This is a genomic window from Bradyrhizobium valentinum (assembly GCF_001440405.1).
Taxonomy (GTDB): Bacteria; Pseudomonadota; Alphaproteobacteria; order Rhizobiales; family Xanthobacteraceae; genus Bradyrhizobium; species Bradyrhizobium valentinum.
Genome location: NZ_LLXX01000096.1, coordinates 1 through 41,973, shown reverse-complemented (window position 1 = coordinate 41,973; position 41,973 = coordinate 1). Strand labels below are relative to the sequence as shown.

35 protein-coding genes and 2 pseudogenes are annotated in these 41,973 nt (G+C 62.8%); 13 read left to right on the top strand and 24 right to left on the bottom strand.

Annotation, left to right across the window (positions count from 1 at the left end; translation table 11 throughout):
• Nucleotides 1-590: pseudogene (locus CP49_RS47305) on the top strand (hypothetical protein); the annotation flags it as partial.
• Between the two features lie 75 nt (nt 591-665).
• Here CP49_RS47305 and CP49_RS14750 read toward each other — a convergent pair.
• From CP49_RS14750 to glsA, 3 genes are all read right to left on the bottom strand, one after another.
• Nucleotides 666-1,229: an HdeD family acid-resistance protein gene (locus CP49_RS14750; RefSeq protein ID WP_057850955.1), complete on the bottom strand. Its 564-nt coding sequence runs from the start codon at nt 1,227-1,229 to the stop codon at nt 666-668.
• Between the two features lie 396 nt (nt 1,230-1,625).
• Complete coding sequence (locus CP49_RS14745) at nt 1,626-3,275, bottom strand: MFS transporter (protein WP_245310692.1); 1,650 nt, start codon at nt 3,273-3,275, stop codon at nt 1,626-1,628.
• Nucleotides 3,276-3,344: 69 nt separating this feature from the next.
• Nucleotides 3,345-4,340 carry a glutaminase A gene (glsA, locus tag CP49_RS14740; RefSeq protein WP_057850954.1) on the bottom strand — a complete coding sequence of 332 codons (996 nt, stop codon included), beginning with the start codon at nt 4,338-4,340 and terminating at the stop codon, nt 3,345-3,347.
• Between the two features lie 525 nt (nt 4,341-4,865).
• On the opposite strand from glsA, the gene CP49_RS14735 reads away from it, so the two are divergent.
• The 3 genes from CP49_RS14735 to CP49_RS14725 all read left to right on the top strand — a co-directional run bounded on the left by CP49_RS14735 (nt 4,866) and on the right by CP49_RS14725 (nt 8,850).
• Entirely contained in the window at nt 4,866-5,387 is a 522-nt protein-coding gene (locus CP49_RS14735) for a DUF1269 domain-containing protein (RefSeq protein WP_057850987.1), read from the top strand.
• Nucleotides 5,388-5,478: 91 nt separating this feature from the next.
• Nucleotides 5,479-7,041 (top strand): AbgT family transporter, encoded by a 1,563-nt coding sequence (locus CP49_RS14730; RefSeq protein ID WP_057850953.1) that lies wholly within the window; start codon nt 5,479-5,481, stop codon nt 7,039-7,041.
• Between the two features lie 78 nt (nt 7,042-7,119).
• On the top strand, nt 7,120-8,850 hold the full coding sequence (locus tag CP49_RS14725; protein ID WP_057850952.1) for a metallophosphoesterase family protein: 1,731 nt from the start codon (nt 7,120-7,122) through the stop codon (nt 8,848-8,850).
• Here CP49_RS14725 and CP49_RS14720 read toward each other — a convergent pair.
• Nucleotides 8,847-9,887 carry an AI-2E family transporter gene (locus tag CP49_RS14720; RefSeq protein ID WP_057850951.1) on the bottom strand — a complete coding sequence of 347 codons (1,041 nt, stop codon included), beginning with the start codon at nt 9,885-9,887 and terminating at the stop codon, nt 8,847-8,849. The two genes, CP49_RS14725 and CP49_RS14720, sit on opposite strands and share 4 nt — an antisense overlap.
• 172 nt (nt 9,888-10,059) lie before the next feature.
• On the opposite strand from CP49_RS14720, the gene CP49_RS14715 reads away from it, so the two are divergent.
• Nucleotides 10,060-11,733, top strand: coding sequence for a caspase family protein (locus CP49_RS14715; RefSeq protein ID WP_057850950.1), 1,674 nt, complete (start codon nt 10,060-10,062; stop codon nt 11,731-11,733).
• Nucleotides 11,734-11,803: 70 nt separating this feature from the next.
• Here CP49_RS14715 and CP49_RS14710 read toward each other — a convergent pair whose 3' ends face one another.
• The 4 genes from CP49_RS14710 to thiD all read right to left on the bottom strand — a co-directional run bounded on the left by CP49_RS14710 (nt 11,804) and on the right by thiD (nt 15,875).
• Nucleotides 11,804-12,793: a threonine ammonia-lyase gene (locus tag CP49_RS14710; protein ID WP_057850949.1), complete on the bottom strand. Its 990-nt coding sequence runs from the start codon at nt 12,791-12,793 to the stop codon at nt 11,804-11,806.
• Nucleotides 12,794-12,973: 180 nt separating this feature from the next.
• Nucleotides 12,974-14,032, bottom strand: coding sequence for a glycosyltransferase family 4 protein (locus CP49_RS14705; protein ID WP_057850948.1), 1,059 nt, complete (start codon nt 14,030-14,032; stop codon nt 12,974-12,976).
• Nucleotides 14,029-14,841 carry a UDP-2,3-diacylglucosamine diphosphatase gene (locus CP49_RS14700; protein ID WP_057850947.1) on the bottom strand — a complete coding sequence of 271 codons (813 nt, stop codon included), beginning with the start codon at nt 14,839-14,841 and terminating at the stop codon, nt 14,029-14,031. The genes CP49_RS14705 and CP49_RS14700 overlap by 4 nt, the downstream gene beginning before the upstream one ends.
• Before the next feature lie 233 nt (nt 14,842-15,074).
• Complete coding sequence (gene thiD / locus CP49_RS14695) at nt 15,075-15,875, bottom strand: bifunctional hydroxymethylpyrimidine kinase/phosphomethylpyrimidine kinase (protein WP_057850946.1); 801 nt, start codon at nt 15,873-15,875, stop codon at nt 15,075-15,077.
• A 132-nt stretch (nt 15,876-16,007) separates the two neighbouring features.
• On the opposite strand from thiD, the gene CP49_RS14690 reads away from it, so the two are divergent.
• From CP49_RS14690 to CP49_RS14680, 3 genes are all read left to right on the top strand, one after another.
• Nucleotides 16,008-16,253: an Lrp/AsnC ligand binding domain-containing protein gene (locus CP49_RS14690; protein WP_029583462.1), complete on the top strand. Its 246-nt coding sequence runs from the start codon at nt 16,008-16,010 to the stop codon at nt 16,251-16,253.
• Between the two features lie 62 nt (nt 16,254-16,315).
• Entirely contained in the window at nt 16,316-16,498 is a 183-nt protein-coding gene (locus CP49_RS14685) for an Ldh family oxidoreductase (protein ID WP_057850945.1), read from the top strand.
• Nucleotides 16,499-16,833: 335 nt separating this feature from the next.
• Entirely contained in the window at nt 16,834-17,637 is an 804-nt protein-coding gene (locus CP49_RS14680) for a J domain-containing protein (RefSeq protein WP_057850944.1), read from the top strand.
• Nucleotides 17,638-17,661: 24 nt separating this feature from the next.
• On the opposite strand, the gene CP49_RS14675 is transcribed toward CP49_RS14680, so the two are convergent.
• Nucleotides 17,662-18,600 (bottom strand): c-type cytochrome, encoded by a 939-nt coding sequence (locus CP49_RS14675; protein WP_057850943.1) that lies wholly within the window; start codon nt 18,598-18,600, stop codon nt 17,662-17,664.
• 167 nt (nt 18,601-18,767) lie between these two features.
• Between CP49_RS14675 and CP49_RS14670 the strand changes: the two genes are divergently transcribed.
• The gene (locus CP49_RS14670) at nt 18,768-19,190 is read left to right on the top strand and encodes a CHRD domain-containing protein (protein WP_057850942.1); all 423 of its coding nucleotides are present in this window, start codon (nt 18,768-18,770) and stop codon (nt 19,188-19,190) included.
• Nucleotides 19,191-19,401: 211 nt separating this feature from the next.
• Here CP49_RS14670 and CP49_RS14665 read toward each other — a convergent pair whose 3' ends face one another.
• From CP49_RS14665 to CP49_RS14630, 8 genes are all read right to left on the bottom strand, one after another.
• Nucleotides 19,402-19,848, bottom strand: coding sequence for a c-type cytochrome (locus CP49_RS14665; RefSeq protein WP_057850941.1), 447 nt, complete (start codon nt 19,846-19,848; stop codon nt 19,402-19,404).
• 105 nt (nt 19,849-19,953) lie between these two features.
• Nucleotides 19,954-22,263: a xanthine dehydrogenase family protein molybdopterin-binding subunit gene (locus CP49_RS14660; protein WP_057850940.1), complete on the bottom strand. Its 2,310-nt coding sequence runs from the start codon at nt 22,261-22,263 to the stop codon at nt 19,954-19,956.
• A gap of 292 nt (nt 22,264-22,555) precedes the next feature.
• Nucleotides 22,556-23,389, bottom strand: a complete 834-nt coding sequence (locus CP49_RS14655) for an outer membrane protein (RefSeq protein WP_245310691.1) — start codon at nt 23,387-23,389, stop codon at nt 22,556-22,558.
• Nucleotides 23,390-23,556: 167 nt separating this feature from the next.
• Nucleotides 23,557-25,101: a murein biosynthesis integral membrane protein MurJ gene (murJ, locus tag CP49_RS14650; protein ID WP_057850938.1), complete on the bottom strand. Its 1,545-nt coding sequence runs from the start codon at nt 25,099-25,101 to the stop codon at nt 23,557-23,559.
• Between the two features lie 36 nt (nt 25,102-25,137).
• Complete coding sequence (locus CP49_RS14645) at nt 25,138-26,289, bottom strand: DegT/DnrJ/EryC1/StrS family aminotransferase (protein ID WP_057850937.1); 1,152 nt, start codon at nt 26,287-26,289, stop codon at nt 25,138-25,140.
• Nucleotides 26,290-26,318: 29 nt separating this feature from the next.
• Nucleotides 26,319-27,335, bottom strand: coding sequence for a Gfo/Idh/MocA family protein (locus CP49_RS14640; protein WP_057850936.1), 1,017 nt, complete (start codon nt 27,333-27,335; stop codon nt 26,319-26,321).
• 152 nt (nt 27,336-27,487) lie between these two features.
• On the bottom strand, nt 27,488-28,900 hold the full coding sequence (locus tag CP49_RS14635; RefSeq protein WP_057850935.1) for a mannose-1-phosphate guanylyltransferase/mannose-6-phosphate isomerase: 1,413 nt from the start codon (nt 28,898-28,900) through the stop codon (nt 27,488-27,490).
• A 7-nt stretch (nt 28,901-28,907) separates the two neighbouring features.
• Nucleotides 28,908-29,897, bottom strand: a complete 990-nt coding sequence (locus tag CP49_RS14630) for an SDR family NAD(P)-dependent oxidoreductase (RefSeq protein WP_057850986.1) — start codon at nt 29,895-29,897, stop codon at nt 28,908-28,910.
• Between the two features lie 176 nt (nt 29,898-30,073).
• Here CP49_RS14630 and CP49_RS14625 point away from each other — a divergent pair, with 176 nt between their 5' ends.
• Both CP49_RS14625 and CP49_RS14620 read left to right on the top strand, forming a co-directional pair.
• Nucleotides 30,074-31,033 (top strand): lysylphosphatidylglycerol synthase transmembrane domain-containing protein, encoded by a 960-nt coding sequence (locus tag CP49_RS14625; protein ID WP_057850934.1) that lies wholly within the window; start codon nt 30,074-30,076, stop codon nt 31,031-31,033.
• Nucleotides 31,034-31,060: 27 nt separating this feature from the next.
• Nucleotides 31,061-32,083 carry an MraY family glycosyltransferase gene (locus tag CP49_RS14620; RefSeq protein WP_057850933.1) on the top strand — a complete coding sequence of 341 codons (1,023 nt, stop codon included), beginning with the start codon at nt 31,061-31,063 and terminating at the stop codon, nt 32,081-32,083.
• Here the strand turns inward: CP49_RS14620 and CP49_RS14615 are convergent.
• The 6 genes from CP49_RS14615 to rfaD all read right to left on the bottom strand — a co-directional run bounded on the left by CP49_RS14615 (nt 32,080) and on the right by rfaD (nt 40,375).
• Nucleotides 32,080-33,285 (bottom strand): glycosyltransferase family 4 protein, encoded by a 1,206-nt coding sequence (locus tag CP49_RS14615; RefSeq protein WP_057850932.1) that lies wholly within the window; start codon nt 33,283-33,285, stop codon nt 32,080-32,082. The two genes, CP49_RS14620 and CP49_RS14615, sit on opposite strands and share 4 nt — an antisense overlap.
• A 24-nt stretch (nt 33,286-33,309) precedes the next feature.
• Nucleotides 33,310-35,226: an SDR family NAD(P)-dependent oxidoreductase gene (locus CP49_RS14610; protein WP_057850931.1), complete on the bottom strand. Its 1,917-nt coding sequence runs from the start codon at nt 35,224-35,226 to the stop codon at nt 33,310-33,312.
• A gap of 84 nt (nt 35,227-35,310) precedes the next feature.
• On the bottom strand, nt 35,311-36,579 hold the full coding sequence (locus CP49_RS14605; protein ID WP_057850985.1) for an O-antigen ligase family protein: 1,269 nt from the start codon (nt 36,577-36,579) through the stop codon (nt 35,311-35,313).
• Between the two features lie 44 nt (nt 36,580-36,623).
• Nucleotides 36,624-37,847 carry an O-antigen ligase family protein gene (locus CP49_RS14600; protein ID WP_082646026.1) on the bottom strand — a complete coding sequence of 408 codons (1,224 nt, stop codon included), beginning with the start codon at nt 37,845-37,847 and terminating at the stop codon, nt 36,624-36,626.
• Between the two features lie 59 nt (nt 37,848-37,906).
• The gene (gene rfaE1 / locus CP49_RS14595; RefSeq protein ID WP_057850929.1) at nt 37,907-39,379 is read right to left on the bottom strand and encodes a D-glycero-beta-D-manno-heptose-7-phosphate kinase; all 1,473 of its coding nucleotides are present in this window, start codon (nt 39,377-39,379) and stop codon (nt 37,907-37,909) included.
• 18 nt (nt 39,380-39,397) lie between these two features.
• Nucleotides 39,398-40,375: an ADP-glyceromanno-heptose 6-epimerase gene (rfaD, locus tag CP49_RS14590; protein ID WP_057850928.1), complete on the bottom strand. Its 978-nt coding sequence runs from the start codon at nt 40,373-40,375 to the stop codon at nt 39,398-39,400.
• A gap of 236 nt (nt 40,376-40,611) precedes the next feature.
• Between rfaD and CP49_RS14585 the strand changes: the two genes are divergently transcribed.
• Nucleotides 40,612-41,142 carry a D-glycero-alpha-D-manno-heptose-1,7-bisphosphate 7-phosphatase gene (locus tag CP49_RS14585; RefSeq protein ID WP_057850984.1) on the top strand — a complete coding sequence of 177 codons (531 nt, stop codon included), beginning with the start codon at nt 40,612-40,614 and terminating at the stop codon, nt 41,140-41,142.
• On the opposite strand, the pseudogene CP49_RS49235 reads toward CP49_RS14585, so the two are convergent.
• Nucleotides 41,137-41,241: pseudogene (locus tag CP49_RS49235) on the bottom strand (ADP-glyceromanno-heptose 6-epimerase); the annotation flags it as partial. The gene CP49_RS14585 and the pseudogene CP49_RS49235 overlap by 6 nt on opposite strands.
• A gap of 119 nt (nt 41,242-41,360) precedes the next feature.
• Between CP49_RS49235 and CP49_RS14580 the strand changes: the two are divergent.
• The coding region (locus CP49_RS14580) for a glycosyltransferase family 9 protein (RefSeq protein WP_276326842.1) at nt 41,361-41,973 on the top strand (613 nt) is incomplete at its 3' end.

Below are 41,973 nucleotides of genomic sequence, written 5' to 3'. Positions count from 1 at the left end.
CCGAGACCTCCCCGGCCGCGCAGGAAATCGAAACAGGCTTGGCCGAAACAGGCTCGGCGCAAGAAGCTGCCGAGGCCGCGCTTGCGGCAGCGGCCGTACTGACGGATACGGAAACGCCGCCGGCTCCCGAGCCCGCCGCCGCCGCTGCTGCCCAGGAAGCCATCGTCCAAGACACCTCGATCCAAGACACCTCGGTCCAAGATACCGCTGTCCAAAACGCTGACGCCCAAGACGAGGCGGTCCTCGACATGATCGCGATGGAGATGGGTGCGCCGGATCCGATCAGCGACGACGAGATCGCCGAAGCGGCGGCCGAGCAAGCCCGTCTAGCGCAGCCGGCGCCGATCGCTCCCGCGGTCGTCGCAGAATCACCCAAACCAGCCGCCACACCATCGCCGCCGCCGGTTCAACAGGCCGTTCAACCGCCGCCTCCGCCTGCCACACCCGCGCCTGTGCCGGCGGTGGAAATGTCGCTCGGCTCGAGCCTCATCGCGAGCGGCATGCTGCGGAAGCCGGTCACGGCGGCCAACGACCCACTGGCGCCGATCCGGCGCATGAGCCAGACCGAGAAGATCGCGTTCTTTTCGTAACAAGCTTCTGCGCTGCCGCCTGAAGCTCTCCGACTTCAAGGAGGTGGCGGCGGTCAGTCGAGCCTGGCGAACCGGCTATGCGGCGCTGGTAGTGGGCTTCCACGCATAAGCGAGCCACCCGATCCCGTGAGAAATCAGATCGATGCCAAGGAGGAAGCCGAGCACCCACAAGCCCGTCATCGGGAATCCTGTCAGAATGACGAGGCCGGCCAGCACGCCGAATGCGCCTGATAACAGCATGATCCAGCCCGCTTCCCGCCAGTGGCTGATGCCGAGCAGGATGCGAACGACACCGGAAATCAGAAACACCAGGCCGAGGACGTAGGTGAGGATCAGCGCGCTCTCCACCGGCTGGCCCACCAGCACGATGCCAAAGGCGACGTACAGGATGCCGAGGAGCACCTGCCATACGAACCCTCCCCATCCCTTGGTCCAGAACGCGTGGACGATCTCGAACGCGCCCGCAATGATGGAGACCCAGCCGATGAAGATCGTGCTGATGAGGGTGACAAGCATGATGTCGCCGAGAACCAGAAAACCCGCCCCGATCATCATGAGGCCAAGCAGGACGCAAACCCAGAACGACGGCGCAGGCAAATCGGTGGCGCCGATCGGCGAACTGTTGTCATAGGTCGTCATGTCATTCTCCTCGCCTCACGTTCACCGGCCTCGAGTTCCGTTATCTCCATCGCCAGCCGCACCGGCGACGGCCGCGGTGCCACCAGCAGACCCAACGGCGACGCCGGCGGCCATGCCAGTGAGGAGGACGCGATGGCCGAGTGGGCGGCCGTCCCGGTGGCCGTCCAGCCGGCCGCGTGCCGGGGCCTTGAGCCTCCAGCTTGAATTCTCCGGCGTTCTTTCCGGGATCTTTCTGCACCGCGAGCGGCGTCGCCTCGGCCATCCCTGCTGGCAGGCTTGTGGCCAGGCCGGCGGCCACGGCACCGCACATCAGAGTCCGCAGCGCACTGCGACGATCGATTGCATCCATCGTTGTTCTCCTTGTCGGGAGGTCCTCTCCTCGCAGCTCCTATTCGATCAGCCTGACCTCACTCGGTTGCCGGGCGCATCGCTCGGAATTTCGCCCGGAAGATAGTTCGGAAGCCGGCCGGCCGGGATGATCGCCAGCAGCGCAAGGCCGGCCATGATCAAGAGCCCGATCTTCAGCGCACGCAGCCGCGCCTCGGTATTCACGCGCACGGCTTCCTGGACCTGCTCTGGGGTGGCGGTCGTCGCCTCCATCACGCTGCGCAAACGGTCGTTGCTGACGAAGGTGATATTGTCGAGATCGACCTGGCTCTGGATTTCTTTCGGCAAGACCGGGTTCGCAGCGATCTGGCTGAGCGCGATCGTGCTCAACAGGCCGACGAGAAGCGCACCCGCCACCGCCGTTCCGACCGCTGCGGCCAGATTCTGCGTAGTGCCGCGCAGCGAGCCGACGTCGCCCGCTAGCTCCTTGGGCGAAGCGGTGACCAGCACATTGAACAGCAACGTGACCAGCGAGCCCTGCCCGATGCCGAACAGCACCAGGCCGAACAGCACGGGTACCTCGCTCCAGTCGTTGCGCACGACAAAGGCGAGCCATACCAGGCCGACGGCGCACAGGATGAAGCCGTAGCGCCCGATTTGCCGCGGCGTCAGCCGGTTATAGACGTTGACGATCAGCATCGCGGTGAAGAACACCGTCAGATTGAACGGCATCATCGCAATAGCGGTCGCAAGCGGCGAGCGGCCCTGCACGATCTGGATATAGAGCGGCACCGAGAAATTGAGCGCGGCCTCCAGCGCAACCACGGCAAACAGCGCGTAGACCGCACACCGCTCCTCCGGCGAGTCGATCACCTCGAGCGCCAATAGCGGTGTCTTTCCGGCGGCCTGACGCCGGTGCGTCCACGTCAGAAAGGCCTGCCCGAGCATGATGCCGAGAACGATCAGGATTGGCGCCGGCGAAAGGCCAAGCAGGTCGAACGGTGCATTGGCGGTAGCGAGCGCGAGCCCCCAACCATTGAGATTGTTGAAACCGAAGCTGATGAGAACAATCGCCGACGCCGCCAGTACCACGCCAACGGCATCGATCTGCACGTCCGGACGGCCGTGGTCAGGCTTCAGTCGGAAGCTCAACACGAAAACAATCGCAGAAACCGCGATCAGGATTCCGAACGCCGGACGCCAGCCGATATACGTGCCCAGCACGCCGCCGATGATGAACGCCAACACGCCCGCGGCCGCCCGCGCGGAGCCGAGCGCGCCGACTGCCGTCGCTTGCTGTCGTCCCGTATAGTTCTCGGCGATCAGCGCCACCAGCGACGGCACGATCACGGCACCCGCCGCGCCGCAAACCGCCTGTGCCGTGATCATCAATGCTGCCGTGGGGCTGAACGTCATCAGGATCTGCGACGCGCAGAACAAAACGACGGCGAAACGGAAAACCTGCAACGCGCCGAACCGCTGGGCGAGCTTGGCACCCAGCATCACGAAGCCGGCAACCAGCATGGAATAGGCCACGATGCCGGTCGCAACCGTCGTCGGCGGCACGCCGAAGCTTTTCACCATCCCGCCAAGCGCGACCGGCAGGGAGGCGACGTTGAAGGACATGATCATCTGGCCGAGCGCGATCGCGATCATCGGCACCCACGACTCGCGCACTTCTTCCCGGACGGCTCCCATCGAGATCGAGTGCGTCGCCATGGTGTCCTCCCGGGTTGCTCGGTTCCGGATCGATCTGTCGGATCGACCAAACCGCTCACTGCATTCGTTTCAATTTTCCGGTTGAGAGACGAACAGATCCATTCCCAGCCGCTGCGACAGGAACTTTGCCGCGAGCTGCCCCTTCACGCTGTTGCCGGCCGCGTCGAGCGGCGGCGCGAATGTCCCGAAGCCGCCCTTGCCCGGAGAAACCGCGACAATACCACCGCCGATCCCGCTCTTGCCCGGCAGGCCGATGTCATAGAGCCAATCGCCCGAGGTCTCGTACAATCCCGCTGTTATCATCACCGTCAGCACATAGTGGCAGACGGCCGCGTCGACCACGCGCTGTTTGGTGACCGGATTGACGCCGCCATCGGCCAGTGTCGCGCCCATCACTGCCAGATCGCGGGCGCTTACGTTGAGCGAGCACTGCCTGGTGTAGAGATCGGTGGCCTGCTTGGCGTCACAGTAGATGCGGTCGTAGCTCTGCAGCAGCCGGGCGATACTGCGGTTGCGGTAGTTCGTCTGCGACGCCGAAGCGTAAACCTCCTCATTGAGCGAGAGCTTGCGACCCGCAAAACGCGACAGCCCGTCGTGGATGAATTGCCATTGGCCTTCCGCGGTCAGGCCCGGCACGAGGCTCGTGGTCGCGATCGCACCCGCATTGACCATCGGGTTGGTGCGGCCCCCGCCCTGCTCGATGGCGGCGAGCGAGTTGAACGGCAATCCCGTGGCATTCGCCCCAAGCCTTGCACGCGCCTCTTCCGGACCGACCGTCTCGCAAACCAGTGCGAACACGAACGGCTTCGACACGCTCATGATCGAGAATTTGTACTCGGTGTCTCCGGCCTCGTAGACACGTCCGCTGGTGCCGACAACGCAAATCCCGAACAGTTCTCGCGGAACCCTGGCAAGCGCCGGATAGACTTGTGAATTCTGCCCCTCGCCGTTCGACCTGAAACGGCGGTGGGCATCGGACACCAGTTTCTGCACCAGCTCGGGCTCGGGCAGATGTCCGGTCGAGATGTAAGGCCGTTCTGCTTCTGCGATCGAAGGAAAGTCCATGGGACTCCTCCATCCGGCTTGAACCACCCTGCTCGCGGATGATCGTGCCATCCGGCAACACACAAGTTACGCGCTGACAAACGATCTGCGTCGACCGTTTCAGCCTTGTTCTGACTTACGCCGCAACCTAACGCTCCAAAGTGTATGGAGTCAATCACACAACCTTAAAGTCGGTTTGCATCGAGTGTGTTCCGCTGCAAAACTTTGCGACAAATCACGTTGCGCTCACGATGCATCGACAAACCTCGGCGAATTTGAAACCAACTTGATCGAGCGCTGTCACCGTTTGATGAGAGCGATCAGCAAAGCGTGAACTGTTCGCTCGCAGGTTGTGATACCATACTAATGAGCCGCACGGCCACCGAGCGACCCGGATAGATCGACGGCTCTGCCGGATCGTCCTCGCTGCCGACGGATTTACCGGCAACGACGCCCGCGCGTTGCGCGGTAGAAGGAGTGTTGTCCCGCCAGAAGCGCCCCGCGCGGCCTACATCATGTCCATCATATCGAGTGGAGGATACCGAGATGTCAGATCTAGTCGCGATCATCTATCCATCCGAAGCAAAGGCAGAAGAGGTACGTCAGCGCCTATTAAAGCTGCAAAAGGAATATCTGATTTCGATCAGCGATGCCGTGATCGCCGCGAAAACGGAAGCTGGCCCCGTCAAGCTGAACCAACTCGTCAATACGACGGCGGTGGGAGCCGTATCAGGCAGCTTCTGGGGGCTCCTGATCGGCCTAATCTTCCTAAATCCCTTACTTGGTGTTGCCCTGGGCGCCGCATCCGGAGCGCTCGGCGGCGCCCTGTCGGACTACGGCATCGATGACGCCTTCATGAAAGAGCTCTCGGAAAAATTGCAGCCCGGCAACGCAGCGCTGTTCGTACTTATCAAGAACATGACTCCGGACAAGGTGTTGCGGGAGATTCAGGACGCGGGAGGCACCGTACTCAAGACATCTCTGGACGACACCAAGGAACAGCAACTTCGCGACGCGCTCGCCAAGGCGGCCACCGCACCGGTACCGCCCGAAACGAACGCCGCCTAGGTCGCGGCGATCAACTGAGCGATCAGCCGGTTTTTCGGCACGGGGCCGCGGCCGGCTGTCCGCTGAAGCAGCTTCAGTAAGGACTGCCGACATGCGCGCGGCGAGCGAAGCAAATAGCGAAACTGCGAAAACACCCACACGGACCGTTCTCGACGCCATCGAGCGAATCGGAAACAGCGTTCCCCATCCCGTCGTGATTTTCCTGATACTGATCGCAATCGCCGTGATCGCATCGCACCTGCTGTATCTGCTGGACGCATCGGTTTCCTATCAGGTCATCAACCCGGCGACGCACGGCACGGAGACCGTGACAACCCGCGCCAACAGTCTGCTGACGGCGGAGGGTATCAGGCACATCTATACGCAGCTAGTGCCGAATTTCATGGGCTTCAGCGCGGTCGGACTGCTGATCATCGCCATGATCGGCGTTGGCGTGGCCGAGGAGTCTGGCCTCGTCGACGCATGCATCCGGAAGCTCGTGACCGTCTCACCGCGTTGGGCGCTGACCTACATTCTCGCCTTCGTTGGCATTTTATCGAGCATCGCCTCCGATGCGGGTTATCTCGTGCTGATCCCGTTGGCAGGCACTGCGCTTTTAAGCGTCGGCCGGCATCCACTCGCCGGACTGGCGCTGGGTTTTGCCGGCGTCGCCAGCGCCTTCAGCGTCAATATGCTCATCAAGCCGCTCGATGCGGTTCTCACTGAATTGACCAACGATGCCATTCATATCGTCAACCCCTCGCTGTCGATCGCGGTGACGGCCAATTTGTGGTTTTCGATCGTGTCGGTCATCGTCTTGACGATCGTGATTGCCTTGATCACCGAGCGGCTCATCGAGCCTCGCCTTGGCAGGTATCGGGAAGATCACGCGAGGGAAAGATTACCCCCGCATGAAGGCGGGCAACTGTCCGCCCAGGAGGCGCTTGGGTTGAGGTACGCCGGCGCGGGGCTGCTGGCCGTCATCGCGGCGTTCTGCCTGCTGACGCTGCCGTCAGGGGCGCCTCTTCGCGATCCAACGACGGGTGCGCTCGTCGGAAACTCGCCCTTCATGAGCGGGCTGATCGGCCTCGTCATGATGCTGTTCCTGGTGACCGGCATCGCCTATGGCATCGGAGCGGGAACAATCAGGCGCGCCACCGATGTCGTCGATGCCATGACCAAGGCGGTATCGGGATTGGGCGGCACGATCCTGCTATTCGTCGTCATCAGCCAATTCGTCGACTACTTCACTTACAGCAACATGCCGACGCTGCTGGCGGTCAAGATGGCCGATGTTCTGAAGAATGCAAACATCGGCCCACTGTGGCTATTGCTGGGACTCATTCTGGTCGTTGCAATCCTTGATCTGATCTTCACGCCGGCAATCGCGACATGGGCCATCTTTGCACCGGTATTCGTGCCGCTATTCGTGCAACTGGCCGTCGATCCAGCGGCAGTGCTGGCCGCATACCGGGTTGGTGACGGACCCATCAACTCAATCACGCCGCTTAACCCCTACTTCGCGCTGGTCATCGGGTTTGCCCAAAAGTACGACCGCGACGCTGGCGTTGGCACCGTCGTCGCGCTGATGCTACCCTACGTGGTCTGGATGTTTGCACTTTGGATTCTTCTTTTCGTCGCATGGTACCTGTTGGACCTGCCTTGGGGCGTGTAGCCGAAACGACGAGCGTGCGATGCGGAACCCGGTGACGAGGTCGACCGCGGGACACGCCCCAGTCAGCATGGAGATCGTATGCTGATCGATCCGCGCGACGGCGATATCGAGGACGATGCCGCCAGCCCCGGGCAACGGTCGCTGCTCGCGATCGCTGGAAGCCTGTTCGTCGAAATCAGCTTGCCGAAGCTGCTGTTCGCCTGGACGATCTTGCTGCTGCTGCCGGCGGTGCTGCTTGGCCTTGCGCCATTGCTGGCTTCCGCCTGGTTTTCAACCTTGTCGGAACATCTTGCTGCACTGACCGAGATCGGCACGACTCTCGCTCTGATCGCAATTCTCGTGTTGGGATGGATCGGATGGCGCCCGCTGTTTCGGATCGCCGAGACCAGTTTCTGGTCGCTCAATGCGCTCGCGGTGCAGCCCGGTTATGCGTTCGGGCGCGAAGCGCTACGTCACCTGACGGAGCGGATGTGGGGCAAGAATCTTACCCTCGCCGGCTGGGCGAGGTTGCGCAGCGCCAATTCGGTTGGAGCTGGCATCATGCTGGCCGCAATCGCAGTGCTGATCGCGATTGCGGCCTGGCCTGTGTCACGTTGGACCGGTAGCTGGAACGACCTTGTCCTGCTGCATCGCCTCGCTTTGCCGACACTTGCAAATGCCATCGTGTTGCTGTCGGCCTATTTGGCGGCCGCATCGCTGGTTTGGGGATTTGCGGATGCCAGCATGCCTCAACCGCTCGATCTCGCCGCGTTCGATACCGCCTCCTCCGGAGGACGCAGTTGGCGTGTAGCGCATCTGTCGGACCTTCACGTGATCGGTGAACAATATGGCTTTCGCATCGAAAGTGGACGGTCGGGCCCGCGCGGCAATGGCCGGCTCGAACAGGTCCTGACGCGTCTCACCGCTATTCATGCGGTCGATCCGCTCGACCACGTGCTGATCACCGGCGATATGACCGACGCCGGCCGCGCCAGCGAATGGGCCGAATTCCTCGACGCCATGGCGCTTTATCCGGAACTTGCCGCGCGCACGATCCTGCTGCCTGGCAATCACGACGTCAACATCGTCGACCGCGCCAATCCGGCCCGGCTCGATCTGCCGTTCAGCCCGGGCAAGCGGTTACGGCAAATTCGAACCTTGTCGGCAATGGCTGCAGTGCAAGGCAATCGCGTGCATGTCGTCGATACCACGGGGAAACCGGCCGCTACGCTGCATGAGGCGCTGGCCCCGCACCGCGATGCGATCGTAGCCCTGGCGACGCACGGCGGCATGCGCCGTGCGTCGGCGATGCGCAGGCTCTTCGACGACCAGTTTCCGATGATCCTGCCGCCCGACACGGAAGACGGCCTTGGCATAGCGATCCTGAACTCCAATGCAGAAACCCACTTCTCCTTCACCAACGCGCTCGGACTGGTGTCCATTGAACAGACGCGTCGCTTCGAAAGCGCGACTGGACATTTTCCCAGGGCACGGTGGATCGTCGCATTGCACCACCATCTGGTGGAATATCCCATGCCGGTGAAGGCGTTTTCCGAACGCATCGGCACGGCATTGATCAACGGTAGCTGGTTCGTCCGCAGGCTGGAAGCGCTTGCGGATCGCACCATCGTCATGCACGGCCACCGTCATATCGACTGGATCGGCGCATGCGGCCCGTTGAAGATCATCTCGGCGCCTTCACCGGTGATGGCTGCGACGGATGATGCGACGACGCATTTCTACATCCACACGCTCACGTCTGGCCCGAACGGACAGATCGGACTGCTGCCGCCGGAGCGCGTGGAGATTGCCGGCGAGAAGGAATGCTAGAACTTGCCGGGCTTCGCCGGATCCGGTCCGCCAAGCAGATCGGCGACCCAGCGGCTTGATGGATGCGCCGCGCAGAAGGTGAGCATGGCGAGCGTGATCGGCACGCCGATGAAGGTGCCGAACAGCCCCCACAGGAACGTCCAGAAGAAGATCGAAAACAACACGACGACAGGCGAGATCGACAGCATCGTGCCGGCCACCCGCGGCTCGATGTAGCTGCCAACCACGAACTGAATGACATTCAGGCAGGCGAAGAGACCCAGAACCGCAGGCCAGCTCTCAAACTGTGTCATTGCCAGCAAGGTGGGAAAGAGCGTTGCGACGAACGGACCGATGAAGGGGATATAGTTGAGCACGAAGGCGATCACGCCCCATTCGAATGCGAATGGCAGCCCGGTAATCCCTGCGAAAACGCCGACCAACAGACCGGTCACCGCGCTCATCTTCGTCCGCACCAGCAGGTATCTTCGAAATTTTGCCGCGGTCGCAGCGCTACCGTCGAGCAGCACGTGCGCTGCAATACGGTTATCCAGCCGCTCGATCTTCTGCCTGACGTTCTCGACTTCGAGCAGTCCGAGCATAACGTAAATCAGCGCAATCACCCAGAAGCTGAGTGTGGTATTGACGCGCCCGGTGACATATTGCGTCGCGCGCAGGAGCCAGCCTACGTTGAAATGTTCGGCCCACAATCCGGCGACCGAGACTCCATGGCCGTCCAGCCAGGTCACCATCGCAGCATAGAGGTCCTGGTACCGCGGCAAATCCGCGATCAGCGACCTTCCTACACGACCAAATCCCCAAGCCGCGAGCGAGGCGAAGCTGAGACAGACCGCCACCGTGACGATGACGGTGATCGCCAGCGCGGCAAGCTTCGGCATCCACGATTGCAGCCGCTTCTGGACCGGCCACACGATGGCGATGATGAAGAGGGCCGCCGCCAGCGGCGCGAATACCTGCCTCGCCTGGGCCGCCGCTGCGGCGACCAGCACCGCCGCGATGATTCCGGTTGCGGTCTTCAGCCCGAAGCCTACCCCCATTTTGGGTTCCTTCGACCTTTCAGCAACCCGAGATTGTCAGCTCCATCACGCCGCGGCAAGAGCGGGACACGGCGCGCCGCAAGCGTGACCGGCGTCACGTACGGCCATGCGGATACGGCTTAGCGTCCCCACAGCAAAATCTCGCCGCGAGATTCATTTGAGGAACGCTGCCATGTCCCGTTTTAAGCCAACGCTATTACGCGCCGGTCTCCTGGCAAGCCTGTTGATTTTCGGCACCAGCACAGCTTTCGCCGAAGCCCCCAACGCCGATATCCGCACCGGCATGCAGACGCCACCCGCCGACCAGCGGGTCGCGCTTGTCATCGGCAACTCGAATTACCAGAGCGCACCGAAGCTCGCCAATCCCGGCAACGATGCGCAATCGATGGCGCAGCTTTTGAACTCGGCCGGTTTCGAGGTCACCCGGGCAACCGACCTGACGCGCAGCGACATGGTCAAGGTCGTGCAGGATTTCTCCGCCAGGGTGGCCGAGCGCGGTCCCGGCACCGTCGCCATGATCTACTATGCCGGCCACGGCGTGCAGGTGGCGGGCGAGAACTATTTGCTTCCGGTCGATGCAAAGATCTCGTCGCCGTCCGATCTCGATGGCAATTCGCTGCGGCTGGTCGACCTGATGGGTACGCTGGAATCCATCTCGAGCCGGATGCGCATCGTGGTGCTCGACGCCTGCCGCAACAATCCGTTCCCGGAGATCAACGATGCGGGACGGGGCCTTGCCATCGTCGATGCGCCGAACGGCTCGATCGTCGGCTACTCGACCGCACCGGGAATGGAGGCGCAGGATGGCGACGGCAACCACAGCCCATATACGTCCGCATTCCTGAATATCGCGCGCGAGCCGAACCTGCCTATCGAGCAGTTGTTCAAGCGTGTCCGGCTCGAAGTGAACAACACGACCAACGGCCGTCAGACGCCGTGGGAAAGCTCATCGCTGACCTCCGATTTCTACTTCTTCGGCGATACGGCGGTTGCCGCAAGCCGCGCGCCGGATCGCCGCCCGATCATGCAGACTGCGGCGAATCTGCCCTCGCGTTCGGTGCGCCAGGCCTACGACTATGTGCTGTCCGAAGGCTCGCCCGAGTATTATGAGGAGTTCATCCGGCTCTACCCGCATGACCCGCTGTGCGACCACATCCGGGTGCTGCTCGGCAACCTGAAGGTGGCAAAGGCGTGGCACAAGGCGGTGCTCGCGAACTCGCCCTTCGCCTACAAGACGTTCCACGACAATTATTCCAACAGCCCCTACGCCAAGTCAGCGCTGAAGCTGCATGTCGCGCCGAAGGCCGTGCCGCTGATGCAGTTCACGCATCTGGCGAAGCAGTCGCCGAAGTTCAAGCCGGTAAACATTGGCAACTCACCCGCCCTCGGCATCTCCAAGCACAATCTTGGTGCCCACGCTCACATGCCGGGGACGTCGAAGATCGTTACGCTGCCCGCCAAGGGCGTGACCACGAACAACCCGATCAATAGCGGCAATAACAACGGCAACACGGGCAAAGTCACGACCCTGCCCGGCAAGCTCAATCCCACTGGCAACAACAATAGCAATGGCAAGGTCACGACCCTGCCCGGCAAGATCAACCCGATCCCTGTCAATGCCGGCAACAACAGCAGCAAAGTCGGCAAGGTCACGACGTTGCCGCCCAGGATTCATAACAATCCGATACGAGTCACCAAACCCATCACGACCAGGCCGATGATGACCAGGCCCATGATGAACACGGCGCCGCGTCAGTTCAGCGGCGGCATGGGCGGCGGAGGTTTCAGCCAGCGCATGGCCGGAAGCCCGTCCCGCGGCTCGTTCGGCGGCGGCTTCAGGCGCTGACAGACAGCTTGGTACAATGCGAAATCGGGCAGAGCACACGCTCTGCCCGATTACGTTTAAGACGGGGTGATCAGGCGACCAGCTTGGCAAACAAGTCCGCGTCGACATTGCCGCCGGAGAGCACGATGACGACGTTCTTGCCCCTGGCGTCGATACGGCCGGCCAACAATGCGGCGAGACCGACGGCGCCGCCGGGCTCGACCACCAGCTTCAATTCCCGATAGGCAAAGGCGACCGCCGCGCCGACTTCCTCGTCGGATGCGATAACGCCGTTCGCGAGCAGCTTGCTGTTGATCGAGAAGGTGAGTTCGCCCGGCATCGCCGCCATCAGCGCATCGCAGATGGTGCGGCCGGCGGCGTGATGGGCCTCGCGGTGGCCTGCCCGCAGCGAAATGCCGTGGTCGTCATAGTCCTTGGGCTCGGCGACGATCACCTGCGCCTGCGGGAATTTCGCCTTCACCGCAGTCGCAACGCCGGCGATCAGCCCGCCGCCAGACGCCGGCGCCACCACGATATCCGGGATGAGCCCGAGCGCCGCCATGTCCTCGGCGATCTCGCGGCCCGCGGTACCTTGTCCGGCGATCACAAAGGGATCGTCATAGGGGCGCACCAGCGTCGCGCCGCGCTTGCAGGCGATGCCGTTGGCGATGGCTTCGCGGTCTTCCTTGTCGCGGTCGTAGAGCACCACCTCGGCGCCATAGCCCTTGGTGCGCTCGCGCTTGGTGACGGGAGAGTCCGCCGGCATCACGATGGTCGCCTGCATGTGCAGGATCTGCGCCGCCGCCGCCACGCCCTGGGCGTGATTGCCGGAGGAGAACGCGACCACGCCGCCGCCGCGCCTGTCCTGCGGAATCGAAGCCAGCTTGTTGAAGGCGCCGCGGAACTTGAACGATCCGGTCCGCTGCAGCATTTCGGGCTTCAGGAAGACCTTGGTCCCGACGCGCTCGTTGAGAACGGGGAACGACAACAGCGGCGTCCGCACCGCAAAGGGCGCGACCACCTTGGCGGCGACCTCGATATCGGCCGCGCCAATGGGCGGATTTTGGACAGATTCTGGCACCCGCCATTTGTAACGCGGTCACAGACGGGCGGGCAAGACGATTTAGCGTGAACCTTATAGCGTTTTCGATCGAAGCATGCCCTCGGACTTGATCCGTGGGTGGCCACCGGTTCGCGTCAAGAAAACGCGTCAAAACAAGAATCTAGAGCCCGGTTCTGATCCAATCAGAACCGAAAGGCTCTAGGCGGCGAAATGCGGGTCTTCCGCCACGAATCCGGCCCCCTCGCCTTCCGGCGCGGCCGGGCGAACATTCAGGGCATGTTCGACAAAGACCCGCGCGGAGCCCTGCCAGGTATGGGCGGCGGCGAATTCGACGCAATCTTCTCGCGAAATCTGCAGCGCCTCCAGGCAGGCCGCACGCAGATCCTCATCCAGGACGCCGACCGGCGCCGAGCCGATCACGTCGCGCGGGCCGGTGACCGGAAAGGCGGCAACCGGCACGCCACTGGCCAGCGCCTCCAACAACACCAGGCCAAACGTGTCGGTCTTGCTGGGGAATACGAAGATGTCGGAGGCTGCGTAGATTTCGGCCAGTTCCTCGCCGTGCCTTGCACCCAGGAATACGGCGTCCGGATATTTCCGCTCCAGTGCCATCCGGGCGGGCCCGTCACCGACGACGAGCTTGGTGCCGGGCAGATCGAGATCGAGGAAGGCTTCGAGATTCTTTTCAATCGCGACGCGTCCCACGCAGAGGAACACCGGCATCGGCAGGCAGAGATCGGCGCTGCGCGGATGAAACAGCGAGGTATCGACGCCACGCGACCACAGCACCACGTTGCGAAAGCCGCGCAGGCGCAATTCGGCCGCCAGCGCCGGCGTTGCCGCCATCACGGCCTGGCTCGGCCGGTGGAACCAGCGCAGCGCGCGCCACACCCAGGATTCCGGCACCGACGAACGCGCCGATACATATTCCGGAAAACGGGTGTGAAAGCTCGTGGTGAACGGCAGGCCCCGCTTGCGGCAATAGCGCCGCACCAACAGTCCGATCGGACCTTCGGTCGCGATATGAATGCTGTCGGGCTTTGCCGCCGCGATCAGCCGCGCGATTTTTGCTGGATACGGCAGCGCCAGCCGCAGATCGGGATAGCTCGGCATCGCAAAGGTGCGAAACGATTGCGGCGTCAGGAAACTCACCTCGACGCCAATCCCCCTGGCCGCCTCTGCGGTCGCGGTCAGCGTCCGCACCACCCCGTTGACCTGGGGATGCCACGCATCGGTCGCGACCAGGATATGCGTCATGCGGCGCGCGCCGCGACGCGGGGTACGGGTGCTGCCCTTCGCTGCGGATCGGTCCAGGTGATGATCTCGAACCGGCCGTCCTCGTGCTCGGCGAGCGCGGTGCAGCTTTCCACCCAGTCGCCGCAATTCATGTAGCGGATACCGTGCTCGTCGCGAATGGTGGCGTAGTGGATGTGGCCGCAGATCACGCCATCGGCGCCGTGCCGCCGCGCCTCGCCGGCCAGGGTCTTTTCGAACGCGCCAATATAGTTCACGGCGTTCTTGACCTTCAGCTTCGCCCATTGCGACAGCGACCAATAGGGCACGCCGAACATGCGCCGGAAGAAGTTGACCAGCCGGTTCATCTGAATGGCGAAATCATAGGCCTTGTCGCCGAGATGGGCGAGCCAGCGTGCGTTCTGCACGACGAGATCGAAGATATCGCCGTGGATGATGAGGTAGCGCTTGCCGTCGGCACCCTCGTGAATGGTATTTTCCACCACGTCGATGCCGCCGAAATGCGTGCCGTAATAGTTGCGCAGGAACTCGTCGTGATTGCCCGGCACATAGATGACCTTGGCGCCCTTGCGCGCCTTGCGCAGCATCTTCTGCACGAAGTCGTTGTGGGATTGAGGCCAGTACCAGCTCGACTTCAGCGCCCAGCCATCGACGATATCGCCGACGAGGTAGATGGTGTCGGCGTCATGGCTCTTGAGGAAGTCCAGCAAACGATCGGCTTGCGAGCCGCGGGCTCCGAGATGGACATCGGAGATAAACAAGGTACGAAAGCGCCGTTCCGGGCTTTCTTCACTCAAGGCGTCGCTACCCATACCTGTCCCCTGACAGATTTCTGTGACAGAGCGATGACTAGTTCACGTGACTGATAGCCCCACGAGAATCAACGTCGCGCCCCGCTCTTTGCGGATAACAGCGCGATACGACAGGCAAGCGACATGAGAGCGGCAAGATCTCGCTGTCGTCCCTACGAACACAGGGAACCACCGGGGCGAAGATGCGAAGCGCGGATGGAGCGAAGCGCAATCCGGGACCGGGTGACGCAGCGCTAATAAAACTTGTGAAAATGATGGATCGGGCCGTGACCGTGGCCGACGCTGAAACGATCCGCCTCCGCAATCGCTGCGCTGATCCACGCCTTGGCGTTGCGGACGGCGGTTTCCATGCCCTCGCCCTTCGCGAGCCCAGCGGCAATCGCCGATGACAATGAGCAGCCGGTGCCATGCGTGTTCTTCGTCGCAATGCGCGGCGCAGCGAGCGCAATGGTGCCGTTCGAGTCGATTAGATAATCGATGCTCTCGGCGCCCTCGCCATGACCACCCTTGATCAGCACCGCCTTGCATCCCATCGCCAGCAATCGCTTGCCTTGCTCCTCGACGGCGGCTTCGCCTGCTGCAACCGGCTCGTCCAGCAACGCGGCGGCTTCCGGCAAATTGGGCGTAATCACCGAAGCGCGCGGAATGAGTTTGGCCCGAAGCGCGTCGACAGCTTCAATCGCGAGCAGCCGATCACCCGAAGTTGCAACCATGACCGGATCAAGCACGACGTGCTTCGGCGACCAGCGCGCCAGCCCGGCGACGATAGCATCGATAACCGGCGGCTGCGCCACCATGCCGATCTTGACCGCCCTCACCGCGAGATCGGAAAACACCGCGTCGATCTGCGCGGTCACGAACTCAGCCGGCACCTGATGGATGCCGCTGACGCCTTTGGTGTTCTGCGCGGTCAGCGCCGTGATCACGGAGGCGCCGTAGACGCCGAGCGCGGCAAACGTCTTCAGGTCGGCCTGGATGCCCGCTCCCCCTGAGGAATCCGAGCCGGCGATGGTCAGCGCGATCGGCGTCGTCATCAAAAGTCTCGTGAAGATGCGGTGTTCGGAGCCACGGCTTGTCCTAACGCGCCCTGCCACTGGCGGCAAGTTGGCTTGCCATTATCAGCGGTTTTTGGCCTATTGTGTCCAACATTTTTGGAGACGACAGCGATGGTTCCCTTCTTCGTCCAGTTCAAATGCAAGCTCGGCCAGTCCTATGCCGTCGCCAACGCGCTCGCGGAGGCTGAGATCGCCTCGGAGATCTATTCCACCGCCGGCGATTACGACCTGCTGGTCAAGTTCTACGTCGACAACGACACCGACATCGGCCATTTCGTCAACGAGAAGGTGCAGGTGATTCCGGGCATCCAGGACACCCACACTATCATCACCTTCAAGGCGTTCGGCACCGGCTAACAGCGGCCCCGCCTGTCTGCAATCGCCGCCGCTCTACGCCACGATGCCGGGTCGCCCATGACATGATCGGGCTATACTTTGCGGTCGGCAGCGCCAACCACCTTCCGCCCTGGGGCGGCCTCGGCGTGCTGCTGTCGACCAATCCGATCGCGGCGGCCATTCCGGCCAGCGACGAAAAGCCGATCGTGCTCGATATGCGCTGCTGCGCGGACTGGATCAGGTCGCCGACGACCTCGGAATATTGAGGCTGGCAAGTTAGGCTGCGTCCTGGCGCGGGCGATAAACCTGCGGGACACAGCGCCCAAGGTCTTCCTTACTGCATTAAGAGGGACGGCACCTTCAGGGCCGTCGACCCGCTCTTGATGGGAGCGACGAGGGCTGGAACCCCTCGCGTCCCCCTGCTAGGCTAGGTCGAATAGCTTCGTGGCAACATATGGTTAACGACGGATCTCAATGGCATGCTTTTGCCATCAGAGCATCATCCTACCGCCTTGAAGTTTTTCATTAGCTTAAGCGTCGTCAATCGGAAGCTCCGCGGCGGGGAGACCTTCCGAGGGGGAAACAGTCGCGAGTACCACCAATGGGGACGCTGTACGATCTGCTCGGAGCGCTTCCGAGTGATGACGCCGAGGGATTGCGGACTGCCTTCCGCAAGGCCGCGAAGGCTACGCATCCGGATATGAACCCTGACAATCCCGATGCTGCCCTGAGGTTCAGGGAGCTGATGCGTGCCTATGACATCCTGACCGATACCGAGCAGCGCGCGACCTACGATCATTTGCTCGCCATCGCGCTGCAGCCTCCGGCGACGCCGGCGACCCGCACCTACGAGACCATGCGAAAGGCCGCCTCCAACACGATGGCGGCAACGATCATTTCGGCGGTGCTGGTGGGCGGCTACACCCTGTTCGGACTGTTTTCAAAACCGCCGGGAGCGGCGGAAATGGTGACCGACAGAACCGCCGGCGGAGCACTGGAGGTTGCCGCGCTGCAGCCCGGGGCTCCGGCGCAGGACGAACCGCGCCTCCAGCGCGAGGGAGAGGTTTCAACCGGCGCAGCGGTCACAATGGCCGCCCCAGCGCCCGCCGCGAAGGAAGCCAACGCCGCGCCAATCGGCCGCTTCGAGCCTGTCCCGGGCTTCGTCACGTACAATTTGGGGGTTCAATACTATCCGCGCTTCGCAGCGGCCTATTTAGATCGCGGCGTCGTGCTGTACCGGATCGGCGATTTCGATCGGCCGCAAGCTGACATCGCTTCGACCAAGCGCCCCACTGATTTGAAACGGACCAAAACCGCCGCGCCGCCCGTGCCGCGCAAGCCGTTGACGATCGTGCCGACATTGCCGGAAAGGCGTGAGCCGATCACCGCCGCCTTGACTAACTGACGACGCGCGAAGTCACGCTTTCCATCAAGACTTTTGATCGTCCTTTGCCTTCTTCGGCGGCCGTGGTGGTCCCTCGACCGCTGGCAACGACTTCACATATTCAGCGATAGCGGCGCGATCCTCCGGCGGCAATTGCGACGTGTTCCTGATGACGCGCGCCATCGATCCACCGGCGGTGTCGCCATCCGGCGTTTGCCCGGTTTCGAGGAAGTAGTCGATGTCTTTCGCGCTCCACTCGGCCAATCTCTTCTGAGTAATGTTGGGCACCCAGCCCTCGCCCTCCGGATTGGGCCCACCTGCGAAGCGTTGCGCCTGGACGATACCGGCGAGGAAGTTGCGCGGGCTGTGGCACTCGGCGCAATGGCCCATACCATTGACGAGATAGGCGCCGCGATTCCATGACGCCGAACGTGAAGCGTCCGCCGTGTAAGGCTTGCCGTCCATGAACAGCCATTTCCAGACGCCGACATTGCGGCGGATATTGAATGGAAACGGCACGTCGTGGTCGCGCGGCCTGCCGGCCACCGGCGCAAGCGTCTTCAGGTAGGCAAAGAGGTCACGGACGTCCTCGACCGTCGCATGCTGGTAGGACGAATATGGAAAGGCCGGGAAATAATGCTGGCCGTCCGGTGAAGTCCCCTTGAGTACCGCCGTCACGAAATCCGCCTCGCTCCACCGGCCAATACCGTAAGTGGGATCGGACGAGATGTTAGGGACGTAAAACGTCCCGAATGGCGACGGCATTGCAAGTCCGCCGCCCAGCTTCAGGCGGTCGGGCTGGTTGGGAACGGCATGGCAGGAGGAGCAGCCCCCGGCGTTGAACGTTGTGAGGCCATTGGCAAGGTTCGGCGTGCGGGGAGAAAGCGAGGCCGGGGCAACGGCCGCCGGGACTGTCAGCCACCAGAAGATGCCAGCGCCGGCGACGCCGACAAAAATCAAGCCAAGGAGAATTCGTCGCAGCATTCACCGATCCGTCGTCACGCGTCTAAATTCAATAACCAGTATGGACGCACTTTGCGCCATAGGCTTGCACGAAATTTCGAGGCGTTTGGTGGCGTTTCAGGAATAAATCCGGAAAATCATTGTTTTGAGGCTGACGCTTCCGTTTGACGTCAACAGGGAGGAACACCATGTCGAACAAGACCATGCTTGTCACGCTTGCGCTGGGGGCAGCGATTGCGTTTGCAGGGCCCGCGTCTGCCGACAAGATGAAGGCGACGCTCGACGGCAAGTCCCAGGTGCCGCCCAACACCAGCGCGGCCACGGGCACCGCCGACATAGACTACGATCCCGCCAGCAAGAAGCTGAGCTGGAAGCTGAGCTATTCCGGCCTGTCCGGCCCAGCGACCGCCGCACATTTCCACGGTCCCGCCGAAGCCGGCAAGAATGCCGGTGTTGCGGTCGCCATTCCCAATGCGGCGTCGAGCCCGGTCGAAGGCAGCGCGACGCTGACCGATGCGCAGGCCGCAGACCTTGTGGCCGGCAAGTACTACGTCAACATTCACACCGCAGCCAATCCGGGCGGCGAAATCCGCGGCCAGGTAACCAAATAAATCAAGTCGCCAATAAATTTGGTGACGAAGTAGGTAAGTTCGAACACGAGTAAACAAAAACAAGAAAAGGCTAACAAAAGGGGCGGACGCTTCGCGGCGTCCGCCCCTTTTTTGAGACCAGAGCGTGATCCGGAAAAATGTGTAGCGGTTTTCCCTCGCGACAAACGCGGAACGCGTTTGCGCGGAGATCATGCTCAAAGTTTGAATGCGATCAGCCCTTCTTGATCCGGTATGTCTCGTGGCAGGCACCGCACTGCTTGCCGATGACAGGCAGTTCCGCCTTTAGCGTGTCGAGATTCTTGACCTTGCCTTTGGCATCGGCGACGACTTTGGCGAAGCTCTTAATTTGGGACTCGAAGCCGGCCTTGTCTTCCCAGATTTTCGGCGAGGGATCGTAATCACCCTCCAGCTTGATACCTTTCATGCTCTCGGGGAACAGCGTCGGAAGGCTCTTGGCGGTGTCTTCGAACTGGGCCAGCGCGGCATTGACAGTCGACTGGTCGTAGGGCTTATCGCCCTTGACCATCGCCGACAACGCGCCGGCGTTCTTGCCATTGTCCTTCATCATGGCCTGGGTCCGCTTGACCTGATCCTGCTGTGCAACAACCGCACCGGCACTGAATGCAAGTACAGCTATGACGACGACGATCCGCTTCATTGGCTAAATCCCCTTCAATTCGGGTTTGTACCGGCCCCAAAGGTGGTGCGGACCGACTGTTTGTAAACACCGCAGGCGCCGCATCATTCCGCGTGCGACAAAATATCAGAGGTTATGCCGCTTCTGCGCCTCGCGGATCGCGATCCAGACCCGCTCGGCCGTCGCCGGCATATCGATGTGATCGATCTTGTATTCGCGCCACAGCCCTTCGATGATCGCGTTGACCACCGCAGGACAGGAGCCGATCGCGCCGGCCTCGCCTGCTCCCTTGACGCCGAGCGGATTGGTCGTGCACGGCACGTTGTGCGTTTCGAAATGGAATGACGGGCCGTCGGACGCACGCGGCACCGCATAGTCCATGAAGGTGCCGGTGACGAGCTGGCCGTCGGTTGAGCTGTAGACCGCCTGCTCCATCAAGGCCTGACCGATCCCCTGCATCGCACCGCCATGCACCTGGCCGGCGAGCAGCAGCGGATTGAGCGTCACGCCGAAATCATCGACGATGACATAGTTGACGATTCTGATGATGCCGGTTGCGGGATCGATCTCGACTTCGGCGAGATGCGTGCCGTTCGGATAGGTGCCGTCGGCCTGGGCGAAGGTCGCGCTCGCATTCAGTTTCGAGGGATCGACGCCCGGGCGCTTCGCGAGGTCGGCAAAGCTGATCGAGCGATCGGTGCCGGCGATGCGCACGACGCCATTGCTGATCTCGAGGTCGCCGGCGCTGGTCTCCAGCGCTTCGGCCGCGATTTCCTTCAGCTTGGTGCCGAGCTCGCGAGTGGCGCGCTCGACGCTGACGCCGCCGGTCGGGATCGACGCCGAGCCGCCGGTGCCGAGCCCGGTGGCGATCTTATCAGTGTCGCCCTGCAGGACGTGAATGCGCTCCGGCGGCACGCCGAACTGCTCGGCGACCAATTGCGCGTAAGCCGTCTGGTGGCCCTGCCCGCTCGACTGGGTGCCGATCAGGATGCTGATGTCGCCATTGGGGTCGAGCGCGACGTTGGCGGTCTCCTCACCCATTGTGCCGCAGACTTCGACATAACAGGACATGCCGATGCCGCGCACCAGGCCGGCCTTCTTCGCCGCCTTGGCGCGCTTGGGAAACTCCTTCCAGTTGGCGACTTCCATCGCGCGTTTCATATGCGCGGTGAAATCCCCGGAATCATAGATCTTTCCGGTTGCGGTCTTGTAGGGCATCGCCTTCGGCGGAATGAAATTCTTGCGCCGGATCGCATCCGGCGTCAGCCCAAGTTTTCGCGCGGCGGCGTCGACCAGACGTTCGACCACATAGGCCGCTTCGGGGCGCCCGGCGCCGCGATAGGCGTCGACCGGTACGGTGTTGGTGAACACGGTGCGGACGCGGCAGTGGAAGGCCTGAATGTCGTAGAGCCCAGGCAGCATGCCGGCACCGCCATGCGGGATATAGGGCCCGAAGGTCGAGAGATAGGCGCCCATGTCGCCCATCAGGTCGACGTCCATCCCTAAGAACTTGCCGTCTTCGGCCAGCGCCATCTTCGCGGTCGTGACGTTGTCGCGCCCCTGCGCGTCGCCCATGAAGTGATCAGAGCGGTCGGCGGTCCATTTGATGGTCTTGCGCAGCTTTTTCGCGGCAACCGAAATCAGTGCGTATTCGCGATAGGGAAACAGCTTCGTGCCGAAGCCGCCGCCGACGTCAGGGCAGATCACCCGCATCTTTTCCATGGGAATCTTCAGCACGATGCCACACAGGATTTCGCGCAGGCGATGACTGCCCTGGCTGCCGATAGTCAGCGTCAGATGATCGCGCTTGGCGTCGTATTCGGCGACCGCGGCGCGGGTTTCCATGAAGTTGGTGATGACGCGCGGGTTGACGATCGATACTTCGGCGATCGCATGCGCCTTGGCAAAGGCGGCCTCAGCCGCCTTCTTATCGCCGATCGAGACATCGAACAGCACGTTGCCGGGCTTGTCGGGCCAGACCTGCGGCGCCCCCGGCTTGACGGCGTTGACGACGCCGACCACCGAAGGAAGCGGCGTCCACTTCACTTCGATCGCCTCGATCGCGTCGCGGGCCTGATCGATCGTATCGGCGACGACGAAGGCGATGGCGTCGCCGACATGGCGAACCTCGTCTTTGGCCAGAATCGGATAGGGCGGGCCGGTGAACGGATCCACTTCCAGGTTGAACAAGCACGGCAGATCGCCGAGATCACCAACCTCCGCTGCGGTCAGAATCAGCGACACGCCCGGCATCCCGCGGGCCTTGGTGACGTTGATGGTGAATTTCGCGTGCGCATGCGGCGAGCGCAGCATCAGCGCGTGCATCGCAGGCGACGGCGAATGGTCGTCGGTATAGCGGCCCCTGCCGCGAATGAGCGCGTCGTCTTCCTTGCGAAGAACGCTTTGACCGACGCCGAACTTGATGGGAGCTGCCATCGTATCTCCAATTGTTCTGGAGCACGATGACGCCTCTTCGAACCGTCATCCGCCCCATCTTTTTGTTTGAGCATGACCCTTTCGGAAAACCGGTACCCACTTTTCCGGGTCATGCTCTAGAAGCGTTCCATATTGCAGCGGTTCGCGCGTCAGCGCAAACCGCTTTCGCCTGACTCGCCATGGCATCGGCGCAACGGAATCGCCGCCTAGCGCAATCCTTTTCGCGCTTGCACAACAAAAAGCCCCGGGCGATGCCGGGGCTTTAATTTGAGGGAGGAAGGTAACGCCGAAATCAATACTTCGCGACCACCGGGCCGCTGAACTTGTAGTTGAGGCCGACGCGAACGATGTTGTCAGTGACGCGGGAGCTATAATTGCTGCTGAGCACGCCGCCGCCGAGCGCGGGAATCGTTGTCACGAACGAGCCTGAGACCCTGCCGAGATCGACATATAGATATTCGAGCTTGGCCGTCCAGTTGCCGGCGATTACGCCTTCAACACCAGCACCGACGGTATAGCCGGCCTTGGTGGTGGAGCTGGAAAATCCGAATGCCCCGGCGCCGATCGTCTCCGCAGTGCGGACCTCACCATAGGCAAGACCACCCGTGGCATAGAAAAGGACCCTGGGCGTTGCGAGCACGCCTACGCGGCCACGGACGGTGCCGAACCATTCAAGTTTCTGATCCAGGCTGACCGGAACGGCTGGCCCCGGCGCCACGAGGAGTACCGCGCTGGGCGTGCAGACGGCGGTCGGGCAGAGGAAGTCCCGGCCTCCCTTCTGGTCTGAAGCTTGTATGTCTGCCTCAAGACCCCACACCCAGTTCTGGACCTGCCAGTTATAACCGATTTGGCCGCCGCCAATCACGCCGTCCATGTTGGCGCGATTAGCGCTGGTGAACAGCACCGTTCCGGCACCATTGGTAAGCGTTGAGGTGTCGCTAGACCGTCCCCAACTGTAACCGACGTTGCCGCCAATATAGAAGCCCGTCCAATTGTAGATAGGCTCCGCGATCACAGGCGCCTTGGTGTAGGGACGCGCGGCGAGGTCGGCCGCGGATGCGGCGGAAGTCGCGGCCATGACTGCGAGAGCGGAAGCCGCAATTGCCTTGAAAAGTGAAGAACGCATAGAAGCCCCTCGAAAAATGAATCGGTTGAATCTGGGCGGTATTCTAGCTGGTGTGGAACCCTAATCATGCCCTGATCCGCCGGGATGGAACTTTTTCGGGAACTTGTTGCAAAAATGCCCGAATGCGGCCACAACGCGCCGTATCTGCAATTTTCTTTTATTTACAATCAATTACGGCCGGATCTCCGGTCGCGGAGCAGCACAAATAGCCATCCCCTGCCAAACAGCAGCAGTATCAAGACACCGTACACGAATGCACCAGTCACGATCAGCAGCAGTAGCGAGGTCTCGTCGCGGAAGATGTGCATTTGCGCGAAGTAGAAACTAGCAAATCGCGCGGTGGCCCAAAGCGCGGCGGCGAGCAGGACACCGGCCGCCGCGAACTTGGCGAGCGATGTCATCCAGGCGCGGTCGAGTTCGAGGTAACCCGCCCGCACCGCGAAGAAGAGCACCAGCAAGAGATTGACCCAGGCTCCGATGGCGGTGGCAAGCGCCAGGCCGATTTGCGCCAGCGCGCCCATCAATGCGACCTTCAGCGCCACGTTGACGGCAACGCCGGTCAGTGCCGCCTTGACCGGCGTCGCGGTGTCGTGACGGGCATAGAAGGTCGCCACCGCGCTGCGGATGGTCACGAACGGAATGAGTCCGATCGCGTAAGCGGCCAGCGTGGCGCCCGCGGCCACGGCATCCGCCTTCGAGAATGCGCCGCGCGCAAACATCGCACGCATGATGACATCAGGCACGGTCAGGAAGGCGGCGACGAAGGGCACTGAAAACAACAGCGAGAACTCGAACGCCCGTCGCTGCGCGGCGGATGCGCCGGTAACGTCATTTGCAGCGAGGCGCCGGGACATCTCCGGCAGCAGTACGGTGCCAATGGCAATTCCGACTACGCCGATTGGCAACTGAAAGAGGCGGTCGGCGTAGTACAGCGCCGAAAGCGCTCCGGCCGCCAGAAAAGTGGCGATGATGGTATCGGCAAACATTGCAATCTGAGTTCCCATCGAGCCGATGGTCGCAGGCCCGAGCGCCCGAAAAAACGCGCGCACGTCTTCGTCGAATTTGACGAAAGCGAATTTCGGCAGAATGCCGGTCTTGGCCGCGTCGCCGGCCAGCAGCAGGAATTCAAGGATGCCGGCGAGCAGGACGCCCCATGCGGCGGCGTAGCCCGCGCCCGGAAAGAACGCGGCCAGCGCCAGCGTCGCCATCATCGACAGGTTAAGAAAGATCGGCGCAGCGGCGGCGCTCGCAAAGCGGTGCATCACGTTGAGCATGCCGCCGTACAGCGTCACCAGCGTGATCAACAGCAAATACGGAAATGTGATCCGCGTCAGCGAGATCGCAAGTTCGCCGCGCGCCGGATCGTCCTTGAATCCCGGCGCGAGAATGGCGATCACCTCCGGCATGAACACCCAGGCAACAACGAGCAGGATCACCTGGACGGCAAACAGCAGCGTGAAGACGCGGTCGGCGAACAGCCGCGCCGACGCTTCACCCTTGCCGTGCAGATGCGCATAGGCCGGCACGAAGGCGGCGTTGAAGGCGCCTTCGGCGAAGATCGCGCGAAAATGATTGGGCAGCCGCAGCGCCACGAAAAACGCATCGGCGACAGGCCCGGCGCCGAGTATGGCGGCGAGCATGATGTCGCGCGCGAAACCGGTCAGCCGCGAAAGCAGCGTGTAACCGCCGACGGTGAAGATGCGTCCGAGCATGCGCCGCTTCTAGCGCATATTCGCCAAACCGTGAAATCAGGAAGAGAGCGCGCCGCGCACCGCCTCGATCACCCGCGCCTGCGTCGCCTCGTCGAGATAGGCGTGAATCGGCAGGCTGACGACATCGTCCGAGAGCTTTTCGCTCACCGGCAGCCCGCCATCCGCCACCGGGAAACTCTTGTAGGCGGTCTGCTGATGCATCGATTTCGTGTAATAGATCGCGGTCGGAATCCCCTGCGCCTTCAGGTTGGCAACGAAGCGGTCACGGTCCGTGCCTTTGGGCAAGCGGATGGTATAGCAGGCCCAGATCGAGCTGCAGCCGCTGGCAAGACGGGGCACGGTCACGACATTTCCGAGCCCCCGCGCATAGCGCTCTGCAACCACATTGCGCGCCGCGATCTCGTCCTCGAAGATTTTCAGCTTCTCGATCAGAATCGCGGCCTGCATAGTGTCGAGCCGCGCGGTGAGACCGATACGGACATTGTCGTATTTGTCCGAGCCCTGGCCGTGGACGCGGATGCTGCGCAGCGTTTCGGCCAGCGCATCGTCGTCGGTGAAGATCGCGCCGCCGTCGCCGTAGCAGCCGAGCGGCTTTGCGGGAAAGAAGCTGGTTGTGGTCGCCAGGCCGAAGGTACCGAGCCGGCGGCCCTTGTAGCTGGCGCCAAAGCTCTGCGCGGCGTCGTTGAGCACGAAGAGGCCCTCGGCCTCCGCGATGGCGCCGATGGCGTCGTGGTCAGCGCTCTGCCCGAACAGGTCGACCGGGATCACCGCCCGCGGCTTCAGGCCACGCTGCCGCGCGGTTGCGATGCCGCGCTTGAGCGAGCCGGGGTCGATGTTGAAGGTCATCTCGTCGACGTCGACGAAGACGGGCGTGGCACCGGTCAGCACCACCACCTCGCCGGTCGCGCAAAAGGTGAAGGAGGGACACAACACGGCATCGCCGGGGCCGATCTGCTTCGCCATCAGCACCATCAGCAGCGCGTCGGTGCCGCTGGCGCAGCTCACGACATGCTTGGCGCCGCAAAATTTTGCAAGCGCGGCTTCCAGCTCCGTGACCTCCGGGCCGTTGATGAACTGGCAGTGGTTGAGCACGCGGGCAACGGCATCATCGACCGACTTGCCGAGCCGTCGGCGCTGCGCGGTAATGTCGACGAAGGGAACGGGTTCTTGGCGCATATGCTGGTTCATGGTGCCTTCCGGGAATCGGATGGGAGAGTTCAGCCGGCGATGCGGCGCGGGCCCTTGCGCGCGGCGGAAGCCGCGGGCTTGGCGGGCTGCTCGAGGCAGCGGATCGCGATTTCGAGACTGGCGACGCCCTCGTCGCCGGAAACTGCCGGCACATTGCCGGTGCGGACGGCATCGAGGAAGGCGATCAGTTCGGCGCGCAGCGGTTCGTCATGCCCGACCGGCAGATGCCGCATCGAATAGCTGCCGTCGGGCTTGAAGCCGAAACACTCGGTTACCTGGCGTGTCAGCAGATCGCCCATCACATATTTGCCGCGCGTCGCAACCGTGACGCTGCGCGCCTTGAACGGCGTCAGCCAGTTGGTGTTGATGTGGGCGAGCACGCCGGAGGCGGTGCGGAACTGCAGCAGCGCAATGTCCTCGCGCTCGGCAACCGCGCTCGAGAGCTGCGGCTGCACCTCGACGATATCGGACTCGGTGAACCAGCGGATCAGGTCGATATCGTGCACCGCGAGATCGATCACGACGCCGACATTCGACATCCGCGGCGGGAACGGCCCGACGCGGGTGATGCCGATCGAGAGAATGTCCTCGCCCGAAATTGCCTGCTTGATTGCGGCGACCGCCGGATTGAAGCGCTCGACATGGCCGACCATCAGCGTCACGCCGGCGCTGCGCGCCGCGTTGACGATGCCCTGCCCCTCCTCCACGGTGGAAGCGACCGGCTTCTCGACCAGGATGTGGATGTTGCGGGTGATGCAGGCGAGCGCAATCTCGTGATGCAGATGGGTCGGCGCCGCGATCGTCACGGCATCGACGCCCTCGTCAAACAGCTCGTCGAGATCAGCGAACGCCCGGCAGCCGGCAAGCGCGGTGGCGCGCACACGGTGTTCCGGCAACGGATCGACGATGCCGACCAGCGTCACCCCGGGCAGACCAGCCAGCACGCGGGCATGGTTGCTGCCCATCACGCCTGCGCCGACCACGCCGACGCGCAAGCCGCGTTCTGCATCGGTCTTCGCGGCAGATGCGGACCCTTTGGAACTCATGATTTATCGACCCCAAGCAGATTCTGCGCCGGTAACGTCCCCGGCGGTTCTCTAGCACGCCGTCACAGATGTGGCGAACGCGATCGACGGTTTTCGGACACGTTTTGATTCAAAGAATTACAGCCGCCGGGACCGGTAAAACGACCGTTCGCTCAACTGCGCCGGTAGTCGTCCTCGATGCGGATGATGTCGTCCTCGCCGAAATAGCTGCCGGTCTGGACCTCGATCAATTCGAGCTGGATCTTGCCGGGATTCTCCAACCGGTGCACCGCGCCGATCGGGATGTAGATCGATTCGTTCTCGTGCACGGTCTTGACCAGCTCGTTGACGGTAACCTGCGCCGTTCCGCGCACCACGATCCAGTGCTCGGCCCGGTGGTGATGCTTCTGCAGCGAAAGCCGCCCGCCCGGCTTGACGATGATGCGCTTGACCTGATGCCGATCGCCATTGTCGACCGACTGATAGGATCCCCAGGGCCTGTGTACCCTGATGTGATCCTCGGTCACCTGCGGCGCCACCGTCTTCAGCTTCGCAACCAGCCGCTTCAGCCCGTTGGCGTCCTTTTGCCTGGAGACCAGCACGGCGTCCTGGGTCGCGACAACCACGAGATCGTCGACGCCTTCGAGCGCGACCAGCGCGCGGTCGGTCGATACGTTGCAGTTGCGGGAATCCTCGAACACCGCAACGCCGCGCGCCGCGTTACCCTCGCCATCCTTGCCGGACAATTCCCACACCGCATGCCAGGAGCCGACGTCGGACCAGCCGCATGCGACCGGCACGACCGCGGCGCGCGAGGTCTTTTCCATCACCGCATAATCAATCGAGATCGACTTCGCCGATCCGAACGCGGCATCGTCGAGCTTGACGAATCCGAGGTCGGTGCCCGCCTTCGCCACCGCGTCGGTCACGGCCTGGACGCTGTCCGCATCGACCTTGCGATATTCATCCGACAGTATGGCGGCGCGGAACATGAAGTTGCCGCTGTTCCAGAGATAGCCGGCCTCGACGTAACTCGCCGCCGTTGCCGGATCAGGCTTCTCGACAAACTTCGCGACCGCGTGGACCTTGCCGGAAATGACTTCGCCGGGATTGATGTAGCCATATTCGGTGGCGGCGCGTTCGGGTTGCACGCCGAACGTGACGATGTGCCCGGCTTCCGCCGCAGCCAGCCCTTCGCGGCAGGCGGCGAGGAAGGCGGGCGTATCGGAAACCACGTGATCGGCGGCAAGCGCCAGCACGATCGCATCCTTGTCGCGCGTCTCGGCAAACGCGGCGCCAGCCGCAATCGCAGGCCCGGAATCGCGCCGCATCGGTTCGAGCAGCACGTCGGCCTCTAGCCCGATCTCCGCCAGTTGCTCGAGCACCATGAAGCGATAGGCGTTGTTGGTGATGATGACGGGCCGTTCGAACAGCGTCGCGTCCGAGACCCGCAACAGCGTGTCCTGGAACGTCGAGCGCGCCCCGAACAAGGACAGGAATTGCTTGGGGTGGACTTCGCGCGAGGCCGGCCACAGCCGCGTTCCCGCGCCACCGCACATGATCAGGGGAATAATTCGTCGGCTCATCGGCGCCTCAAATCCTGTAAAAGTCACGATACCAGGCGACAAAATCGGCAAGCCCGTCCTCGATCGAGGTCTGCGGCCTGAAACCGGTGTCGCGCATCAATTCCGCGACATCGGCGAAGGTCTCGGTCACGTCTCCGGGCTGCATCGGCAGCATCTCCTTTACCGCCGCGCGGCCTAATTCCCGCTCCAGAACCGATACCACATGGGTTAGTTCTTCCGGGTGATTGTTGCCAACATTGTAAATCCGTGCTGGCGCAGCGGCCGCCGGGCCGCCATCGCGCGGGGCCTGATCGACCAGGTGCAGTATGGCACGCGTCGCGTCCGCAACATGGGTAAAGTCGCGCCGCATCCTGCCATGGTTAAAGAGCCTGATCGGAGTGCCCTCCACGATCGCTTTGGTAAAGAGGAAATACGCCATATCGGGCCGTCCCCATGGCCCGTAGATGGTAAAGAACCGCAGGCCCGTCACCGGAAGGTGGTAGAGGTGGCTGTAGGAATGTGCGATCAGCTCATTGGCCTTCTTCGTGGCGGCATAGAGGCTGACCGGATGATCGGTCTTGTCGTCCTCCGAGAACGGTAGCTTCGTATTGGCGCCGTAGACCGACGAGGATGACGCATAGACCAGATGTACGCATCCATGATGCCGGCAGCCTTCCAGCACATTGACGAAACCCGCGAGATTGGCGTCGACATAGGCGTGCGGCTGGTCGATCGAATAACGCACGCCCGCCTGCGCCGCGAGATGCACCACCCTGGCAAAGCGATGCTTGGCAAACAGGCGTTCCATTGATGTGCGGTCGGCAAGATCGATCTGTTCGAACGCGAAATCTCGTTCCCCGCGCAGGATGTCCAGCCGCGCTGCCTTCAGCGCCGGATCGTAATAGTGGTTGAGATTGTCGAGGCCGACCACAGCGCGGCCTTCGGCAAGCAGCCGGCGAGCGACGTGGAAGCCGATGAACCCGGCTGCCCCCGTGACCAATATTGCCTGATCCGACATCATTTCCCTGAACGTGGCACCGGCTCGCCACATCCGGTTCGCGCCTTTTTACCCGCGTTGTCGAGGGGGCCGCAACACTTACCAGCCCCGCTATTGCCAGACCGGCCTGAAAACCATACCAAGGCGCCGAATTGCATCGCTTTTTGCACCCCCTTCTCAAACCCAGCACGGGCGAGATGCGCCGAATCCTGCTTTCGACTTTGAAGATACTGGTCTCGGCGGCGCTCCTGTATTTCTCGCTGCGCAAGGTCGATCTCGCCGACCTCGCCGCCCGCATCGACGTTTCCAGCCTTGGCTGGATCGGCGTAGCGATCGCCGTGGCGTTCCTGCAGATATTCATCGGCGTATTGCGATGGCGCGAGATCAGCGCGGAGTGCGGCGCGCCGCTGCCGATCCGGCAAGCGATGCGCTTCAACGTGATCGGAACCTTCTTCAACCAGACGCTACCCTCCTCGATCGGCGGCGACGCGGTCAGGCTGTGGCTGGTGGCCCGCAGCGGCCACGGCTGGCGGGCTGCGACCTATTCGATCTTCGTCGACCGCGCTATCGGCCTGATCGCGCTCGCGGTGGTCATCGTCGCGAGCCTGCCCTGGAGCTACCGGCTGATCACCGATCCGCACGGCAGGTCGGCGCTGCTGTTCGTCGATTTCGCAGCGCTTGCCGGCGGCCTCGGATTTCTGCTGCTCGGCAGGCTGCCGTGGCCGTGGCTGAAGCACTGGTGGGGAACCCATCACATCCACGCCTGTTCGGTGATCGCCAACCGCGTGCTGTTCGGCCGCGTTCACGGTCCGAAAGTCGCTGTGCTGTCGTTGCTGGTGCATGTGCTCGCCGTCGTCATCGCCTGGTGCGTGGTGCAGTCGATCGCAGCCCCCGTGCTGTTCGGCCAGATTTTTCAGCTCGTTCCGCCCGTGATGCTGATCACCATGCTGCCGATTTCGATTGCCGGTTGGGGCGTCCGCGAGGCCACCATGGGGCTGGCGTTCGGATATGCCGGACTGATGGCCAACGAGGGCGTCAACATCTCGCTGCTCTATGGCGCAGTATACTTCATCGTCGGCGCGATCGGCGGGCTGGTCTGGATCTTGAGCGCCGAGAAGGCCGCGCAGGGCACGGCGGCCATTGAGGTTCCCAAGTAATCTTCAGTAACTTTCCGCGCGGACAGAATGGCCAATTCGCAACTACTGCTGTCGTTTGCTGCAGCGGTGCCGGCGGCGCTGCTGTCGGGCGTCCTGACCTGGGCGATCCGGCCGCTGCTGCTGCGAATAGCACTGGCAAAGCCGAACGCACGCTCTTCCCACCGGGTTCCGACGCCGCAGGGCGCAGGCATCGCGGTGATCGCGGCCACGCTGATCGCGGCTGCCGCGGTCATCGCATCTGCCGGCGCGGTGGAGATGAGAATCCCGGTCGCAGTATTTGGCGCGACGCTGTTCATTGCGGCCGTAGGCTTTGCTGATGACGTCAAAACCATCCCGGTAGTGCCGCGGCTGCTGCTGCAGGGCGCGGCGGTCGCAGCGGTGATCCTCGCCGCGCCCGAAAACGTGAGGATCGTCTCCGCCTGCCCGTTCTGGCTCGAGCGCGGCCTATTGTTGCTTGCGGGCCTGTGGTTCGTGAACCTCGTCAACTTCATGGACGGGCTCGACCTGATGACCGTCGCCGAGATCGTGCCCGTAACCGGCGCACTCGTTCTGCTCGGCTGGCTCGGCGAACTTCCGGCGCCGGCGACGGTCGCCGCCGCGGCGCTGTTCGGCGCGATGCTCGGCTTCGCGCCGTTCAACCGGCCGGTGGCGAAAATCTTTCTCGGCGACGTCGGCAGCCTGCCTATCGGCCTGCTCATCGGTTGGTGTCTGCTGCAGCTCGCCTGGCATCAGCACGTCACGACCGCCCTGCTGTTGCCACTCTATTATCTAGCCGATGCGACCGTTACGCTGTTTCGGCGGATGGCAAGGCGCGAGCCGTTCTGGGCGGCGCATCGCACCCACTTCTATCAGCGTGCCACCGACAACGGATTTTCGGTATCGCGCGTGGTGAGCGAGGTGTTCGCCCTCAATCTCGTGCTGGCTGCGTTGGCGATCGGCTCGGTCATGACCTCGTCGACGGCAATCGCAATCCTGCTCTTCGTCGTCGGCAGCATCGCCACGGCGTTCCTGATGCACCGCTTCTCGCGCCGGCAAATGTCCGCCGGCTAACCTGGCTTCTTCTGCAAGAGCTCGCGGATCAGGCCGCAATAGTCGGCCATCGCGATCTCAAAATCGAACCGTCTGGAGATTTCGGCCGCGCGTTCGGCCCGCTGCGGATCCACAGAGCCTGCCGCACGGTTTACCGTTTTCGCCAGCTCATCGGCGTTGCCGGGTTCGACGACCCAACCGACATCGTGCTCGGTCACTGTCAACGCCGCCTCGGCATCCGCTTCGGAAACCAGGATCACCGGACGGCCGATCGCCAGCAGATTGTAGAACCGGCTGGGCACCGATACGCCGGCGACGTTCTTGCGGTAGGGAATGATCCAGACGTCGGCGGCCGAAAGAAACGCTTCTAGCTGTTCGTCCTCGACGCGGTCGACCAGCGTGACGTTTGAAAGCTTTGCCTCGGACTGCATTTCCCGCAATTGATCGAATCCGATTCCCCAGCCCGACAGCAGGAAGTGGATATCCTTGTTGTCGCGCAGCAACCGTGCCGCCTCGAATACGATGACGGGGTCGTGGGTGAAGCCGAGATTGCCGGACAGCCCGACGACAAAACGGGCGGAAAGCGGGCGGCGATACGGATTATCAGGATCGACCGCGCGAACGCCGGGCACAAGCGTCGCCCAGTTCGGAATGAACCGCATCTTGTCACGGGTCATTCCGCCATAACGCAGCAGCAGCTTTTCGGTGTCGCGGCCGATGATGACGACGGCGTCGAGGGTGCGAAACATCAGCGCGTTCAGGGCGCGCATCGCCTTCGCCAGCAACGAATCCGGCTTCAGGAGGCCCGCCATGATCAGGACGTCGGGATAGAGGTCGTGCATGATCAGCACCGACCTCGCGCCTTTCAATTTGGCGGCCGCGGCAAAGGCGTAAGGCAGCATGAAGGGTGCGGGCACGGTCAGCGCGACGTCGCCGCGCCGCAGCTTCGTCAACATCGCGACCAACGTCCTTGCCGTGAACAGCAGTTCGGCCAAGGCACGCTTGCCTAGCGCGGCCTTGCCGGGCATCCAGTTCCTGACCTCGACGATCTGAGGCTTGCCGGCCGACGCCGCCGCAGCCGAGCCCGCCGTTCCCGACAGCACCAGGACTTCGGCTTCCTGCGCCATGCGTTCCGAAATCGCCGCCATGATCGCGGCCGTCGTGCTCGGATCCGGCGGATAGTGCTGGCTGACGACGACGACTTTTCCGGATTGCTGCATCATTGGCTTTCGAAGCGGCGAAATAGATCAAGCGGCGTGCGATCCGAACTCGGGCACGGCATCCTTGAGCACCGCCCTGATGGTGGGACGGTCATCCCGCGCAATCGCCTCGTCCAGCGCCGCGAGCCACTTTTGTAGCGTTTGCATCGGCGGCTCGTTCGGCTTGGCCGCCATGATGCCAGCTACTCCGATCTCCACCGTCGGCTCCTGGCTGGCGAACAGGATCTCGTTGAGCCGCTCGCCCGGCCGCATGCCGGTGAACACCACCTCGATATCGATGCCGGGTTCGAGGCCGGACAGACGGATCATCCGCTCGGCCATTTCCACGATCTTGACCGGCTGTCCCATGTTGAGGACGTAGACGGAGACATCGGGCCGCGCCGGCGTCAGCGCGTGGGTAGCAGCAGTCAGCACGAGATCGCAGGCTTCGCGGATGGTCATGAAGTAGCGGACCATATCCGGGTGCGTCACTGTGACCGGGCCGCCGGCCTCGATCTGCGCCTTGAATTTCGGCACCACCGATCCGTTCGAGGCCAGCACGTTGCCGAACCGCACCGAGATTAACCGCATGTGCGGCTTGCCGCCCGATTGCGTCATCAGGTCATGGTCGAGCGCCTGGCAATACATTTCGGCAAAGCGCTTGGTCAGGCCCAGCATCGAGACCGGCTCGATCGCCTTGTCGGTCGAGATCATCACCATTGCCGTGGCGCCCGCCGCCAGAGCGGCGTCGGCAACGTTGACCGACCCGAAGATGTTGGTCTTGACGCCCTCGCTCCAGTCGCGCTCGAGGATCGGCACGTGCTTCAGCGCGGCGGCATGGAACACGATGTCGGGCTTGAATTCCTTCATCAGGTTCATGATCCGGTCGCGATCGCGGATATCAGCGATTCGGCCCTCGATCTCGGCATTGGCCGCGCGCGCCGTCAGCGCCTCCGTCACTGCGTAAAGCGCCGGTTCCGAATGCTCGATCACCAATAGCCGCGCAGCGCCGAAGGTCGCGACGCGATCGCAAATCTCCGAACCGATCGAGCCACCGCCGCCGGTGACGATCACCGCTTTGCCCTTCACCAGCGCTTCAAGCCGCGCGTAATCGATCTTCTCGCTCGGCCGCAGCAGCAGATCTTCGACGGCGACATTGGTCAGCCTCGGCACATCGCCGCCTTCGAGCGACGGCAGGCGGCTGACGAACAGGCCGAGCCGCTTAGCCCGCATCAGAATCGCCTCGGGATGCGCCTCAGGTTCGAACGCCGACTGGGTCATGACCACCCGCGAGATCGGCTTTCCCCGCCCGGCATAGTCGCGGATCACGTCCTCGACGTCGTCGATCCCGCCAAGCACCGGCACGTTGCGAATCGACTGCCCGCGGTCCGCGGCCGATGGCGACAGCACGCCGACGGGCCAAAGCTGCTTGACCGCACCGCTCTCGATGGCGCGCAGCAGCACCTCGGCGTCGGCGGCACGGCCGATCAACAGGGTCGACGAGGCCCCTTCGGTCCGGGCATGGCGGCGCACACGCGTATAGCGAAAATAGCGATAGCCAAAACGGAGCGCGCTCAGCGCGAACACCTGAAGAAACCAGTAGAGAACGATGGTAATGCGGCCGAATAGCACCGGCGCCTTGCCGTTTGATGCCGCGAAAATGAAGGCATAGTCCAGCACGATGAGCGTTACCGCCAGAACGGTCGCCACGCGCAGGATGTTCAGCGCATCGGGGAGCGAAATGAAACGCCATTTCGTCGTCGTCAGGTTGAAGACGTAACAAATCACGATGCTGAAGACGATGAAGAGGGGCAGAATGCGCAGCAGCAGCGGCAGCCGGGCATAGAAGGCCTCGCCTCCATCAAATCTAAGGTAGAAGCTTGCCAGAAGCGCAACCGCTGTCGCCAGCGCGTCATGCGCTGCGATAAGGAAATTACGACGGGTTAGTTGCGAAAGAGGCGTCATTTCCAATAGCCGGGTGCGGAAGCGAGGGGATTCGCAGGGCTCCCGAGTCCGCTGATATCTTATCTCCGGCGTGCATGCCAGCGATCATGACCGGGCTGTTCCGGAAGGTTCCGCTCCGCCGGATCTCGCGCGCAACACCATGCCTCCGGCTACCCCGACGCCCAGCACATACATCCAGCCCTCGTGAAAATCGAACAGATGCGAGTTGAACAACGAACTGAACATGTTCTGCAGCACGACCATCAGGCCGATCCAGGCCGCCAGACCTTCGCCGCGAAACAGCGCAAAATGCGAAAACCACATTGCGTACAGGATCACGATCCCTATCATGCCCCACTGGACGGCGACGTTGAGGGTCTGGTTATGCGGATTGCCGATCACGTGCCCCTGTGCCAGCACCGCGGGACCGGTCGCAGCCGCCTCGAACAGCCCACGTGTTGAACCCGTGCCGTGGCCGATGACGGGCGCCTCGGCAAAGAACCGCAACGACTTCTCCCAGAACTCGAGCCGTAGCCCGATCGATGTCGGCTGATTGAATTCCTTGTAGATCCGGTAGTCCCGCACAAACCTGTCGGTCGTCGCCTGCAGTTGAGGCGATACCGTCCAGGCCAGTGCGCCGAGCACAACGGCGGTGACGGACAGGAACACGTTGGTTCGCCACTTCAAATGCGCCATGGCGAACACGGCGAGCATGATCGGCAGCGTGACCAGCGCCGTTCGCGACACGACGACGAACGCCATGTTGAGGACGAAGTTCGCAGCAACGGCCGTCAACAACAACGCCTGCCGTATTTTCCCGTCTCGCAGCAATGTGATGATGGGGAAAGCGAGCACGACCGTGCACAACACGAATTCCTGGCTCTGGTCGATGTAGTTTTTGACAAAGATGCCGTACCCTGCCGGGTCGCCGGGAGCCTTCAGTGAGAGGCTGGGATCAATCACAACCATCCAGGACGCGACCGTTAGCAGCGTGCAGGACGCCAGGAAAGCGACGAACACCCACATGCCGCGCGTCGAGCGCTCGAAATGATAGAACAGGAACGGCAGAAAGAGCAGCTTCGTGGCGGGACTAAGAGCATAGAGGCGTGCGCCCCAGGATGCGTCCGACCACAGGGTTCCCAGCGCGGCGAGCGCAACGAGCACGATCGGCAGCGCGCAGATCGGCCGCTGCAACGAACGCAGGAACGGGCGCAGTTCGAGCGTCGCGGCCAGAGCGGCGAGCCAGACCACCATGCCGATGCCGACGCCGCTGGTCGACCACGGCAGCAACACCGCCACCAGAACCGCAATGAGATCGACGTTCAGCATGCGCGCGGACGGATCGTGCCGAGCCGAGGCCATGACCGACAACATCGAGCCGATCGAATTCACCTCCCTGCGCTGCTGATCCACCCCCATCACGACCCGGCCCGTTCTGCGCCCGCGCCGCGTTGCCTCGCCGCGAGCATCATGCCACCGGCAACGCCGACGCCCAGCACGTACATCCATCCTTCATGGAAATCGAAGATGTGCGAATTGAACACCGAGGTGAAGATGTTTTGCACCACGACCAACAGTCCGATCCAGGCCACGAGACCCTCGCCGCGGAACAGCCGCAGATGCGCAAACCACATCGCATACAGCACGATGATCCCGGCGGCGCCCCACTGAACCGCAACGGCAAGCGTCTGGTTATGGGGGTTACCGATGATTTGGGCCGTGGCGCGATCGGCCTCGCCGCTGGCGGCTCTCTGGAATTGCCCGAGCGTGGAACCCGTCCCGTGACCGACGACCGGCGACGCGGCAAAGAACTGCAGCGACTTTCGCCAATACTCCAGCCTCAGCCCCACGGATGTAGGTAGGTTTTCCTGTTTGTACCGCTGGTAGTCGCTGACGATTGTTTCCGCCTTCCGCTGCAGGAGCGGCGACGCGGCAAAAGCAAGTGCCGTCAGGGCGACCAATGTGCTGAGGATCATCAGGCTGGTTCGCCATTTCAGGTGAAGCAGCGCGAATACTGCAATCATGACCGGGATGGTGACCATCGCCGTGCGCGAAACGATCACAAAAGACATGTTGACGATAAAGCCAAACGAGATCACGGCCAGCATCAGCGCCAACCACAGCCTGTTTGCTTGCAGGAGACGGATGATCGGGTAGGCCAGCGCGACTGCGCACAGCGCGAATTCCTGGCTCTGGTCGATGTAATTCTTGACGAAGATGCCGCGCTCCGCCTCCGCGACGGGCTTCAGCGAAAGACTTGGATCAATCAGGACGATCCAGGATACCAGCATCAGCAAGGTGCACGAAACCAGGAACGCGATAAAGACCCACATTCCGCGCGACGAGCGCTCGAAATGATAGAACAAGCCGGGCAACACCAGAAGCTTGAGCGTGGGACCAACGGCGTAGAGACGCGCGCCCCACGCAGCGTCCGACCAGAGCGTGCCGACGGCAGCCAGGCCCGCAAAAGCGAGCGGCAAATAGCAGATCGGTTGCGTCAGCAATCGCGCGAAGACGCGCCATTCAATCCCCCACGCCGCGGCGCCGAGCCAACAGGGCACGAAAATCCCCGGTAGGGTCGTCGACCATGGTAGCGTGAGTGCAGTCAGAACCGCGAAAACATCCGCGATCGTCATCCACATAGCTTGGTCACGCCAATGCCACCGTATCCGTGCCTCGGGTACGGGCACCGCACTTACGCTCACGCCTTGCCTCCTCTCGCGCGCCCGACCAGCGACGTCGTGCTGTGGCCCGGCAGAATGTCGACCAGCACGACCTCGCCGCCTGCAGCCTCGACGATCTCGTGACCGACGACCTGCTCGCGGGTGTAGTCGCCACCCTTGACCAGCACGCTCGGCCTCACCTTCGCGATCAGGTTAATCGGCGTGTCTTCCTCGAAGATCGCGACGAGATCGACCGCCTCCAGCGCCGCCAGCACTTCGCCGCGCGCCCGCTCGTCCTGAACGGGGCGTCCCTCGCCCTTCAGCCGCTTCACCGAGGCATCGCTGTTGAGACCGACGATCAGGCGGTCGCAGGCGCCGCGCGCGACTGTCAGCACCTTGACGTGACCGGGATGCAGAATGTCGAAGCAGCCATTGGTGAAGCCTATGCGCAGCCCCTGCCTGCGCCAGTCCGCAAGATGCGCCTCGAGATCGCCGCGTGCCGGCACGATCTTTTCTTCGGCCGCCAGCGATGCATGCGGCAGGATTTTTCGCCGCAGCTCCGCCGGCGTAACCGTGGCGGTGCCCTTCTTGCCGACCGCGACGGCAGCCGCCGCATTCGCCATCCGCAGCGCCGTCTCCCAGTCCGCGCTGGCCGCAAGCGTCAGCGCCAGGACGGCGGCGACCGTGTCGCCCGCGCCCGAGACGTCGCGCACCTTGACCGGCAATGCCGGCACATGGATCGCCTCACCGCCGCGAACCACCAGCGTCATGCCGTGTTCGCTTTGCGTCACCAGCATCGCCTCGCAATCGGCGAGAACCATCGCGTCCTGCGCCGCGCCGGCAATGTCCTGGTCGGTGTCGGCGCGGCTGCGGGTGGCTTCCGCGAACTCCCTGCGGTTCGGCGTCAGCAGGGTGGCGCCGCGATAGATCGCGAAATTGGCGCTCTTGGGATCGACGATCACGCGCTTGCCGAATTTCCGCGCGGCGTCGATGATGTTGCGGATGACGCGCGCCGTCAGCACGCCCTTGGCGTAGTCGGACAACAGCACGATGTCGGCGCGTGCTACCTGCGGCAGGATCGCGTCGATCAGCTTTTGCTCGACATCGGCCGAGGCCGGCACGGCCAGCTCCCAATCCGCGCGCAGCATGTGGGTGGAAAAATGCTCGGAGACGAAGCGCACCTTGCGCGTCGTCGGACGGGAGGAATCCGCAACCAGCACAGCCTCGATCAGGCTCTCCCGTGCCAGATCGGCCTTCAGCTTCGCGCCCGCCGCGTCCTCGCCGACGAGCCCTGCAAAGATGCAGCGTGCGCCGAGCGAGGCGATGTTGCGCGCGACGTTGCCGGCGCCGCCGACATTGGTCTCGCTGCGCTGGACCGCGATAACGGGGGCCGGCGCTTCCGGCGAAATGCGCGACACCTCGCCATAGACGAATTCGTCGAGCATGAGATCGCCGACGCAGAGCACGGTCTGACGTGGGATCGCCTGGCTCAGGGCTTCAAAATCGAACATCTGTTTACCTGGTGCCCATCAGCGAAAGCGATCGGTGCGATTGAGAAAAGCCTTCACGTAAGTCTCTACCGCGTCTTCCAGCGCGGTGAAGCCGCCATTGTAACCCGCGCCCAGCAGCCGATCGACTTCACTCTGCGTGAAGTATTGATAACCGCCGCGGATTTGCTCGGGCATCTCGACATACTGGATGTTCGGCTTCGCGCCGAGCGCGGCATAGGCTGACAGGATCAGATCGCGAAAGCTGCGCGCGGTGCCGGTGCCGACGTTGAAGATGCCGCTGACCGATGGCGTCGAGAGCAGCCACATCGTCACGCGCACGACATCGTCGACATAGATGAAGTCGCGGCGCTGGTCGCCGTCGGCGATGCCTTCGCGGTGCGACTTGAACAATTGCACGGGACGGCCGGCCTTGACGTCGTCGAAGCGGCGCGCCAGCACGCTCATCATCGTGCCCTTGTGATATTCGTTGGGGCCGAACACGTTGAAGAACTTCAACCCGGCCCATTGCGGCGGCAGCCGTTCGCCGCGCGCGGCGCGCTCGGCAACCGCCATGTCGAACAGATGCTTGCTCCAGCCATAGAGATTCATCGGCCGCAGCTTCTTCAGTGCATCTATCGATTGGTCATCGCGAAAACCCTGCTCGCCGTCGCCATAGGTCGCCGCCGAGGAAGCGTAGATCAGCGGCGTGGCGTTCGCCGTGCACCAGTCGAGGAGCCGCATCGACAGGCGGAAATTGGTCTCGATCACCAGATCGCCGTCGGTCGCCGTGGTCTCGGAGATGGCGCCGAGATGAATGACGGCCTCCAGCCGGCGGCCCTTCAGCCAGTCCATCAGTTCCGAAGGCGGCACGAAATCGGCGAGCCGACGCTTGGCCAGATTGCGCCATTTGCCGTCATGGCCAAGCACGTCGCACACGGCCACGTCCCGGCCGGCGTCATTCAACGCAGCCACCACGTTCGATCCGATAAAACCGGCGCCCCCGGTCACCAGCAACATGTCATCCCCTGCCACGATTATTCGGCAAAGCTTTGCCCCACTCCCGCGCCGCAGGCAACTTTGCTTCTTGGGCGAAGCGAAGGCCGATCGACGGCTTTACCTGCCGACGCGGAGCGGTTACCGACAGGACCGCAGTTGATTAGCCACGACAAAAATAAAGATATGAATTCAAATTCATCTTATGGGATCGAAATGGAGGACGCCGCTAAGGGCGTACTCCAATGGGCGCCCCACCGATGAGCGAGCAGTTGAGCCAAAGACCTGCGGCTTTTCTCGACCGCGACGGCGTCGTCAACTGTGACGACGGCTATATCGGCACACGCGAGCGGATTCGCTGGATGCCGAATGCAGCACGAGCAATCCGGCGCCTCAATGAGGCCGGCTATTTCGTCTTCCTTTTCACCAACCAGTCCGGCGTGGCGCGCGGGTACTTCACCGAGGATCAAGTCAATGCGCTGCATAATTGGATGTGCGCCGAACTTGCAGCCCAGGGCGCCGTGATCGACGACATCAGGTACTGTCCGCATCATCCGGCGGGCTCGGTCGCTGGCTATCTCGAAGATCATCATTGGCGCAAACCGAACCCTGGCATGATCCACGACCTGATTCAGCACTGGTCAGTACGACGCGCCGGCAGCTTCGTCGTTGGTGACCGCCCGACTGATATCGAGGCGGCGAAGGCCGCGGGCCTGCCGGGCTTCCTGTTCACAGGTGGCGATCTCGATGCATTCATTGCTGAGGTGATAGCTCAGACCGAGGTTTTGTAGGCTGCCGCGATCGCGTCCAAATCCGTCATGGCCAAGCACGTCGCACACGGCCGCGTCCAGGCCGGCGTCATTCAACGCAGCCACGACGTTCGGCCCGATAAAACCGGCGCCCCCGTCACCTGCAACTTGTCATCCCGTGCCATGATTGTTCGGTAACGGCTTTACCTGCTGATGCGGAGCGGTTACCTCCGGAGCGGAAACGCCCCCGAACAAAAGATATGAATATTAATTCACTTAATGGGATCGAGATGGAAGATGCCGCCGACACGCGGCCGATCCTGATCGTGCCCTATATGTGGATTGGCGATTTCGTCCGCGGCCACACGGTCGTGCGTGTCCTTAGGCAGCGCTGGCCGAACCGGCCGGTCGATTTGCTGGTGACCCCTCTGTGCGCGCCCCTGGTCGATTACATGCCCGGTGTCCGGGCCGGGATCGTCTGGGACCTGCCCCGCAGCCGGCTTGCGCTGGCGAAACAGTGGGGTCTCGCATCCGAGCTGCGCTCCCGGGGTTATCGAACCGCCCTCGTCCTGCCGCGCACCTGGAAGGCCGCGATTGCCCCTGCGCTGGCCGGGATCCCGGAGCGCGTCGGCTTTTTCGGCGAGGCTCGGCTCGGGCTGATCAACCGGATGCGCTGGGGCGAGAAGGCCCTGCCTCGCTTCATCGACAAGAATGCCGCGCTGGCGCTGCCCTCCGGCGCGCCACTGCCGGCGGAATGGCCGGTGCCGCAGCTCGTCGTGCCGCCGGAGGAAATCGCGCGCTGGCGGCAGGCCAACGGCCTTGGCACTGGTCCCGCCGTGGCGCTGGCCCCTGGGTCTGTCGGCGCCTCCAAGC

Excerpts from the sequence above, each read along its gene's own strand:
- CP49_RS14750 (WP_057850955.1), bottom strand. The coding sequence starts at position 1,229 with ATGACGACCTATGACAACAGTTCGCCGATCGGCGCCACCGATTTGCCT.
- CP49_RS14745 (WP_245310692.1), bottom strand. The coding sequence starts at position 3,275 with ATGGCGACGCACTCGATCTCGATGGGAGCCGTCCGGGAAGAAGTGCGC.
- glsA (WP_057850954.1), bottom strand. The coding sequence starts at position 4,340 with ATGGACTTTCCTTCGATCGCAGAAGCAGAACGGCCTTACATCTCGACC.
- CP49_RS14735 (WP_057850987.1), top strand. The coding sequence starts at position 4,866 with ATGTCAGATCTAGTCGCGATCATCTATCCATCCGAAGCAAAGGCAGAA.
- CP49_RS14730 (WP_057850953.1), top strand. The coding sequence starts at position 5,479 with ATGCGCGCGGCGAGCGAAGCAAATAGCGAAACTGCGAAAACACCCACA.
- CP49_RS14725 (WP_057850952.1), top strand. The coding sequence starts at position 7,120 with ATGCTGATCGATCCGCGCGACGGCGATATCGAGGACGATGCCGCCAGC.
- CP49_RS14720 (WP_057850951.1), bottom strand. The coding sequence starts at position 9,887 with ATGGGGGTAGGCTTCGGGCTGAAGACCGCAACCGGAATCATCGCGGCG.
- CP49_RS14715 (WP_057850950.1), top strand. The coding sequence starts at position 10,060 with ATGTCCCGTTTTAAGCCAACGCTATTACGCGCCGGTCTCCTGGCAAGC.
- CP49_RS14705 (WP_057850948.1), bottom strand. The coding sequence starts at position 14,032 with ATGACGCATATCCTGGTCGCGACCGATGCGTGGCATCCCCAGGTCAAC.
- CP49_RS14700 (WP_057850947.1), bottom strand. The coding sequence starts at position 14,841 with ATGGGTAGCGACGCCTTGAGTGAAGAAAGCCCGGAACGGCGCTTTCGT.
- thiD (WP_057850946.1), bottom strand. The coding sequence starts at position 15,875 with ATGACGACGCCGATCGCGCTGACCATCGCCGGCTCGGATTCCTCAGGG.
- CP49_RS14690 (WP_029583462.1), top strand. The coding sequence starts at position 16,008 with ATGGTTCCCTTCTTCGTCCAGTTCAAATGCAAGCTCGGCCAGTCCTAT.
- CP49_RS14685 (WP_057850945.1), top strand. The coding sequence starts at position 16,316 with ATGATCGGGCTATACTTTGCGGTCGGCAGCGCCAACCACCTTCCGCCC.
- CP49_RS14680 (WP_057850944.1), top strand. The coding sequence starts at position 16,834 with ATGGGGACGCTGTACGATCTGCTCGGAGCGCTTCCGAGTGATGACGCC.
- CP49_RS14675 (WP_057850943.1), bottom strand. The coding sequence starts at position 18,600 with ATGCTGCGACGAATTCTCCTTGGCTTGATTTTTGTCGGCGTCGCCGGC.
- CP49_RS14670 (WP_057850942.1), top strand. The coding sequence starts at position 18,768 with ATGTCGAACAAGACCATGCTTGTCACGCTTGCGCTGGGGGCAGCGATT.
- CP49_RS14665 (WP_057850941.1), bottom strand. The coding sequence starts at position 19,848 with ATGAAGCGGATCGTCGTCGTCATAGCTGTACTTGCATTCAGTGCCGGT.
- CP49_RS14660 (WP_057850940.1), bottom strand. The coding sequence starts at position 22,263 with ATGGCAGCTCCCATCAAGTTCGGCGTCGGTCAAAGCGTTCTTCGCAAG.
- CP49_RS14655 (WP_245310691.1), bottom strand. The coding sequence starts at position 23,389 with ATGCGTTCTTCACTTTTCAAGGCAATTGCGGCTTCCGCTCTCGCAGTC.
- murJ (WP_057850938.1), bottom strand. The coding sequence starts at position 25,101 with ATGCTCGGACGCATCTTCACCGTCGGCGGTTACACGCTGCTTTCGCGG.
- CP49_RS14645 (WP_057850937.1), bottom strand. The coding sequence starts at position 26,289 with ATGAACCAGCATATGCGCCAAGAACCCGTTCCCTTCGTCGACATTACC.
- CP49_RS14640 (WP_057850936.1), bottom strand. The coding sequence starts at position 27,335 with ATGAGTTCCAAAGGGTCCGCATCTGCCGCGAAGACCGATGCAGAACGC.
- CP49_RS14635 (WP_057850935.1), bottom strand. The coding sequence starts at position 28,900 with ATGAGCCGACGAATTATTCCCCTGATCATGTGCGGTGGCGCGGGAACG.
- CP49_RS14630 (WP_057850986.1), bottom strand. The coding sequence starts at position 29,897 with ATGTCGGATCAGGCAATATTGGTCACGGGGGCAGCCGGGTTCATCGGC.
- CP49_RS14625 (WP_057850934.1), top strand. The coding sequence starts at position 30,074 with ATGCGCCGAATCCTGCTTTCGACTTTGAAGATACTGGTCTCGGCGGCG.
- CP49_RS14620 (WP_057850933.1), top strand. The coding sequence starts at position 31,061 with ATGGCCAATTCGCAACTACTGCTGTCGTTTGCTGCAGCGGTGCCGGCG.
- CP49_RS14615 (WP_057850932.1), bottom strand. The coding sequence starts at position 33,285 with ATGATGCAGCAATCCGGAAAAGTCGTCGTCGTCAGCCAGCACTATCCG.
- CP49_RS14610 (WP_057850931.1), bottom strand. The coding sequence starts at position 35,226 with ATGACGCCTCTTTCGCAACTAACCCGTCGTAATTTCCTTATCGCAGCG.
- CP49_RS14605 (WP_057850985.1), bottom strand. The coding sequence starts at position 36,579 with ATGTTGTCGGTCATGGCCTCGGCTCGGCACGATCCGTCCGCGCGCATG.
- CP49_RS14600 (WP_082646026.1), bottom strand. The coding sequence starts at position 37,847 with ATGTGGATGACGATCGCGGATGTTTTCGCGGTTCTGACTGCACTCACG.
- rfaE1 (WP_057850929.1), bottom strand. The coding sequence starts at position 39,379 with ATGTTCGATTTTGAAGCCCTGAGCCAGGCGATCCCACGTCAGACCGTG.
- rfaD (WP_057850928.1), bottom strand. The coding sequence starts at position 40,375 with ATGTTGCTGGTGACCGGGGGCGCCGGTTTTATCGGATCGAACGTGGTG.
- CP49_RS14585 (WP_057850984.1), top strand. The coding sequence starts at position 40,612 with ATGAGCGAGCAGTTGAGCCAAAGACCTGCGGCTTTTCTCGACCGCGAC.